Source organism: Pedobacter hiemivivus (genome assembly GCF_004331685.1).
In the GTDB taxonomy this organism is placed as follows: domain Bacteria; phylum Bacteroidota; class Bacteroidia; order Sphingobacteriales; family Sphingobacteriaceae; genus Pedobacter; species Pedobacter hiemivivus.
In genome coordinates, this window is record NZ_SJSM01000011.1 from 115,344 (window position 1) to 173,014 (window position 57,671).

At 38.2% G+C, this 57,671-nt stretch carries 55 protein-coding genes (1 of these 55 only partly in view); 32 read left to right on the forward strand and 23 right to left on the reverse strand.

Annotation, left to right across the window (positions count from 1 at the left end; translation table 11 throughout):
- The first annotated feature begins 90 nt into the window (after window positions 1–90).
- The 3 genes from EZ444_RS17115 to EZ444_RS17125 are packed head-to-tail and all read left to right on the forward strand — an operon-like array spanning window position 91 to window position 2,504.
- Window positions 91–441: a winged helix-turn-helix transcriptional regulator gene (locus EZ444_RS17115; RefSeq protein ID WP_131610369.1), complete on the forward strand. Its 351-nt coding sequence runs from the start codon at window positions 91–93 to the stop codon at window positions 439–441.
- A gap of 27 nt (window positions 442–468) precedes the next feature.
- A complete protein-coding gene (locus tag EZ444_RS17120) occupies window positions 469–1,434 on the forward strand; it encodes an SAM-dependent methyltransferase (RefSeq protein ID WP_131610370.1) in 966 nt (321 codons plus the stop codon).
- 26 nt (window positions 1,435–1,460) lie between these two features.
- A complete protein-coding gene (locus tag EZ444_RS17125; protein ID WP_131610371.1) occupies window positions 1,461–2,504 on the forward strand; it encodes an NAD(P)-dependent alcohol dehydrogenase in 1,044 nt (347 codons plus the stop codon).
- Between the two features lie 141 nt (window positions 2,505–2,645).
- On the opposite strand, the gene EZ444_RS17130 is transcribed toward EZ444_RS17125, so the two are convergent.
- Together EZ444_RS17130 and EZ444_RS17135 are read right to left on the reverse strand one after the other, a co-directional pair.
- The gene (locus EZ444_RS17130) at window positions 2,646–2,993 is read right to left on the reverse strand and encodes a DUF4180 domain-containing protein (protein WP_131610372.1); all 348 of its coding nucleotides are present in this window, start codon (window positions 2,991–2,993) and stop codon (window positions 2,646–2,648) included.
- A gap of 31 nt (window positions 2,994–3,024) precedes the next feature.
- On the reverse strand, window positions 3,025–3,666 hold the full coding sequence (locus EZ444_RS17135) for a DUF6266 family protein (RefSeq protein ID WP_131610373.1): 642 nt from the start codon (window positions 3,664–3,666) through the stop codon (window positions 3,025–3,027).
- Between the two features lie 439 nt (window positions 3,667–4,105).
- Here EZ444_RS17135 and EZ444_RS17140 point away from each other — a divergent pair, with 439 nt between their 5' ends.
- Both EZ444_RS17140 and EZ444_RS17145 read left to right on the forward strand, forming a co-directional pair.
- Window positions 4,106–4,852 (forward strand): hypothetical protein, encoded by a 747-nt coding sequence (locus EZ444_RS17140; RefSeq protein WP_131610374.1) that lies wholly within the window; start codon window positions 4,106–4,108, stop codon window positions 4,850–4,852.
- A gap of 16 nt (window positions 4,853–4,868) precedes the next feature.
- Window positions 4,869–5,744, forward strand: coding sequence for a DUF808 domain-containing protein (locus tag EZ444_RS17145; protein ID WP_131610375.1), 876 nt, complete (start codon window positions 4,869–4,871; stop codon window positions 5,742–5,744).
- A 48-nt stretch (window positions 5,745–5,792) separates the two neighbouring features.
- Here EZ444_RS17145 and EZ444_RS17150 read toward each other — a convergent pair whose 3' ends face one another.
- On the reverse strand, window positions 5,793–6,053 hold the full coding sequence (locus EZ444_RS17150) for a hypothetical protein (protein ID WP_131610376.1): 261 nt from the start codon (window positions 6,051–6,053) through the stop codon (window positions 5,793–5,795).
- Between the two features lie 280 nt (window positions 6,054–6,333).
- On the opposite strand from EZ444_RS17150, the gene EZ444_RS17155 reads away from it, so the two are divergent.
- Window positions 6,334–7,809: a tetratricopeptide repeat protein gene (locus EZ444_RS17155; RefSeq protein WP_131610377.1), complete on the forward strand. Its 1,476-nt coding sequence runs from the start codon at window positions 6,334–6,336 to the stop codon at window positions 7,807–7,809.
- Here EZ444_RS17155 and EZ444_RS17160 read toward each other — a convergent pair.
- Window positions 7,802–8,470: a 1-acyl-sn-glycerol-3-phosphate acyltransferase gene (locus tag EZ444_RS17160; RefSeq protein WP_131610378.1), complete on the reverse strand. Its 669-nt coding sequence runs from the start codon at window positions 8,468–8,470 to the stop codon at window positions 7,802–7,804. The two genes, EZ444_RS17155 and EZ444_RS17160, sit on opposite strands and share 8 nt — an antisense overlap.
- Window positions 8,467–9,288 (reverse strand): alpha/beta hydrolase, encoded by an 822-nt coding sequence (locus tag EZ444_RS17165; RefSeq protein ID WP_131610379.1) that lies wholly within the window; start codon window positions 9,286–9,288, stop codon window positions 8,467–8,469. Before EZ444_RS17165 ends, EZ444_RS17160 begins: the two co-directional genes overlap by 4 nt.
- A 307-nt stretch (window positions 9,289–9,595) precedes the next feature.
- Between EZ444_RS17165 and EZ444_RS17170 the strand changes: the two genes are divergently transcribed.
- A complete protein-coding gene (locus EZ444_RS17170; protein WP_131610380.1) occupies window positions 9,596–10,042 on the forward strand; it encodes a DinB family protein in 447 nt (148 codons plus the stop codon).
- A 37-nt stretch (window positions 10,043–10,079) separates the two neighbouring features.
- Here the strand turns inward: EZ444_RS17170 and EZ444_RS17175 are convergent, their stop codons facing one another.
- Complete coding sequence (locus EZ444_RS17175) at window positions 10,080–11,888, reverse strand: serine hydrolase (RefSeq protein ID WP_131610381.1); 1,809 nt, start codon at window positions 11,886–11,888, stop codon at window positions 10,080–10,082.
- A gap of 167 nt (window positions 11,889–12,055) precedes the next feature.
- On the opposite strand from EZ444_RS17175, the gene EZ444_RS17180 reads away from it, so the two are divergent.
- Together EZ444_RS17180 and EZ444_RS17185 are read left to right on the forward strand one after the other, a co-directional pair.
- Window positions 12,056–12,361 carry an ArsR/SmtB family transcription factor gene (locus EZ444_RS17180; RefSeq protein WP_131610382.1) on the forward strand — a complete coding sequence of 102 codons (306 nt, stop codon included), beginning with the start codon at window positions 12,056–12,058 and terminating at the stop codon, window positions 12,359–12,361.
- 14 nt (window positions 12,362–12,375) lie between these two features.
- On the forward strand, window positions 12,376–13,482 hold the full coding sequence (locus EZ444_RS17185; RefSeq protein WP_131610383.1) for an NADH:flavin oxidoreductase: 1,107 nt from the start codon (window positions 12,376–12,378) through the stop codon (window positions 13,480–13,482).
- Between the two features lie 67 nt (window positions 13,483–13,549).
- On the opposite strand, the gene EZ444_RS27775 is transcribed toward EZ444_RS17185, so the two are convergent.
- Window positions 13,550–13,678 (reverse strand): hypothetical protein, encoded by a 129-nt coding sequence (locus EZ444_RS27775; RefSeq protein WP_262711267.1) that lies wholly within the window; start codon window positions 13,676–13,678, stop codon window positions 13,550–13,552.
- Window positions 13,679–13,892: 214 nt separating this feature from the next.
- On the opposite strand from EZ444_RS27775, the gene EZ444_RS17190 reads away from it, so the two are divergent.
- The 6 genes from EZ444_RS17190 (at window position 13,893) to EZ444_RS17215 (ending at window position 22,592) form a co-directional block, all read left to right on the forward strand.
- On the forward strand, window positions 13,893–14,441 hold the full coding sequence (locus EZ444_RS17190) for an RNA polymerase sigma factor (protein ID WP_131610384.1): 549 nt from the start codon (window positions 13,893–13,895) through the stop codon (window positions 14,439–14,441).
- A 57-nt stretch (window positions 14,442–14,498) separates the two neighbouring features.
- Window positions 14,499–15,524, forward strand: coding sequence for a FecR family protein (locus tag EZ444_RS17195; RefSeq protein ID WP_131610385.1), 1,026 nt, complete (start codon window positions 14,499–14,501; stop codon window positions 15,522–15,524).
- Window positions 15,525–15,611: 87 nt separating this feature from the next.
- Window positions 15,612–18,905 carry a SusC/RagA family TonB-linked outer membrane protein gene (locus EZ444_RS17200; RefSeq protein WP_131610386.1) on the forward strand — a complete coding sequence of 1,098 codons (3,294 nt, stop codon included), beginning with the start codon at window positions 15,612–15,614 and terminating at the stop codon, window positions 18,903–18,905.
- Window positions 18,906–18,915: 10 nt separating this feature from the next.
- The gene (locus EZ444_RS17205) at window positions 18,916–20,286 is read left to right on the forward strand and encodes a RagB/SusD family nutrient uptake outer membrane protein (RefSeq protein ID WP_131610387.1); all 1,371 of its coding nucleotides are present in this window, start codon (window positions 18,916–18,918) and stop codon (window positions 20,284–20,286) included.
- A gap of 83 nt (window positions 20,287–20,369) precedes the next feature.
- Window positions 20,370–21,620 carry a YdcF family protein gene (locus tag EZ444_RS17210; protein WP_131610388.1) on the forward strand — a complete coding sequence of 417 codons (1,251 nt, stop codon included), beginning with the start codon at window positions 20,370–20,372 and terminating at the stop codon, window positions 21,618–21,620.
- A gap of 69 nt (window positions 21,621–21,689) precedes the next feature.
- Window positions 21,690–22,592, forward strand: coding sequence for a DUF5996 family protein (locus tag EZ444_RS17215; protein ID WP_131610389.1), 903 nt, complete (start codon window positions 21,690–21,692; stop codon window positions 22,590–22,592).
- A gap of 1 nt (window position 22,593) precedes the next feature.
- Here the strand turns inward: EZ444_RS17215 and EZ444_RS17220 are convergent, their stop codons facing one another.
- The 6 genes from EZ444_RS17220 to EZ444_RS17245 form a co-directional block, all read right to left on the reverse strand.
- Entirely contained in the window at window positions 22,594–22,866 is a 273-nt protein-coding gene (locus EZ444_RS17220) for a UBP-type zinc finger domain-containing protein (protein ID WP_131610390.1), read from the reverse strand.
- 163 nt (window positions 22,867–23,029) lie between these two features.
- On the reverse strand, window positions 23,030–23,440 hold the full coding sequence (locus EZ444_RS17225) for a response regulator (RefSeq protein WP_131610391.1): 411 nt from the start codon (window positions 23,438–23,440) through the stop codon (window positions 23,030–23,032).
- Window positions 23,430–24,509, reverse strand: a complete 1,080-nt coding sequence (locus tag EZ444_RS17230; protein ID WP_131610392.1) for a hybrid sensor histidine kinase/response regulator — start codon at window positions 24,507–24,509, stop codon at window positions 23,430–23,432. Before EZ444_RS17230 ends, EZ444_RS17225 begins: the two co-directional genes overlap by 11 nt.
- A gap of 13 nt (window positions 24,510–24,522) precedes the next feature.
- Window positions 24,523–26,679 carry a sensor histidine kinase gene (locus EZ444_RS17235; protein WP_131610393.1) on the reverse strand — a complete coding sequence of 719 codons (2,157 nt, stop codon included), beginning with the start codon at window positions 26,677–26,679 and terminating at the stop codon, window positions 24,523–24,525.
- On the reverse strand, window positions 26,676–27,392 hold the full coding sequence (locus EZ444_RS17240; RefSeq protein ID WP_131610394.1) for a hypothetical protein: 717 nt from the start codon (window positions 27,390–27,392) through the stop codon (window positions 26,676–26,678). The genes EZ444_RS17235 and EZ444_RS17240 overlap by 4 nt, the downstream gene beginning before the upstream one ends.
- Window positions 27,379–29,694, reverse strand: coding sequence for an Rv1355c family protein (locus tag EZ444_RS17245; protein WP_131610395.1), 2,316 nt, complete (start codon window positions 29,692–29,694; stop codon window positions 27,379–27,381). The genes EZ444_RS17240 and EZ444_RS17245 overlap by 14 nt, the downstream gene beginning before the upstream one ends.
- Before the next feature lie 118 nt (window positions 29,695–29,812).
- Here EZ444_RS17245 and EZ444_RS17250 point away from each other — a divergent pair, with 118 nt between their 5' ends.
- Genes EZ444_RS17250 through EZ444_RS17260 form a run of 3 tightly spaced genes read left to right on the forward strand, consistent with a single transcriptional unit; the run spans window position 29,813 to window position 34,831 of the window.
- The gene (locus EZ444_RS17250; protein ID WP_169472257.1) at window positions 29,813–30,268 is read left to right on the forward strand and encodes a response regulator; all 456 of its coding nucleotides are present in this window, start codon (window positions 29,813–29,815) and stop codon (window positions 30,266–30,268) included.
- Between the two features lie 59 nt (window positions 30,269–30,327).
- Entirely contained in the window at window positions 30,328–33,810 is a 3,483-nt protein-coding gene (locus EZ444_RS17255) for a PKD domain-containing protein (protein ID WP_165503646.1), read from the forward strand.
- 1 nt (window position 33,811) lies between these two features.
- On the forward strand, window positions 33,812–34,831 hold the full coding sequence (locus EZ444_RS17260) for a PorP/SprF family type IX secretion system membrane protein (protein ID WP_131610397.1): 1,020 nt from the start codon (window positions 33,812–33,814) through the stop codon (window positions 34,829–34,831).
- Between the two features lie 10 nt (window positions 34,832–34,841).
- Here EZ444_RS17260 and rpoN read toward each other — a convergent pair whose 3' ends face one another.
- On the reverse strand, window positions 34,842–36,314 hold the full coding sequence (gene rpoN / locus EZ444_RS17265; protein WP_131610398.1) for an RNA polymerase factor sigma-54: 1,473 nt from the start codon (window positions 36,312–36,314) through the stop codon (window positions 34,842–34,844).
- Window positions 36,315–36,664: 350 nt separating this feature from the next.
- On the opposite strand from rpoN, the gene mscL reads away from it, so the two are divergent.
- The 9 genes from mscL to tsaB all read left to right on the forward strand — a co-directional run bounded on the left by mscL (window position 36,665) and on the right by tsaB (window position 41,930).
- Entirely contained in the window at window positions 36,665–37,096 is a 432-nt protein-coding gene (gene mscL, locus EZ444_RS17270) for a large conductance mechanosensitive channel protein MscL (protein WP_131610399.1), read from the forward strand.
- 221 nt (window positions 37,097–37,317) lie between these two features.
- Complete coding sequence (locus tag EZ444_RS17275) at window positions 37,318–38,091, forward strand: LiaF transmembrane domain-containing protein (RefSeq protein WP_131610400.1); 774 nt, start codon at window positions 37,318–37,320, stop codon at window positions 38,089–38,091.
- Between the two features lie 11 nt (window positions 38,092–38,102).
- The gene (locus tag EZ444_RS17280) at window positions 38,103–38,468 is read left to right on the forward strand and encodes a DUF4288 domain-containing protein (protein ID WP_131610401.1); all 366 of its coding nucleotides are present in this window, start codon (window positions 38,103–38,105) and stop codon (window positions 38,466–38,468) included.
- On the forward strand, window positions 38,465–39,511 hold the full coding sequence (locus tag EZ444_RS17285) for a sensor histidine kinase (protein WP_225874756.1): 1,047 nt from the start codon (window positions 38,465–38,467) through the stop codon (window positions 39,509–39,511). Before EZ444_RS17280 ends, EZ444_RS17285 begins: the two co-directional genes overlap by 4 nt.
- Window positions 39,504–40,241 carry a LytR/AlgR family response regulator transcription factor gene (locus EZ444_RS17290; protein WP_131610402.1) on the forward strand — a complete coding sequence of 246 codons (738 nt, stop codon included), beginning with the start codon at window positions 39,504–39,506 and terminating at the stop codon, window positions 40,239–40,241. Before EZ444_RS17285 ends, EZ444_RS17290 begins: the two co-directional genes overlap by 8 nt.
- 112 nt (window positions 40,242–40,353) lie before the next feature.
- The gene (gene rpmH, locus EZ444_RS17295; protein WP_015807371.1) at window positions 40,354–40,512 is read left to right on the forward strand and encodes a 50S ribosomal protein L34; all 159 of its coding nucleotides are present in this window, start codon (window positions 40,354–40,356) and stop codon (window positions 40,510–40,512) included.
- A 63-nt stretch (window positions 40,513–40,575) separates the two neighbouring features.
- Window positions 40,576–40,989, forward strand: a complete 414-nt coding sequence (locus tag EZ444_RS17300; RefSeq protein WP_131610403.1) for a ribonuclease P protein component — start codon at window positions 40,576–40,578, stop codon at window positions 40,987–40,989.
- The gene (gene yidD, locus EZ444_RS17305) at window positions 40,976–41,206 is read left to right on the forward strand and encodes a membrane protein insertion efficiency factor YidD (RefSeq protein ID WP_131610404.1); all 231 of its coding nucleotides are present in this window, start codon (window positions 40,976–40,978) and stop codon (window positions 41,204–41,206) included. The genes EZ444_RS17300 and yidD overlap by 14 nt, the downstream gene beginning before the upstream one ends.
- A gap of 37 nt (window positions 41,207–41,243) precedes the next feature.
- Window positions 41,244–41,930 (forward strand): tRNA (adenosine(37)-N6)-threonylcarbamoyltransferase complex dimerization subunit type 1 TsaB, encoded by a 687-nt coding sequence (tsaB, locus tag EZ444_RS17310; RefSeq protein ID WP_131610405.1) that lies wholly within the window; start codon window positions 41,244–41,246, stop codon window positions 41,928–41,930.
- On the opposite strand, the gene EZ444_RS17315 is transcribed toward tsaB, so the two are convergent.
- Together EZ444_RS17315 and EZ444_RS17320 are read right to left on the reverse strand one after the other, a co-directional pair.
- On the reverse strand, window positions 41,931–43,373 hold the full coding sequence (locus tag EZ444_RS17315; RefSeq protein WP_131610406.1) for a DUF5723 family protein: 1,443 nt from the start codon (window positions 43,371–43,373) through the stop codon (window positions 41,931–41,933).
- A gap of 14 nt (window positions 43,374–43,387) precedes the next feature.
- Window positions 43,388–44,962 carry a hypothetical protein gene (locus tag EZ444_RS17320; protein ID WP_131610407.1) on the reverse strand — a complete coding sequence of 525 codons (1,575 nt, stop codon included), beginning with the start codon at window positions 44,960–44,962 and terminating at the stop codon, window positions 43,388–43,390.
- A gap of 109 nt (window positions 44,963–45,071) precedes the next feature.
- Here EZ444_RS17320 and EZ444_RS17325 point away from each other — a divergent pair, with 109 nt between their 5' ends.
- From EZ444_RS17325 to EZ444_RS17335, 3 genes are all read left to right on the forward strand, one after another.
- The gene (locus EZ444_RS17325; protein WP_131610408.1) at window positions 45,072–45,458 is read left to right on the forward strand and encodes a DUF423 domain-containing protein; all 387 of its coding nucleotides are present in this window, start codon (window positions 45,072–45,074) and stop codon (window positions 45,456–45,458) included.
- Window positions 45,459–45,460: 2 nt separating this feature from the next.
- Window positions 45,461–47,935 carry a replication restart helicase PriA gene (priA, locus tag EZ444_RS17330; RefSeq protein WP_131610409.1) on the forward strand — a complete coding sequence of 825 codons (2,475 nt, stop codon included), beginning with the start codon at window positions 45,461–45,463 and terminating at the stop codon, window positions 47,933–47,935.
- A gap of 100 nt (window positions 47,936–48,035) precedes the next feature.
- Window positions 48,036–48,692, forward strand: coding sequence for a protein-L-isoaspartate(D-aspartate) O-methyltransferase (locus tag EZ444_RS17335; RefSeq protein ID WP_131610410.1), 657 nt, complete (start codon window positions 48,036–48,038; stop codon window positions 48,690–48,692).
- 7 nt (window positions 48,693–48,699) lie between these two features.
- Here EZ444_RS17335 and smpB read toward each other — a convergent pair whose 3' ends face one another.
- Genes smpB through EZ444_RS17350 form a run of 3 tightly spaced genes read right to left on the reverse strand, consistent with a single transcriptional unit; the run spans window position 48,700 to window position 51,699 of the window.
- Window positions 48,700–49,149, reverse strand: coding sequence for an SsrA-binding protein SmpB (gene smpB / locus EZ444_RS17340; RefSeq protein ID WP_169472255.1), 450 nt, complete (start codon window positions 49,147–49,149; stop codon window positions 48,700–48,702).
- 23 nt (window positions 49,150–49,172) lie between these two features.
- Window positions 49,173–51,044 (reverse strand): Nramp family divalent metal transporter, encoded by a 1,872-nt coding sequence (locus EZ444_RS17345; RefSeq protein WP_131610412.1) that lies wholly within the window; start codon window positions 51,042–51,044, stop codon window positions 49,173–49,175.
- A 1-nt stretch (window position 51,045) separates the two neighbouring features.
- The gene (locus tag EZ444_RS17350) at window positions 51,046–51,699 is read right to left on the reverse strand and encodes a metal-dependent transcriptional regulator (RefSeq protein ID WP_131610413.1); all 654 of its coding nucleotides are present in this window, start codon (window positions 51,697–51,699) and stop codon (window positions 51,046–51,048) included.
- Between the two features lie 137 nt (window positions 51,700–51,836).
- On the opposite strand from EZ444_RS17350, the gene EZ444_RS17355 reads away from it, so the two are divergent.
- Window positions 51,837–52,307, forward strand: a complete 471-nt coding sequence (locus EZ444_RS17355; RefSeq protein ID WP_015807383.1) for an Lrp/AsnC family transcriptional regulator — start codon at window positions 51,837–51,839, stop codon at window positions 52,305–52,307.
- Between the two features lie 166 nt (window positions 52,308–52,473).
- Here EZ444_RS17355 and ung read toward each other — a convergent pair whose 3' ends face one another.
- Window positions 52,474–53,151 (reverse strand): uracil-DNA glycosylase, encoded by a 678-nt coding sequence (ung, locus tag EZ444_RS17360; RefSeq protein WP_131610414.1) that lies wholly within the window; start codon window positions 53,149–53,151, stop codon window positions 52,474–52,476.
- A 90-nt stretch (window positions 53,152–53,241) separates the two neighbouring features.
- Between ung and EZ444_RS17365 the strand changes: the two genes are divergently transcribed.
- Entirely contained in the window at window positions 53,242–53,781 is a 540-nt protein-coding gene (locus EZ444_RS17365) for a DUF2892 domain-containing protein (protein ID WP_131610415.1), read from the forward strand.
- 44 nt (window positions 53,782–53,825) lie between these two features.
- On the opposite strand, the gene EZ444_RS17370 is transcribed toward EZ444_RS17365, so the two are convergent.
- The 3 genes from EZ444_RS17370 to EZ444_RS17380 all read right to left on the reverse strand — a co-directional run.
- Window positions 53,826–54,041 carry a hypothetical protein gene (locus tag EZ444_RS17370; protein WP_131610416.1) on the reverse strand — a complete coding sequence of 72 codons (216 nt, stop codon included), beginning with the start codon at window positions 54,039–54,041 and terminating at the stop codon, window positions 53,826–53,828.
- An 86-nt stretch (window positions 54,042–54,127) separates the two neighbouring features.
- Window positions 54,128–55,849: a lysine--tRNA ligase gene (gene lysS, locus EZ444_RS17375; RefSeq protein ID WP_131610417.1), complete on the reverse strand. Its 1,722-nt coding sequence runs from the start codon at window positions 55,847–55,849 to the stop codon at window positions 54,128–54,130.
- A gap of 127 nt (window positions 55,850–55,976) precedes the next feature.
- Window positions 55,977–57,671 carry the 3' portion of an AMP-dependent synthetase/ligase gene (locus tag EZ444_RS17380; RefSeq protein WP_131610418.1) on the reverse strand. The gene runs 219 nt beyond the window's last position, so the window shows 1,695 of its 1,914 coding nt (coding positions 220–1,914); its start codon lies off the right edge, out of view; its stop codon occupies window positions 55,977–55,979.

Here is a 57,671-nt window from a genome sequence, read left to right on the forward strand (position 1 = left end):
TTATTTATGCTGCAAAGTTAGAATAGGTAAAGTTATTTAGGTTACTTTGTAACGAAAAGTAACAGTAACTTTCGGGTAACAAAGTAACTTATGACAGAAAATGAATGCCAAATAGGGCACAAAAAAGAGATTATGGCCATCCACGATGCGATGGACATTTTGAACGGGAAATGGAAAATCTCCATCATTTCGTCCATTTGCTATTATAACAAAAGAAGATTTTCTGACATTCTGACTGATGTGCAGGGAATATCAAACAAAATGTTGAGTAAAGAATTAAAGGACCTGGAGATCAATAAACTGATCAAGCGAACGGTATTAGATACTCAGCCTATATCTGTTCAATATCAATTAACAGAATATGGCATGACGTTAAAGACTATTATCAACAACCTGGCAGAATGGGGAATAGCGCATCGTAAAGTAATTATTGGTAAATAGAATTAAACCATATAACGATTGATCAAATTGAAAAAAACAGAATTAAAAGAGCGACTGTCCCAATATAGTATAGATATCCTCAATCTCGAAAACTTTCATGATAAACTCGCCCCTGCGATAATGGGGTATGCTGATCTTTTATTTGAGGAATTCGATGTTAATGGTTCGGCTGGAAGAGAACATATTCAAACTCTTAATGGCAATGCAATAGGCACTTTTTGGGCTGCGAATTGTATCAGGGAGATTTTTAGAACCCAACGCTTTTCAAGGGCTCTTTATTCATCTGTATTAGGAGCGATAGGCAAAAATAGAAGACCAATTCATGTTCTATATGCTGGAACCGGGCCATTCGCAGCACTCGCATTACCGATTATGATGATGCTCAAGCCTGAAGACGTACAATTTACATTTCTGGAGATTAACCCTGAAAGTATTGAGATACTAGAACAGGTTATCGACTTATTCGATTTGCATGCTTATGTTAAAAACATTCATCAATGTGATGCTTCGTTATGGGATGTGCCCTCATCTGGGATTGATATTGTAATAAGTGAAACGATGTCTCGGGCTCTGATTGCAGAACCTCAGGTGGCGATCATGCTTAATCTTGCAAGCCAATTGCCTAAAGAAGTTGTCTTTTTACCTGAAGAAATTAAAGTATCACTTTGCAAGCTAACCAGAGGTTCTAGAGAACCGGAAAGAATTGCTGAATTAATCAATTTTAATAAAGAATCGATTTATTCCATTATCGAGAATTCCTCAATGAGAAACTGGAACTTCAACGATCAGAATATTCAAGCCAACCTATCTGAGGGCGACCAGCTCTACTTTATGACGGAGATCAGGATTAATGATGGCAATATTTTAAATTTAAATGATAGCTCACTAAATTTGTTGGAGAAAATAAAGGTCAATAGAAAACAAGGAGTGATAAACTTGAATATTAAATACGCTCTGGATAAAAGGCCTGGTTTTAGGGTAATAGAAAAATAAAGAAGACAATTATTTATATTTATAATATGATAGAAACAAAAGGATATGCAGCGCAAAGCGTAGATACAGATTTAGCTCCATGGGCTTTTGAACGCCGCGAAGTCGGCCCGCATGATGTACAGTTTGATATCTTATTTTGTGGGGTTTGTCACTCAGATCTGCATCAGATTAAAAACGACTGGTTTCCAGGTATATTTCCAATGGTTCCCGGACATGAGATTGTTGGCCGTGTAGTTAAAGTTGGCGACCATGTGAAAAATTTCAAAGTAGGTGATCTTGCCGGTACTGGATGTATGGTAGACTCTTGCCAGGTTTGCGAAAACTGTAAGAAAGACTTGGAACAGTATTGTTTAGAAGGTAATACGGGTACTTATAACAGTTTAGAGAGAGACGGTAAAACACCAACCTATGGCGGTTATTCCAATACCATAGTGGTTAGGGAAGAATTTGTACTGCATGTATCGGACAAACTAAACCTGGCTGCTGTAGCGCCTCTATTGTGTGCCGGTATTACTACTTATTCTCCTTTAAGACATTGGAAAGTTGGTAAGGGGCATAAACTTGCCGTATTAGGTCTTGGTGGATTGGGCCATATGGCTGTTAAATTTGGCGTAGCCTTTGGTGCTGAAGTAACTGTGCTAAGCACCTCACCTAAAAAGGAAGAAGATGCAAAAAAATTGGGCGCCCAGGGTTTTGTAGTTACTACCGATGAAGCACAGGTTAAGGCTGCAATGGGCACATTTGACTTTATCCTGGATACTGTTTCAGCAGAGCATGATTTTAAAATGTATTTATCTTTACTGAAAACCGATGGTACGCTTATTTGTGTGGGTGTTCCATCTAAACCAGCAGAAATCCCTGCTTTTAGTTTATTAGGCGGCAGGAAAAGTGTTGCTGGTTCTGGTATAGGAGGCATTGCTGAAACTCAGGAAATGCTTGATTTTTGTGCAGCGCATAATATTGTTTCTGAGATAGAAATGATTGATATGAAAGATATTCATACTGCTTATGAACGCATGGAAAAAGGCGACGTACGCTACAGGTTTGTAATTGATATGGCAACGTTATAATTTGATTACCGCTTGTTAATCATGTAACCTTTTTTGGTTTGAGCCCAGTTGGGTCCACCAAAAAAGCCGTTTTTCATAAAGAAAAACGGCTTTTTTTCAAATACTTTGTCTGATGTTATAAGTTCTTTACTTTATAAATGGTCAATAATGGCTTTCTGAAAATGAAGCAAGAAAGTTTATTTGTTTGCCTTTGTTGCTTTCATATATGAAATCTTTAAGGCTTTGCCCTGAGTATTTGCTAAAATCGCCGACAATGATAAGCCGCATTTTATAGTTGATAAACTTTTGCAGGATTTCTCCCGCCAGGCGGGTCTTGAGATCAAAAAAATCTGGTGTTACATTCTTTTCAAAAAGTAAAATCCGATCGAAACCTTGATAGTATATGTCAACAATTAGCTGTAGGGTATCCTCAGCATTAACAATCAACAAATCATCACTGATGATCTCTGCGGTTTTAAGCTGCGCTGTCTGGTGGCTGATGATTCTCATGGTTGGCATAAACGAAATTAGAAACTATTTGTTATATAACAAGGTTCCCAAGATATATACTGTTGCTTATGCTTCTTCTATCATCTGCAACAAAAGACATATAGGCATGAAGTTGTAAGCCTTTTATTGCTGTCGGCATTTCTAAAAAATCTGTCTCTTCTGTGATTCTGGCACCAGTAAATTGGTAAAATGATTCTCCTGTTTCTTCGACATAAACCAATACCATTACTCGTGCTCCTCTGTTGTTCCAATTTAATGCGGTGTTGTAAGTCCAGTTAAAACGAACGCCGTTGCCTTCGGCTGTTGCTTCTGGGTTTAAGGGCATCTCAATGATTCCTTGAGTTAAGCGCACTGCTGGGTAATTAATGCTGATGTCTGGATATTCGCCATGGAGTGCATGTAACAGTTGATAGGATTTGGCAGCATTGTTGGGCGAGAAGGGCCGACCTTCAGCTGCTGCTTCAAAACCTATTCGAATGTAATCCGTCATACTGTTGACGAAATTATTCACTACTTCCATTCTCTTTCTTTGAATTTTTTCTCTTGGGGTTGGGGGAGTGGTACGTTTTCTTTTCTTTCCCCTAACATAGGCTACCCCGTATCTTACATAGCCCTCTACTGGACCTGCATTACCCTGAATACCACCCAAAATACCATTGTTAATTCTTGCCATAGTTTTTTGTTTTTTTTTCCTAATGTATGCACTAAGATGCTGATTGTCAATTTGCATGCTTTTAGCCGATTGTACTTTGAGGTAATTTAATTCACGATGTATTAAGGGATGTTACCCGGCTGTTAACCGGACACTACCCGGATCCAGCCAAGTAGTGTCCGGGTAATGTCCGAGTAACGTCCGGGTAATGTCCGGGTAAATAGGGGTTGCAGACTGCCCTTATAGAGTTAACTATAAAGAAACTTTTAGGGTGAAATCCTTTGAATGTAACATCCTGGTTACGGAGCAGAAAGTCTGTTTTTTTTAACAATTGTTAACTATTCTGATTGATGGGGGTGTCATAAAAGCATCGATGTTTGGACGGTCTTTAAATTAGTAAAGGTTATTGATGGGCTGAAACTAATGCGTTATCTTTATGATCTTAGAATTTTGTTATACTATGAAAAGATATCTTTTACTACTTCTATTATTCACGACATTATCGGGATATGCTCAAAACACGATCAACAACTACAAATATGTATTGGTGCCGGAGCAATACAGTTTTTTTAAAGAGGCACACCAGTATGGCCTAAACAACCTAACTAAGATCCTGTTGGAAGAAAAGGGTTTTACGGTTTATTTTGATAATAAGGATTTGCCGACTGAGCTAGCTAATAATAAGTGTAAGGCATTGAATGCCAATGTTACCGAGAAAAAAGGAATGTTTACCACCACACTTAGACTGATATTAAAAGACTGCCAGGGAAATGTGATTTTTAAAGGGAAAGAAGGTAAAAGCAGAGAAAAGGAATTTAATGCTTCTTATAATGAAGCTTTAAGAAACGCCTTTGTTTCTTTAAATGAGCTTCCTTATACTTTTACTGCCGAAGCGGGAAAGGTTGAAAGTGTAAAAGCTGTGGAAGTTGGTGTAGCACCTCCAAATCAACCACCGGTGGTAGCAGCAGCCGTTGAAAGTACCGAACCTTCGGGAACATTATATGCCCAGGCAACAGCAAATGGCTTTCAGCTGATAGATACCACGCCCAAAAAAGTGATGACTCTTTTTAAAACCTCAGTACAGGATTGTTTTATAGCTGACAATGGTCAATCTAAAGGAGTGGTACTGAAAAAAGATGGGAAATGGTTTTTTGAATATTACAATAATGATAAACTGATTTCTGAAGGCTTATTGATTAAGTTTTAGTATTGATCGTATAAATATGGCTTCAGGTTTTTTTGCAATTTTAGATGATATAGCTGCTTTAATGGATGATGTTGCGGTGACAGCTAAAGTGGCGACGAGAAAAACCGCAGGTATTTTGGGTGATGATTTAGCTGTGAATGCAGAAAAAGCTACGGGTTTTCTCTCTTCAAGGGAATTACCAGTGCTTTGGGCAATTACTAAAGGTTCTTTAATTAACAAGCTTATTATTGTTCCTATTGCATTATTATTAAATGTATTTTTTCCTATTGCCATTAAAGTTATCTTGGTTTTAGGGGGATTTTATTTGGCCTATGAGGGGGTCGAAAAGATAGTCGAGTACTTTTTTCATCGCCCAAAAGCAGGTCATCAGGTGATCGCGGAAGTTAAACAGGATGGTAATGATGCCGAAAAAGCAAAGATTAAATCTGCTGTAACAACTGATTTTATTCTGTCTGTAGAGATCGTAATTATTGCATTGGGAACTGTTTTGGAAAAAAGTTTAATGTTACAGATTTTAACTGTTTCCATTGTTGCACTATTGGCGACAATTGGTGTTTATGGCATTGTTGCACTTATTGTAAGAATGGATGATGTTGGCCATAAATTAATTAAACGTTCCAATGATAAGGGTTTATTCGCGGGTATAGGGCTTCTATTGGTTAAATCGCTGCCTGTTATTATTAGGATGCTAAGTGTTGTAGGAACAATTGCTTTGATCTTGGTTTCAGGTGGAATTTTTGTTCACAACATCGAATATTTACACCACCTACTTCCTAATGTAGCTTCGATAATTAAAGAGTTTGCGATTGGAATGGCCGCTGGGTTAATTGCGATAGCAGTTTTAACAGTTGGTAAAAAAATACTCTCCTTATTTAAGCGTGATGTTGCTTAAATAAGGATAAATTTTTATTAAAATATGCCGGAAATATACTGATTGAAACTAATAAGTAGGCTTCCAGATTTTAAATTTATTCTCGTTTGTTCCTCCGATTTCTCGAATAACAAGACATAGGTGATCTTCTCTTTGAGGGAAGTATTTGTCAATAATAAGCTGCGTTTGTTGTATTAACTGACCGAGATGCTGTTCAAAATCTATATTCTTAACGTTTAAGATAACCTGGTTCATTCTGGAAGAGATGGTGCATTCGAAGGTGAATTCTTTTTTGAGCGCTTTTACTACTTTTGATCTCAGTTTTTTCATTGAATTCGGATTATTATTATAGGGTTAATATATCGAACTATTATCAACTTTAACGCTACCTGCTTCGAATAATTGTGTAGGGAAATGTCATTCTTTAATGTTGGTATGCGTATTAGCAATGTTTCCAAAATAGGAAAAATTCACGAGAAGAAATGTAAGTGCTTGATTCATTTCGTGTAACAAATTTGGGGTGATCCCCTAATCGTGAATACCAGTTGTCTTGTGAATAACTTGTATATTCGTATAGTTTAAATCCTTAATCATTTTTACTAAGATTTTCATGTCCCGTAAATTCTTCTTTCTACTTTTCTTTGCCTTTTGCCACCTTTCTTTAAAAGCCAATTTCGTATTCAATGCCAACGCCGCAGAGGCCTATAAAGCAATATTTGATCTGAGATTAAACGATGCTAGAAGGTACATCGCAGAGGAGAAAAGAAGTAACCCACAAAATGGTATCTCGGTTCTTTTGGACAATTACGTTGATTATTTTCATTTGCTGACTTCAGAAAATAAAACAGATTATATCAAGTTTAAAGAGCGACGGGCACAAAGGATAGATGCTTTGGAGGATAATGACGAGCAATCGCCATATTATTTGTTTGCGCAGGCAGAAGTATACCTACAGTGGGGATTGATCAAAGCAAAGTTTGGAGATTATACTGCTTCGACGATGGATTTAAAGAAAGCGCAGAATCTGCTTAAAAAGAACAATGAAAAATTCGGCACCTTTCTCCCTAATCAGAAAAGTATGGGACTGATAGAAGTGGTATTTGGGGCCATTCCATCTAACGTAAAAGGAATAGCAGATTTTTTAGGTGTTAGAGGAAATATTTCGACAGGGATAAAGCGATTGGAGACGTTTAAATCAAATATTAAGGGAACTAAATATAGTTTCTATAATGATGAAGCGATTTTCTTATTATGCTTTATGGATATAGATATCTTACACAGGAGGGACAGCTATACGAAGCTTAATTCTTTTTTAGATGACATGGGTGACAAAAGTTTACTAAAGGCATACCTGCAAGGTTATGTTGCATTTAAAACAGGGAAAAATGATAAAGCGATTTCATATCTGGAGAACATTCCAAAATCGAACCTGTATACGCCAATGCCAACTATCCAGTATTTATTGGGAAATGCCAAATTAAGCAGAATGGATAAAGATGCTCCTGTTTTTCTGACCAATTATTTAAAAGAGTACAATGGCACGAATTACATTAAAGACACTTATTTAAAGCTGGCCTATTATTACCTTTTAAAAGGAGATATGTTAGGGTATACAAATTATCTTAAACTGGTTCGTACGAAGGGATATGCGACTGATGAGAAAGACAAGCAGGCATTGAAGGAAGCAAATGAGGCCAAGCCAGATGTTGATCTTCTAAAAGCCAGGCTTTATTTTGATGGCGGTTATTACAATAAGGCTTTAGAACAAATTAAAGATAAGTCGCAAGATGAGCTGAAGTCCCTACGTGACCAGATAGAACTTTATTATAGGATGGCAAGGATATATGATCGCTTGGATATTTTTGGTCAGGCTGTGTTGAACTACCAGAAAGCAATCAATTTAGGTAAGAAAGAAACATTTTACTTCGCAGCCAATTCTGCTTTATTTTTAGGGATCCTTTATGAGCAGAAAAATGACGATGCTAAAGCTAAGTATTATTACAACCTAACCTTGGGTATGAAAGGTCATGAATATCAGAATAGTATTGATACCCAGGCCAAGGAAGGACTCGCAAGAATTAAGTAGTCGTGTAGGATATAGGCTCTTTAGTAAACCTGATGTTCTTCTCTATAGACGCCCGGTGATGCTGATTTACTTGTTGCTTTAAAGATTCGAAATCAAACGCTTCACCGGTACCACAATCCAGCAGATTGTAATATAGGGATGGCTTGGTGCTTTCAAAATATTCAATCAGATTACTACTCCAGATGAGTTGGCATTTTCCTTTTACTTTTGGAACAATCTGTTTTAAGCCATCCTGAAATTGAATGTGTCTTACCTGACTGCTTTCCAGATTTCCCTGAGGATAGAATAGTAACACGTTACCCGGTTTAGACAGGATTTCAGCGGCATAGTCGAAGCTTTCCTTAATAGAGCGTTTTCCGGGGTCAACAGAGAAACTGCCAAAGTACCTGAGCCATTTGTTTTTCTCCATCTGTTTTTTCAAGGACATGATATAAAGCTGCTTCATTCCATTTTTTTTTCTAAGCGACTTATCACACAAGTGATAGGCAATAAGTCCATCAAGGAAGCTAAAATGATTACACATCAGGAGGTAGGAGTGGTCTGGTTTGATGTCAATATTCCTAAGAATAATCTTGTTGAAACGTCTTTTAAAGAGCCAGCCAATGATCTTAGTTCCACACTTAAAAAAAAATGGACTTAAGGGTTTTGCTTTAATAATCATAATAGGGAAGCTACTAATTGATTTACAAAATTCTGATTGATCATTTCATGACTTTCATCTAATATCAACACCTTCCCAAGTTTGTATTTGGCAAAGAATGCCTTTCCAATAGTAGGCAAATACATTTTATCATACTTGCCAAATATAAATATACTTTTGATCTTGTGTGTCGTCAATGATTTAATCAGTTGCGCTTCATTAGTCTCCAAAAGGCGTAGATAGGTGAAACAGGCATATAAAGCAAACCTTAGCTCATAGGTAACTACTTCCTGATGAAGAATATCGCGGCTTTTAGGATCAATAAGTCTAATTCGTGTACAAAAATTAATGATATTAATCATTGCCTTTTCACTGAGCATTAGCTTTTCCAGGATCATATTACCAGCTTTGGTTTTCCCAAAAAATCGGACTAGTAGACCGGGATTTATGGAAGATGGTGCGGCTACGATATATTCTTTGACCATTGCCGGCAGTTCCTCAACAATTGTTGTCGCATAGTGGGAGCCCATTGAATATCCGATCACCGAAAAGGATTCAATTCCTTCCTGCTTACAGAAGGCACTGATCATTGCAGCAAGTTCCTTTTTTTGCAACCCTTTTTTTATGGTAGCCAGGCTCTGGTCTTTCAGTTGAGTTTCTTTATGGAAAAAGAGATCAAAACTCCAGAAAGTATACTGATGCCCAAGTTGATTGGCTATCAGTTTAAACTGTCGTCCATGCATTCCAAGTCCATGAAAGCACAGCATATGTTGTGTTCCGGAACCAAACTTATAGAAGTGCAGTTTTACGAATGGATTTTCAAAGTAATTTTCAGTCATATCAGCTCAGCAATTGCCATGGCATAATCTCCATCAAGTGAAAACGGTGAACTAACTCAAAAAAGATTTTTTAGTTGTCGAGTAGCGTTTTTTGTGTAATGATTACACTATGAATCTTTACATACAGATACATAGGGCGCGATTATGGCCAAATATGCTTATTTTTTTTGAAGATTTATATTTCCTCATAAAATAAACTAAAAGCCTTATCTAAGTTAAAATGGTATTTGTTAAATTTATATTTAAATCCCAATAGAATCTATAAAACCAAAAAGAGCAAGAGAAGTTTAAAAAATAAAAAATAACTATGTTAAGCAAATTCTGTAAATACAACAATTGGGCAAATTCATTTTTATTAGATGCGCTAATTGCCAATTCTAGCTCACTTACCGAATCATGTATTTCGCTGTTCAGTCACATTGTAAATGCGCAAACAATATGGGTTTCTAGAATTAATGGTATCACACCAAGTGTAAGTGTTTGGCAAGTAAACGATTTAGAAACTTGTAAAGTGCTGCTTGAGGAAAGTGCAAATGCATTATCACAAATAGAATACCCGGAGGTAGCAGAGTTACCGATTATAAAGTACAAGACTACAACTGGTGATTATTATGAAACATCAGTTGCTGATATTTTGCTGCATGTCTTTAATCATGGCACTTATCACCGTGCGCAGATCGCTAAAGAAATGAAATTACACAATATTAAACCTGTTAATACAGATTATATCCAGTTTGTGAGGTTAAAATCATGAGCTCCTATTTTGAGGAGTAGTAAGAAAAATTTAACAGTTATTCATTTTTCCGAATTGCTTTGAAAGTTCCATTCGGTTGAATAAAATAAATGGCTTCAGCTTTTCCCTCAGCATTGAGTTCAAACCTCACACTAAAGCCTTTCATGGTCTTTAAATCAAAGTTGTGATTTCCTAAAGCAATCGTTTCATACTCTGGTTGTCCCGGTAAATAAACATAGAGTACCTTTTCTCTAACCGACACCTTGACTTGTGTAGTTACGAGCGTGTAATCTCCAACATATTGTTCAAGTGTTTTAGCATCCAAATAAACCACTTTAGGTTTCAAGGAAAAAATTGCAGGCTTCATGCCAGGCTCAATTGAAGCGGATAGGTTTTCTATTTTGCCATCTACATTTGTGCTGAAATTAAGTTTTAAGCTGTTTTCGGATGTATCTGTCTTTCCATACTTATCAATCAATTTCCAATCAAAAGTATCATAATGATAATGCTTTAACCAAACGTTACGCTTCCCCACTTTTGCTAGCAAGGAATCATTTTTTAAAGAAATATCTACCAGGCCATATGCCGGATTGGTAAATGCACCAGTGTATTCTGTTAATGGATGTGACGGTTTGGTATTTAGAACTTGCATTAAATCTGTCTCTTTTTTAGTTGTATTGATTTCCTTAGCCTTTAATTTCGCTTTAATCACCTTTCCGTTCCAATCAATAGGTTTTAATTTAAATAACTTATCAACGATGCTATTCAATACAATTGTTGGAACCTGAGATGTATTTTGATTCGTTAGCACAACAACGCCGAGCTTATCGGTTGGGAAAAAGGAGACACTAGCGCTAAAGCCATCTATGTTTCCACCGTGCTCTACCTTATAATGCCCTCTATATGAGCTGATGATCCAGCCTAAACCGTAATTGGCCATATAAATGTCCTTCTCTGTTGTAGGCAAGCCACTACCAATAACCATCTGGGAACTTGCTGCTTCAGTAATATATGCAGGTGACAGAATCTCTTTGCCTTTATAATTACCTTTAGCTATCCATAGCTTTATCCAATTGGCCATGTCGTCAGCACTACTGTTAATAGCCCCGGCCGGCCCCATACCACTTATATCATAGTAATCCATTTTTTTAATCTGATTATCTTCCAGCTTATAGGGCAGGGAAGCAATGGAATCATTCTGAAATTCAACTATTGAAGTATTTGAACGTTTCATTTCCAACGGTACAAAAAAACGATCTTTTATGTTCTGTTCCCAGGTTTTACCAGTTAACTTTTCTGCAATCATACCTTGCGCCAAATACATGAAATTATTGTATTGCCACTTTTCCCGCAGTCCAACATTAGGTTCCATATACTGCACTCTACGGATCATGCTATCGCGACTACTGGTATTAAAGAGATACCAGGATAAATCATAACGAGATAAACCTGTACGGTGTGTCATCATATCACGTATAGTAATCTGGTTATTCATATTTTCGTTAAAAAAACGCAACTGTGGAAGATAAGATGCTGCATTGCCATCAAGAGACAGCTTTCCTTCTTTTTGCAACATTCCCAGTAATGCAGCCGTAAATGCTTTGGAACTTGAACCTATTGCAAAAAGTGTATTTGACGTGACAGGTTTTTTGTTCTCTAAATCCCTATAACCAAATCCCTTACTATAAATAACCGAATCTCCGTCCACTACAGCCACAGAAAAGCCTGCAATTTGTTGATCTTTTAAAACTTTATTTAATAAAGAATCGATTCCCGCTAAACGAGTATCTGTTGATTTAATCTGTTCCTGTGCAATAGTCTCTAGACTAATGCATGATAATAGGAATAAGGTAAGGATGTATTTCATAGTCTGAACGTTAGAAATAAGAAAATTTATTTTTTCTCCCTAATATAAATATACGATATTTCCAGATAATATTAATTGGCACATCGGGAATATCCGATATTATCATGATGGCGTCATCTCTTCTTTCTAAATAGGGATATCGGAAAAAGTCGATATATATTTGTGCTATGAATTCGAAACAGTTAGAAATATTTAAGGCACTTTCCAATAAGACGAGGTTGGAGATCTTGCAGTGGTTAAAAGATCCTGAAGCAAGCTTTCCAGCGCAAGTTCATGCGGGCTTCGAAGTTGGGGTTTGTGTAGGGGAGATCCAAAGAAAAGCAGGACTTACCCAATCTACTGTTTCCGAATACTTATCTATTCTTCAACGTGCTGGCCTGGTAGAATCTACCAGGGTAGGGCAATGGACCTATTACAAACGTAACGAGGTAGCTTTTGAGGAGTTGAGTAAAATTATCCAATCTGATATTTAAACAAAATAATAAATATGAATACTGACAACTTATTCAGACCCTTTAGTCTGAAATCATTGAATATAAAAAACAGAATTGTAATGGCTCCTATGACGCGGTCATTCTCACCAAATGGAATACCTACTTCGGATGTGGCCGCTTATTATCAGAAAAGAGCGGAAGGTGAAGTTGGCTTGATTCTTTCTGAAGGAACAGTGATTGATCGTGTTGCTTCTTCTAACGATGCTAATGTTCCTCATTTTCATGGAACAGCGGCACTGTCGGGTTGGGAGAACGTAATTAAAAGCGTTCATGCAGCAGGAGGTAAGATGGGGCCTCAGATCTGGCATATGGGAATTATGGATAACCACCATTCTGGATGGCTACCATCTGAGCCATTTGAAGGTCCTTCAGGCATAAATAGACCGGGCTTTAACAATGGAAATACCATGACCGAAAGCGACATTTCTGAAGCAATTTCGGCCTATGGCCGTGCAGCAGCAGATGCGAAACGTTTGGGATTTGATACTGTTGAGATTCATGGTGCCCATGGTTACCTGATCGATCAGTTCTTCTGGGAAGGCACAAATTTACGTACAGACGGTTATGGTGGTAAAACCTTACCAGAACGTAGTCATTTTGCCATTGAAGTGATCAAGGAAGTACGGAGACAAGTAGGGGAAGATTTTGCCATCATCCTTCGTTTGTCACAATGGAAACCTGCCGATTATACCAACCAAATGGCAAAAACACCCGAAGAACTGGAAGCATGGTTAAACCCTATGGCTGATGCAGGTGTCGATATTTTCCATTGTTCGCAACGTCGTTTCTGGGAACCAGAGTTTGAGGGTTCTGATCTGAATTTTGCTGGATGGGCAAAAAAGGTAACTGGAAAGGCAACGATTACCGTAGGTTCTGTAGGCTTGAACGGTGAATTTTTAGCTGCTTTTGCGGGTGAAAGCTCTGAGCCAAGTTCTTTAGAAGAATTGATGCGTCGTATGGATAGAGGCGATTTTGACCTTGTTGCTGTTGGAAGACCATTGCTATCGGATCCAAATTGGGTAAGGAAAATCAGAGAAGGAAATACCGGAGCGTTAAAAGGCTTTACAAAAGCAGCACTTAGCGAGCTGGTTTTAGATTAATCTATACTTTTTTGAAATAGATAAGGGCCTGGTCATAAGAAATTATGATCAGGCCTTTTTATTTTATCTATTGATCGTCTAGTGTTTTTAGAAAAGAGATGATATCATAGATCTCTTTTTTGCTAAGGTTCAGTGGGCTCGGAGATAGTATTTCTCTATTGGCAATGATTAATTCATCAGAATCGTTCTTCTTCATATCCTTAACTAAAAGACAGTATTATTTGGAGGTAAGCAAAGGGTAATTAGTGTAGGAAGGAAGGTGTTTTCCCTTTGTAAGTTTCTAAAGCAAACATAATAATGGGGAATCTGAGTAAATGCAGGTATAAATCGTAAAGTGTTTTTTAATTTTTGATTAGAATTAACACTATATTTAGGTTTAGCTAACATATAGCAAATAGTTTTGTGCCGTGATGTTAAACTATATCCAAAATATAAAAGAGGGGGATCATATATCTTTTGAAATAGTTTTTAAACTATGTCACAAAAAGGTGTATGCTTATCTTTTGAAAAAGACGGCTTCTGAAGATCTTGCTCAGGAACTAACTCAGCTTGCTTTTATAAAGTTGTGGAATTTTAAACATACGCTATCGGAAGCGCATGAGTTTGATCATCAATTGTTCCGAATAGCAAAGACCACACTGCTTGACTATTTTAAAAAGCTGGCAAATGATGAGCGGAATCTTAAACTTTACTATAACAGGATTTCTGAAGAGGCTGCTGACCAGAATCAAAATTTTGAAACCAATCAGCAATTGGAAGTCGCTTTAAGTCTGCTACCGCCTACACGTAAAAAAGTTTTCATTTTAAATCGCTTACAAGGGTATTCCTATAAAGAAATCTCCGAACAGCTTTCTATTTCTCCCAGAACGGTAGAAAAGCACATTTCGCTGGCCACCAAGCAGCTTAATGGTTATGCTTATCTTCCAGTGTTTATCCTTCTTTTTAAATTTCTCCGTTAATTAAAAAATATTTTTTGCCCGTTACGGGTTTGTGTCTAATTCAATCGTATTAGTAGTATGAGTGTATCTGATCAGTTGTTGGATAAATATTTTAAAGGACAATGTAGCCCCGAAGAAAAGCTGCAGGTGCTAGACTATTTGGATAATGTTGATGAGCTGCCAGCGCATTTATTAAGTAAAGATGAATGGGACCAAATGGATGAGGCTACAATAGATGAGCTAAAAACTGAGGAGATGCTTAATGCGATAAAAAGGCAGACTATAACTAAAGTTTATCGCTTAAAATGGATAAAAGTTCTAGCAACCGCGGCAGTTGTTCTGGCGATACTGGCAGTTGGTCTTTTAAATTTAAACAGAACTGGCTCCAATATAGAACTGGCCAAAAACAAGATCTTAAGCATTGATAAAACAAACCCGATAAACTGGAAGTCAGTAACAAATTATACAGAACACAACCAGTTATTTACCCTGCCAGATAGTTCTGTTGTTAAAATATATCCGGGAGCAGAATTGACATATGCTATTCCATTTGGGAAAAATAAGCGAGAAGTGTATCTAAACGGCAAAAGCTTTTTTGAGGTTACAAAGGACAAGAAACATCCATTTGTGGTGTATGCTAAAGGAATTTCTACAACTGCCTTGGGAACATCTTTTACCATTACAGCTTTAGAGAAGAGCAAGTTTATAAAGGTACAGCTGCATACAGGTAAGGTTTGGGTGAAAAACCTGGATTCAATGCATCAAATTTTAGCATTTAGTAAGATTCTGTTACCTGGAAAAGAATTGGTATACAATAGCTTAATCAATAAAGTGAAAGTCTCCGACTTTAAGACGCTATCGATCAAGACGGAAAACGCCATGAAGGAACTAAATTTTACCCAAGCGCCTTTAGTTGATGTTTTTGCTAAGCTCGAAAAACAATATAAAGTTAAGATTATTTACGACCAGGCTGATTTAGCTGAGATGTCATTTACGGGAAGTTTAAAATTAACGCAATCGATAGATACCATACTAGAAGAAGTTGCCGAATTGAATAAACTAAATCAAATTAAAACGACTGAAGGTTACCTGATTAGAAAGTAAATCCAGAACCATATTAAAATAAAATAACCTGCGAATAAAGGCGGGAAGGGGTCCTTTTGCAAAAAAAACAATCAAATTAAATAGATTATGCTTAGAAAACTTACTACACATTTGTTCTTTTGTCTACTGATGTTATCAGTCTCGGCAAAGACCTGGGCTCAAACATCAGAGATCACAGGAATTGTAAAAGATGAAGCTGGCCAACCATTACTTGGGGCCTCCATACTTTTACTCAATACAAAAACCAACGAAAAGAAAGGGATAATGGTGAACGGAGAAGGCAAATTTTCAATAAAGGGCCTTTCTGCAAATGTACCCTACAGTATCAGTGCTTCATTCATTGGGTATGTTACAAAAACCATTGATAATTATGTGCTTAAAGCCGGTGAACAGGCAACTCTGCTAATTCAGCTCAACCCAGCTTCAACTACCTTAACAGATGTGGTTGTTGTAGGATATGGGAGTCAGAAAAAGAAGGATGTAACCACTTCCATCGCCAGCATCAAAGCTGCCGATCTGGAGAACCAACCCATTAGCAATGCGGCCGAGGCTATGGTTGGAAAAATGGCTGGTGTCCAGGTTTCACAGGGATCAGGAGCTCCTGGCGGTGCATTGTCCATCAAAGTTCGCGGGGTAGGTACCATAACTGCAGGTTCAAATCCATTGTATGTTATTGATGGTGTGCCCATTTCAAATGACAACATCAATACGCTAAATACAAACGATATTGCATCTATTGAGGTTTTAAAGGATGCATCATCTGCGGCAATTTATGGTTCAAGAGGTTCTAATGGAGTGGTACTGATTACCACAAAGCAAGGCCAGAATGGCGTATCAACTATCAGTGTCAACAGCTATACCGGTTGGCAGTCACTAGCGCATAAAATCGATATGATGGATGCTTACCAGTATGCGCAAATGGTTCTGGATTCAAGGAACAATTCTTATACCGATGCGATGGAGTCTATAAATAGGAAGAATGTCGCTCTCGGACAACCTGTAGTTGGTTTTAGTGTAAACGATAATAACGGTGTCCGACTGTTCAATACAGCCAACAATACCAATACGGTGATGCCACTAGAGGTTTTGCCATATCTGCAAGGGCAGCAGGGCTTAACCAATACCGACTGGCAGGATCAGATCTTTAGAACAGCCCCAATACAAAACCATTCCATTTCTGCAGCAGGTGGAAGTGAGTTGTTAAAATACTACGCCTCTATGGAATATTTTAATCAGGATGGGATTATTTTAAACAGTGGTTTTAAACGTTATAGTGGCAGGTTAAACCTGGAAGGAAAGAAAGGAGTTTTCAAATATGGTGTTAATTTCAGTCCTTCGGTCATTAATGAAAAAAGAGTAAACGCCAATGGTGCTTATAATTCCAATGGCGGAGGTATTGTTGCATCAGCATTACATTATTCGCCAATTTTCCCTGTGTACAATGCTGATGGTAGCTATAATTTTGCCCAAAATTCCTGGAGTCCTGGTACCATTACCACATTGCCAAACAACACAACTGCAAGTGGAAACGGAGAAACGCAGGCCTGGAATCCGGTAGCATTGGCGATGTTGCAAAAAGATGATGTGGCTGCTACGAGAATGACCGGTAGTGCTTTTGTAGAAGCGGAAGTACTAAAAAATTTAAAGTACAAAATTCAGTTGGGGATTGACCTGTTTAACAGTTCAGAGGATATTTTCAGACCATCTATTCTCCCCCAATCCAATACCGCAGGAAATCCATTGTCGGAGGCAACAGGCTCTTCCCGGACTATAAAAGAAACCAATTGGTTGTTAGAGCAAACCTTAAATTATGCTAAAACGATTGGCGACCATAATATCAATGCTTTAATTGGCTGGTCTACCCAAAAAGATGATTTAAGTGGTAACTATGCTTTTGCTTCTAAAGGATTTATCAGTGACCAGATAGAATTTATAAAGGCAGGTATTGTAACCAATGGAACGGGTACAAAAACACAATGGGCTTTGGCTTCAGGTATTGCCAGGTTGCAGTATGGCTATAAAGGAAAGTATTTATTTACCGGTTCGATAAGAGCGGATGGTTCTTCAAAATTTGGAAAAAATAACAAATGGGGATATTTCCCATCTGCCTCTCTTGGTTGGAGATTGTCGGAAGAAGAATTTTTAAAGCAGTCAGAATCAATTTCTGATCTGAAGTTGAGGGCTAGTTATGGTTTAACCGGTAATTTTAATATCCCTAATTATGCAGCACTGGGTACGATGAACAATTATGGATACGTGTTTGGCGGCACAACTCCAGGTGTTATTAATGGTGTAGCGCCAATAGCTCGACCAAATGATAATCTACAATGGGAAAAAACGGCACAGTTAAATCTTGGATTTGATGCCGCTTTTTTCAAAAATCAACTTACTTTATCTGTTGATGTTTACAATAGTAACACCAACAACCTGCTACTGGATGTACCGGTGCCGATCTCTACCGGTTTTGCTACCGAATTGAAAAACATTGGGAAGGTTAACAATAAAGGGATCGATATTAATTTAGGTACACAACAGCAATTTGGTGGAGTTAAATGGACGGCAAGTGGTAACTTTTCTAAAAACAAAAACAAGGTTGTAGAGTTAGGCCCAGGCAATGCAGATATCATTAAAACAGGCTCTGTAGCCAATGCGTACTTTATCACAAGAGTGGGCGAGCCTATTGGTTCTTACTATTTGCCAGTAGTTTTAGGTGTGTTTAAAAATCAGGCTGAAGTAAATGCTTATCCTCATTACACTGATACTCAGGGAAACTATGACTTGAATACTTCTAAACCAGGTGACTTTAAATTTAAGGATGTTGATGGTGATGGGATTATTGATTTAACAAAAGACCGTGAGCTAGTAGGTAATTACCTTCCTAAGTTTACCTATGGCTTTGCCACTTCAGCAGAGTATAAAGGCATAGATCTAGGTGTATCCATGCAGGGTGTTTATGGAAATCAGATCCTTAATCTTTCCCGCAGATATTTTGCTAATAAGGAAGGAAACATGAATAATATGGTGAGCTCATTGGACCGCTGGATTTCGGAAAGTAATCCGGGCAGTGGTCAGGATGTAAGGGCCAATCGTGCGGCTAAAGGGAGCAATGGCACCACATCTACCTGGCATATTGAAGACGGATCTTATTTACGCATTCGTAACATTTCTTTGGGCTATACGCTACCGGTGGGACTGATTAAGAAAATATCCTTAACTAAAGTCAGAGTATATGTGTCTATGCAAAATCCTTTTACCTTCACCAACTACACAGGATACAATCCGGAGGTTACCAATCGTTCAGATGCCACTACAAATGGAGAAGATTATGGGGTATATCCAACAGCTAAAACAACATCAATAGGCATTAACATCACTTTATAAAATTAGAAAGATGAAAACATATATCATATCAATCCTTATTTGTGGCTTAATGATAACCGCCACATCCTGCAAAAAGTTTCTGGACTTAAAGCCGCTTGATTCCTATACTGAAGACACGTTTTATAATGACGAAAAAGGATTACAAGGAGGTTTGATCAGTTGCTATGATGCTTTACAAACAGACAGTCTTTATGGCAATCACTTGTTAACTTTAGGCGAACTTAGAGGGGATAACCTGATCGATAATGATCCCGGCTCAGGAGCAGGTGTCCGCAATCAGATTGAAGTATTTTCCGAAACTTCTGCCAATAATATCCTTACAGGAGCCTGGATTGGAAATTACAGAGCTGTATACCGATGCAATATCATTTTAGATCGGGCACCTAAAATAAGCATGAGTGAGACCATTAAAAATCAGATCATAGGACAAGCGAAATTTATAAGGGCATTAAGTTATTTTAATTTAACCCGTCTTTGGGGCAATGTTCCCTTGGTATTAAAAGTTCAAAGCACGGAGGAAGCGAGACAAAATTCTCGTGCTACAGCTGCACAGGTTTACCAGCAGGTAATTGATGATTTAACTGATGCTGCGGTAAAACTCCCAACATCCTGGCCAGATGCCCAGCGGGGAAGGGCAACTAGTTATGCCGCGACCGGCTTATTGGGCAAGGTTTACATTTATCAGAAAAAGTTTGATCTGGCTGTTCCTGCTTTAAAAACTGTTGTGACAGCTATTTACGCCAAAACCATACTGGATACAGTTCCACAGGCTAAAACTTTCCCTAATAACCTTAAAACAAGCAAGGATGTTATTTTTGCAGTTCAATATCTACTAGGTGGGGTAAAAGAGTTTGTTAATCAGGATAACCGCTATAGAAATAACAACAATACCAACATCATTAATATTCCGCAATCCCTATTTGAAGCCAGTGACAACCGTAAGGCCTTGGTTGCTATAACAGGAACAGGTGGTAGGCCAGGGAAATTTAACGCTCCGCAAGTAAACAATGAAACCAGTGGTGATTTTCCGGTTCTCCGTTGTGCTGAGGTTTTATTGATGTACGCTGAAGCACTCAATGAAACTGCTTATGGAAATGCGGAGGCTTTTAAGGCACTTAATGCGGTTCGTGAAGTTGCAAAAGCGTCTTTAAAAACTCCGGCTATGCTTACCTCGCAGGCCGAGTTCCGGACCGCTGTATATTTGGAAAGACGATTGGAGCTGGCTTTGGAAGCTGATCGCTGGTTTGACATTGTGAGAACAAATCAAATGACTGCGATTTTCCCTGGTATCCCGACTTTCAGGAGTATTTATCCGGTTCCGCAGGTAGAAATTGACAATATTAATAATAAAAATGGCTGGCAAAATACGGGTTATAATTAACCCTGTTTACCAATTTTGGCCGGTACCTTGAGGTACCGGCCTTTTATTTTTAATATTTTTGAATGGATTATAAAACACTTTATATGAGATCTTTTTTCTTTTTGATTTGCTGCTGGTTCTGCACCATAAATGTATGGGCACAAAGTGAGGGGCCAAATAGGCAGTATGTGCTCCAAAGCACCCATAACGCTGTGCAGTATAAAAACTACTATCTGCTTACACTATTACAACAAGATCAGGCTGTAAAAAAGCTTGTTCAAAATGATCCTGTGATGAGTGATTTATTTAAAGCGCGGGAAGCAAAAATAACAGATGCACTTAAAAGTTGTCAGAATAATACTGCCTGTTTTACCGCTGCTTTTAAGTTTTCTAAAGATGAAATTTCCGCTGTTTGTGGCCGTTTAAGCTTTCTTTTTAAAGAGAATAATGCATTAGGAGCGATGGTAAAGAGTCAGGTCATTCCTTCAGGCTGCTATAACATGTATAGCAATTTGAAACCAGTAGATATGCTGCTTAAAGCATGGGAACAGGATGCTAAGGCAATTAACTTTGCCATTGGGGTATATGTGGAGGGATCAAAACCCAACTACCCGAAAATAGATTCGATAGGGTTTAATGTGAAAGATAAAAGCTACCCTGAGCTGGTTACTACGAATGCCTTATTGAGTTTGAATACCAAAAATAAACTGTTTTTTGAGCCTTCAATGCAGTTTGCTTTGGTTGCTCTGGAAATTAACGAGCGGAATGATGCAGCAGATTATGAGCCCATGATGAGCACTGTAAACAAATCAAGCCTTTTGGCCATCAAAAAGACAAACTTTGGCACCTATAAATATAGCTTGATATTGGTGCCCGGTGAAGGGCCTGAAGAACATGATACTGAATTAAGTGCCGGTGGGATGTTGCGCTGTCGCCTAGCTGTAGAACAGTACCAGAATGGAGTAGCACCTTTTATTATGGTTTCTGGTGGTAGGGTGCATCCTTATAAAACCAAATACAGTGAGGCTCATGAAATGAAAAAGTTTTTAATACAAAGGCTACAGATTCCCGAAAGTGCAATTATTATGGAACCTCATGCTAGGCATACAACCACAAATATGCGTAATGCGGCCAGAATCATGTTCCGGTATGGTATACCTATGGATAAGAAAGCGCTTACCGTAACGGTTAAGTCACAAAGTATGTATATCAGCGATGTTATGCCTAAACGTTGTATTAAAGAGCTTGGCTATGAACCCTATCGGATGGGAAATCGTTTATCAGATACCATGCTTGAATTTTATCCAAATGTAATGTCCTTACAAATTGATTATGATGAACCTATGGATCCATAGTTCAAATAATCAAACAATTGTAGCAATGGAGTTGTAGTTATATATTTAGAGAACTAAAGCCCTCTTACTATGGAACAGAATTGGCCAATACTTTCTTATGAAAAGGGAAAGTCTACCTATGAAACTGTGCAACTGTGGTCGCAGATTGTTGGAAAAATAAAACTTGAAGTTCTTCCCTGGGTAAATCATTCCTGGCATATTGCACTGCAGATTACTGCTACTGGCTTAACCACAGGGTCGATGCGGTATAATGATCAAAACTTTCAGATAGATTTTGATTTTACTGTACATCAGTTAAAAATTATAACCAGCAACGGGGAAACCCGACAATTTGATTTACATGGAATTTCTGTTGCTGGTTTTTATAAGAAAATTTTCGAAGTGCTAACAGATTTGAAAATCGATGTAACGATCAAACCTATTCCCGTAGAACTGGCTGATCCTATACCTTTCGAACAGGATAAGATTCATGCTAGCTATGAGGACGAGCAGATTATCGCTTTTCATAAGGCTTTGTTAAATATGCAGGATGTTTTTATGAAATTCAGGGCTGAATTTAGAGGGAAATGTAGCCCTATTCACTTTTTTTGGGGGAGTTTTGACTTAGCACTATCTTTTTTTTCTGGTCGCACAGCGCCGAAGCATCCAGGGGGAGTACCCGGTATGCCTAATTGGGTTGCAGAAGATGCATATTGTAGAGAGGTAAGTAGTTCAGGCTTTTGGACGGGTGGAGGGGGGGTGAATGAAGCCGCTTTTTATTGTTATTTATACCCCGAGCCTGAGGGTTACAAGAACGCAAAAGTTAAACCCGACGAAGCCTATTATCACCAAACATTAGGTGAGTTTATTTTGCCTTATTCAGCTGTACAATCCGCAGAAAAGCCAAGTGATAAATTAATTGAATTCTTACACAGTACTTATAATATTGGCGCCAATTTGGCGAAATGGGATAGAGCATCGCTGGAATATTAATTTAATAATCTGCAAAAACTTCATCTTTATAACACCATAACCACCTTTCGCCAGGCATAGCGGAGCTCACAACTGGATGTTGTGTGGCATGGTAATGCTTTGTCATGTGCGTATTGGGGGAGTCGTCACAGCATAATGTCATACCACAAGTTTGACAAGTTCGTAAATGAACCCAAGTGCTATTTGTTTTAATGCATTCTTCGCAAATGAGTTCTTTGGGCAACTTTAACGCTTTAATATCCTTGATATGTTCGCAAATTTGATCGTTTTCCATGATAAGACTACAACTTTCATAACACTATGTTTTGAGGTTGTGTTAGTTGTAAACTTATTTTACAGTTTGAATCCACGATGAAAACAATCATATTATTCCAACTTACAAGTGTTATTGCATGGACTTTGAGCCAGTAGGTTTGGGGAAATAGCTGTAAAGCGCTCTATGAAGGTAAATGTTTCTTCAAAACTTCCGCAAGTTCTTTAGGTAATAGGGGTTTCTTTAGCAATTTAACAACATGTTGACTTGCTTCAGCTCTTTTGATATCTCCAAAATCAAGTGTCGAAGAAAGCATCGCAATTGTGCAATTTCCCGTTAGCCGCTTGGGAAGATTCTTGTAAACTTCTAAAAATTCGAAGCCATCCATATCCGGCATTTGTATATCCAGCAATATAAAATCCGGTAATTTACCATCATTGTTTAAGGTTTGCTGAAGGTAATTCAGCGCCTCATCTGCCGATAGACAAGTAACGATTTCCTCAAAGAAGTTCGATATTTTTATGATTTTAGAATTGATCTTTAAATCAACATCGTTGTCATCTATTAATAAAACTGTTTTGTGACTATTTAGCATTGGGAATGGTTATTTTAAAGGTGGTGCCTTCAGCTGGATCAGAACTTACAGTGATTTTTCCATTAATCTTATTCAACGCCTCTTTGACAATAAATAAGCCTAATCCGCTGCCCTGATTCACTTTACTCTTGAAGAATTGAGTGAAAATCTTTTCCAGGTGCTCATTCAAAATACCCATCCCATTATCAATGATGGAGATTTCAACTTGCTCTCTTCTAACATTAACATTCACACTTACCCTTTTGTTTACTTCGGTTTCTTTCTGATATTTTATTGCATTGGAGATCAGGTTACCCAAGATCACCTCAATTCTAAAAACATCGCCATAAAACTCTTCGTTCTGATGAATATCTACACTAAAGGTGGTTTCGTGATCAGCATAAGTATATAATTCAACCAATTCAGGTACCAACTTATGAAAGTCAATGGCCGTGTTTTCTGAAATGGTTTTATTGTTTTTATAGTATTGAAGCGTTTTCTGAATGTAGTAATCCAACTTATTAGAGCAGGTTTCTATTAAGCTCCAATATTCACCACTGGAGTTGTAAAGCCCTTCCATTTTAACTAGATTAACAATACCCATGGACGAAACAAGGGGAGCCCTTAATTCATGGGAAATACTATATATAAATCTGTTCAGTTCATCATTGGTCTTTTCCAGCTCAGCAACTTTGTTTCTAAGGTCAATTTTGGCCTTATAAGCATCGTAAGCATTTTTGATGGAATTGTGCAGTTCCAGATCATTCCAAGGCTTGGTGATATACCTGTAGATATCGCCATGGTTAATCGCATCAGCAAGCGCTTCAATATCAGTATAACCAGTGAGCAATATCCTTATTGGATCAGGGTAGGTGTCTGTAATGCTTTTAAAAAACTCTACACCCGTAGTCCCCGGCATTTTTTGATCGGCCAGAATAACTTGTATCGAAATGTTTTGTAATACTTTTAAACCTTCAGCGGCTGATATGGCCGTATAGATTTCATACTGTCGCCTAAAACTCGCTTTAAAAGCCTGAAGATTATTTTCCTCATCATCAATATATAGAACTCTTACATTGGGTGCACTCATAGTACGCTTTTGCTTATTGTGTATTAACAGGTAATGTAATGATGAATTCTGTTCCTTTATCTACTTCGGATATCACATCGATATGACCTTTATGTTTCTCAATTATACTAAAAACAATTGATAAACCTAAACCCGTTCCTTCTCCAACTTCTTTGGTGGTAAAAAAAGGTTCAAATATCTTGTGTTTAACCTCATCGGTCATACCCGTACCGGTATCTTTGATGCTAATTTTAACCCCGGCATCCTCGTACCAGGTTTTTATGGTGAGTTGCTCTTCTTTCCGGTCTTTTCCGTTAGATTTAATCGCTTGTATAGCGTTGGATATCAGGTTCATGAATACCTGGTTTATTTTACCTGGCAGACATTCAATTTTAGGTAAATTCCCAAATTCTCTGTATACCTTAAGGTTATCCGGCATTGTATTTTTTACCAAAACCAAGGTAGATTGTAAGCCTTCATTTAGGTCAATCGGTTTTAAATCATCTTCGTCCAAACGGCTAAAGTTTCTTAAACTTCTGATGATTTCTGCTGTTCTTTTCGCCCCATCAGAAATACCGGTCAACAGCGATTCGATCTCATTGTTTATAAAGGCGAGGTCAATTTGGTTTTTAAAAGCATCAATTTCTTTAATTTGCTCAACCACATCCAACGAATAATCGATCTGCTCATAACGATTGATGATTTCTTTTAAATCGTCTATATCAAGCTGTAATGGCTTAATGTTTGACGTTACAAAGTTAATCGGGTTGTTGATCTCGTGTGCAATACCGGCCGTTAACTGTCCCAATGCAGCCATCTTCTCAGCATCTACCAACTGCGACTGTGCAGCCTTCAGGTTACTCAAAGCATGATTAAGATTGGCATTGGTTTCTTGTAAGGCTTCAGTTCTTTCATTTACTTTTTTCTCCAATTCAATGTTTTGTTGGAGTATCAGTTGCTCATTTTCTTTAGAGATCAGGAGTGCACGTTTCTGAGCAATCTCGTTCTCTTTCTTAAAGAAGTTAATCTTATCTGCCAGGGCAAAAGAAAGAAGCATAACCTCTATTACAGAAGTAAATTGAACAGAATAATTGGTGTATGTATTGTAGGGTAATACCTCGTAATCCTTAAGGATGAAAATCATCATTCCAAAAAATAAGAACGACCAGGATGCCAGATAGTATCCTGCCGGTTTAAATTTTTTATGAAAAAAAGACTGGTAGGCTGTGTAAGTTCCAATGATAGACCCTGCCAAAATAAGCACCTGCATACCTGTAAAAGAGGTGTGTTTAAATCCGAACAACAGAATAACCGTGTTGATTACGGACAGTGTGAGCAGGATGTTGATGATGCGATGACTTTTTGGTGCATTTACCCTCGTGTTGAGAAACGACTGCGTAAAAAGTATAGACGCAATAAGCCCCAGATTGGCAAAAAGGATAACCGCGATATTGTCAAACCAGGCATAATCTATTAAAAAATACTTGGTGAAATAGCCTTGTAAGGTCACCTGAGTTGCCCAGGTAAAGATGATGCAAAAAATATAGTTGAGGTAACTACTGTCCTTAATACTAAAGTACAGAAATAGGTTATAAGCAAACATGATGATCATGATGCCCGTATATATTCCAAAGAATATATCTCTTTTTGCAAAAATGTTATCAAATTCAATTTTTGCGGCTACGTAAACTGGAGCAATAATAACTTCATCAGAATACAATTTGATGTATATTTCAGGATCCAGATCAACCACTGATCGTGGTATAACATAACTTCTGGTATTTCCTGGGAAATCAAAACTGGCAACGGTACTATGCTTCTGACCTGCAATTTGATGAATGACATGGTTGTCCTTCACAAAGTAGATGTCGGCAATTTCCAATCTCGCCTGATCGATCAAAATACTCGGATCAGCAACAGATTTCTTGATGTTTGGGAAGTCAGCTTTTAGCCAGACAGTTTTATCTATTTTACCAAAATTGATAAAGGGAGCATCTAATCTCTTAAACTCTCCCTGCGCCTTCATCACCCAATTTATAGTGGCCTTGTCTGGGAAATTAATTAAAATACTAGCGTGTTCCGTTAAATTAAATAAAGAATCTCTGCTGTCTCTAAACGAGGCCTTGGTAAAAAAAGTACAGCATAAAAAGAAAATAAGGAAAACTAATTTCTTGCAAGTACTTTTTATCATAAAACTATATCAATATGCATGTCAATAAAGCCATCATTTGTTTTGTTTGGGATAGGGATGGTTTGTTTTGGATTCTTTCTCAAAGCCATTACAAAATCATGAGAATCCTGAGTTGCAGTCGGTAAGGTATCTAATTCGTCATTCAAAACAACGGTAGCGGTAAGATCCTCTTTAGGATAATAAAACTTCCCATTGATACCAATCTCCTTAACTACCCTAAAACCACCTCTAACAGCATTTCTGTAGGTCGCAGGAGCGGTGAGGCCAAATAATGATTGTAAACCGATCAGGCTTGATAAGGCAACAGTAATTTGGCTCAACACCCAACTACCAACACCCAATCCTGCAATTTCCCATGAGTTCCATACGCCGCAAAGCTCTCCGGTTCCTTTGGCAACCCTGTCGGCCACCATACCATATATCCGGTCATCCATATCGCCAACAGCGCCCTCAATAGGAAGTGGGGTAATTCCATCAGCAACATGAACCCTACTGCCAGCTAATGCTTTTCCATCCTCCTCAGCACTTACAATAACTACATAAACACCCGGGTTAAGTACCCAGTCTATTTTTGCAGAGGTAATTTTCGTAATTCCAAATATTTCTAATACATGCGTGTGCCCTTCAATAAATTTCATACAAGCCGCACGATTATCTACGGCTCTAAACGCTTTAAAATAAAGCTTGGTGATCTGCGGTCTATGCTGTTCCAATGGATAAAGTTTTATTTAAGGGTTTTCTAATTGTACGTTGAGGTGATGATTCTGCTTTAAATATTCTAAACATGAATATTTCTGCAATATTATCAGTTATTTTAAATAAATGCTTTAATTTTTGATGTAAATTGAAAATTTGCTTTCTACTTTCTTCAGGAAGGTCATTTAATTCCTGAATATTATTCTTGTAAAAGAAAATTAAAGGAACATTTACGGGGTGAATTTGATAGCCTAATGCTGTGGCGGCGAGCCACAGTTTTTCAACCGCCATGCCTCCTTTTAAGTAATCGAGGGGACTGTGTTGCGGTAAAGTAATTAAGCCAATAGCGGGGGATGATTGGAATTGCTTTAAGGCAAGGTATTTAAAGGCGTTACCGCCTTTTATCTTTTTTAGAAATTCAACAGCTCTTTCGTCTTTCATCAGCCTTAAACCAATCTGATCCTGATTGCTTAAGTCGAGGGTATTTATTCCAATACCATCCGCTGTTTCCAGAATTTGCTCTTGATTCCAGCGCATTTCTTTTTTTATAAAATCTTCGTGTGCCGCGGGAGTAAACATACGTAGTAGATCGGCTTGGCCTGATATATCACCCAATACAGTTTTATCTTCAGCAGCAGTAAGCCAATGTAAACCAATTTCTTTGGTCTCAATAATCGCTTTTAGCTGGTCCAGATCAGCAATGTTCGCTTCCTGTGCCATACCAAGCTTTCTGTTGGTATGTCTTTCTGATATTTGTGCAGCAAGGTTTTTCTCGCCCTCGCTCAGCACATGCTTTCCTTTAAAATTGAAAAAGGCAATATGATCAGGGAAAAGCTCAGGTGTAAAACTCCATTCCACACCCAGTTCATTTACAGCAGCCTCCAATAGTAAGTTTTCTATAGAAGCACCTAAAGAAGCATAAGAAGAAATGTAATCAGGGTCTAAATAGGCGCCAGATACTCCTTTATTTAAAAACAGGTGTAAAGTTCCGTTTTTATAATGCCAGTGCCATGGCTGATTATTTCCTCCTGAAGGTGCTTTACCTGCTGAAGCGATCAATTTATGAATGAGCACATCTGAGATGGGATCACCTTTCGTATCCTCACCAATTTGATGAGTTGATAAATAAGTATTCAGCTCCGAAGGATCTAACTGCTTATTGCGAGGCTCTTCGATTGGTTCTGGGCTAGGTACCTCATCTGCAATTAATTCATCTATATCAATGAAAAATCTGCCTGATATTTTTAAGCTACCTAATAAAATTTTTCTGGAAAGGTCGGCCGTAATTCCACCACCGTAAGTAACGGCACTGGCCAGCTGAGGCCAGGTAGATATGGTGCTCATAATTTCAACCGCTGAAGCTTTCATTCTTGGAGATAAAGTTTCAATTCCAGTTACCGGAGCAATATAGGGTACTTTCTCATCCAGTGTTTTAAGCGTTTTAAAAACGCTCATATCTATATGTTCTACGAATCCATGTAAAACAGGTCTTTCAGGCTCAAGGTCAAATCTTTCAATATCAATCGTACATCTGTCGCTACCCTCCATTAAAACGGGAATACCTAATGCTTTAGCTTTTTCTCTCGCACTGATCTTTACATCAAAACTATCACACTCATCAATTAAAAGATCAAGTGTCCCATTTTCAGTTAGGAAAGCATCAATGTTTTCATCAGTAATGCCCTCATGGAAACAAATTACTTTTAAAAAAGGGTCAAGCTCGGCAATTTCTCTGGCCACGATAACCGTCTTTTGCAACTGTATATTATGGATGCCAGTTCTGATGCGGTTTAAATTGGAAAGATCAAGCTCATCAAAGTCGGCAATACGCAATTCTCCGAAACCCCGCTCTATGGCTAAGGTTAAAGAAACCGACTGTCCAACCGACAATCCCATAACACCTATTTTCTTTTGCGAAAGTAGCGTTTGTTCTTCTGCCGTAATCTTATGCTTATTTCTATTGGTACGTACAACCACAAATTCCTCTTCATCAAGAAGGTGAACTAATTTTTCGGCCCATGGATAATAGACCCATATTCCGTAATCAAATAATGGGGTTGAGCCGCGGTGATTTTCAGCTACTTTTTTCAGTTCAGTAGGGGGGATTCCGGGCTTTAAACATTTAATGAGTTCTTCGATTTGAGACTCAATACAATCAAAAATCTGAATATGTGGTTTATTAGCTAAAAGATCAGCTAAATTTTGTTTTTCGGTACTGTTTTTGGTGTTAAATAATACAGGCTTGTAGAGAGTGTTTAATTGTTTCGTATTGTTAATTTGGGCTTCAAAATTTAAAATAGGATGAGCTTGAGACTGCATTTTTTTAATATATGTATGCTATAAAAATAAAAAAAAATAGGTAAATTATTGAAAGAACTAAAAATAGGCTTTTAAGAGTAATAATAAAAAAGTATTTTTAACTTTTATTTCCAGACAAATGAATGTGAATATCCTGTATGTTGATGACGAACCTCATAATTTAAGTGCGTTTAAGGCCACTTATAGAAGGTTGTATAATATTTTTACCGCGGAATCTGCAGATGAAGGCAGAGTTATTTTAGATAAGGAAGAAATTCATGTGATCATTACCGACCAGAGGATGCCTAAAACTACTGGGGTTGAGTTTTTGGCTTCCATTTTAGAGAAGCATCCCGACCCAATTCGGATGATCCTTACTGGATATACAGACATTGATGCCGTAATTGATGCCATTAATAAAGGACAGGTATATCGCTATATTCAGAAACCCTGGATGGAAGCGGATTTAAAGATCAATATCGAAAAAGCGTATGAAATATATATGCTTAGAAAAGAGAATAGAGATCTTACTGCAAAATTATTATTGGCAAATCAACAACTTGAATTTTTATTAAGGCAAAATCTGTTATCTTAGTTATCCTAAAGGGGTAACTAAGTAATATGTATAGATGGGTTTTAATAATATGGGCGCTCTTGTGCTTTCCATTTGTTAATGCGGAAGCTCAGAATATATCAAATGAAGGAACAGATTTCTGGGCCGTATTTCCAACGCATGACCCTTCGAGAAACAATAACGGGACTGTTAATTTAGCCAATGTTCGGATTTATATTACCACAAAGACGAGTTCAGAAGTAACGGTTACTTGTGGTAGTTTTAATTCTGGGCCGGTAAACATACCCGGTAATACGGCAGTGTGGGTTGATGTACCCCGAGCAGATTCCTATATAATTGTAGGTGATGCGAACAGTATAATTGCGAACAAAGGTATTCATGTACAAGTTACACCCGGGCGTGATAAGGTCGCTGTATTTGAACATATTTATGCAGGGGCACGGTCTGCCGCTTCACTTATTCTCCCCCGAGAGGCGCTGGGGAGAGAATATTACTCCATGAATTATATTCAGGATGTTAGCAATGGAGAAGTAAATAGAAATTTTTTAGTCCTTGTTGCTGCTGATGCAAATACTACACTTATAGTTCATAAAAAGGACGGAAGTTCATTTAAGGTAGATTTTGCGAATGCAGGAGATGTATATGAGTATGCACCTCCGAATCAGGAGGATCTTACCGGGATGTATGTAGAGGTGGACAAAACATCTCCCGATAATTGCAATAAACGTTTTGCTGCTTATTCAGGTAGTACTTCACTTAAAATTGCTTGTAATGGATCACGTGATCCACTTTTTCAGCAGCTTTATCCGACAGGGAGCTGGGGAAAGAGTTACGGGGTTGTACCTTTCATTAACAGACGCCATATTATAAGAATACTGGCGCAGGAAGACAATACCACTGTACAATTTGAAGGCAATGTTATTCCGCTTAATAAAGGTGACTTTTATACGAGTGGCGAGCTGACCAATAGTGCCCTGGTTACAGCAGATAAAAGAATAAGTGTTGCACAATATTCTTTAACTCAAGCTTGCTCATCTGCCGGAGGAACCGAAATCTTTGGTGATCCCGAAATGGTGCTCCTTAATCCGATCGAATTCAACGTGAAATCTACGACGCTCTTTTCGTCCGACAAGGAACGCATCACTGAGCGATACATTAATGTCTTGATAAAAACATCCGCTACCTCTACTTTTAAAATTGATGGAACACCCGTGAATACAATGTGGACTCCAGTTCCGTCAAATCCTGAATATAGTTTTACCCAAATTCAAATTAATGCTGCAAGTTCTTATCTGACAGCGAATGAAGGTTTTAATGCCATAGCTTACGGTTTTGGGGATCATGAATCTTATGCTTATTCGGCAGGTACCAATCTTGCAGCTACTACTTATTTCCTCGTCACCAATAAAATTACGCAACGCGATGCGCAGAATGCGTGCGTAGGGCAGGAATCTGATTTTAAGATTATCCTTCCTTATCTGGTGGCTAAAATTACATGGAAACTCGATGATGGTCCCGAGGAACCTGGCTCCTTAGACCATGTAATTATTCCTGCGGCGGATGGAACATTAACTTACGAATACAAATTCGGTAGATCGGAAACGTTTACTGAACTCCGGTCGCATCGGATCACTATAAAGATAGAGTTGCCAAATGATGGTACGGGTTGCCTTAGTGGAGAGGCAGAGTTCAGTTATACATTTGATGTGTATCCCTTGCCTACAGTCGATTTTCAGTTTCCAAATGAAAACTGTGCAGACACGGAAATTCAGTTTACTGATGCGGGGTTATCTAATATACCAGGTAAACCTTTAAACAAGTGGCTCTGGGATTTTGGTGATGGAACATTTTCTACTGAACAAAACCCTAAGCATATTTTTAGTGCATCGGGACCTTTTGTAGTGAAGCTATCAGTTGGTCTTGATGAAGGTTGTATGTCTGATGTACTGCCTAAAACGATAACTATAGGACCTAAAATAACAACAGGTTTTGCAGCAGGTTTGGTAGGTTGTATCAATAAACCACACACCTTCGAGGACAAGTCTATTGTTGAGGCTGGTGCGACTATTGTAAAATGGCATTGGGATTTTGGCGATAATACACCAATACCAACGGATCAAACTCTTTCGGTTGTTCAGCACACTTATACATCATTAGGTAAGTTTAAAGTTACCCTGGTTACAGAAAGTGCAACTGGTTGCGTGAGCTTACTTTATTCAAAAGAAATTACCATTACCGCTTTACCTATACCAAAGTTTATCTTACCTAAAATATGCTCTTCGGATAATATTGCCGAGTTTAAAAATCTTTCCGTTGATGGCGATGGAACTACGGCATCTTTAGCAAGTTATTTATGGGATTTTGGTGATGTAGGTAGTGTTGGGAATGCATCTAATGCTGTTGATGGTACACATAAATATAATCAACCTGGGTTGTATACCGTTAAACTTACAGTTACTAATGCGAATGGGTGTTCAGATTTTATCACAAGCGATTTTACAGTGAATGGTCCAGATGTTGAGGCTAAGTTTGACGTTGTGAATAAGGATAATCTTTGCAGTAACAAAAAAGTGGAAATCATAAATACTTCTACAGTACATTCTGTTGGTACTGTTATCAAGTTGCGTATATATTTTGATGCTGTAAATAAGCCAGGTGAATTTATTGAAGATGACGATCCTGTGCTCAATGAATCATACGAACATACTTATCCTGCGATGATAACTGCTGATCCAAAACCTTTTACCATAAAAATGGTCGCCTATTCTGGAGAAAGCTGTTCTAATACTTACCCTCAGGTTATTTTGTTGAATCCCTCGCCAATAATCTCTTTTAATAATATTCCTGCAGTGTGTATCAATGTAGGTAAAATTCAGCTTACACAAGCTTCGGAAACGCTTGGCATAGCAGGTGATTCTAAATATACAGGGCTAGGTATTACCGAAGATGGCTGGTTCGATCCGAGCGTAGCTGGGGTAGGGCGGCATGATATTACTTATACTTTTACTGCTCATAACGGGGGATGCGAGGAATCTCTGACCAAACCTATTGTTGTTGATCCGATTCCAATAGTCACGCTGCCTTCAGATCTTTATATTCTTGAAGGAGGAGAAAAGCAAATAGATGTGAGTGTCAGCAGTTCTGGAAATACTTACGAATGGAGTCCTTCGGAGGGAATAAGCAGAAATAATGTATTGAGCCCTACTTTTTTTGCGACCAGCGATAGGGTATATACACTTACAGTCACAACTGCAACAGGCTGTTCTACTTCAGAACGTGTTTTTGTTCATGTTATAAAAAGCATAGAACCTACTAATGCATTTAGTCCCAATGGAGACGGTGTAAATGATGTATGGGTCATCAAATATATTGAAACGTACGTAGCCGCTACTGTAGATATTTTTAACCGATATGGAGAAAAAGTTTTTTTTAGTCAGGGATATTCAATACCTTTTGATGGCAATTATCAAGGGATACAATTGCCTGTAGGTACCTATTATTATATCATCAATCCAAAGAATGGAAAGAAAACAATTACTGGCTCATTAACTTTGATCAGATAAAATGAGACGCTCAATATATTTAGTTATTATCCAATTGCTATTGGGCCGTTGCTGTTTTGCACAGCAACGGCCACAGTATACGCAATATGTGCTGAATAATTATCTCTTAAATCCAGCAATTAGTGGTATAGAGAATTATACAGATATAAAAGTTGGCTACAGAAAACAATGGGCCGGAATTGATAATGCACCTCAAACTTCTTTTGTAACCGCAAATTGGAGTCTTGGATCGGGGTATCTATGGAAAAATGCCTTGTCCTTACCTGATAAAGGCGATGACCCAATGGATCGGAATTATATGCAGAACTATACCTCATCGCCAGCACACCATGGTATGGGGGTTATTGCAGTTTACGATAAATTAGGGCCACTCTCCAGACTCGACGCGAGTTTAACCTATGCGTATCACCTTCAACTAAGCAATACCTATAATTTGTCTGTTGGTGTTGCTGCGGGGGTAAGTAGGGTAGCGCTGGATATTAATGCTTTAACTTTTGAAGACCAAACTCGTGTTGACCCCTCCATTTCGAATGGTATCCCAAGTCAACTAAAACCCGACCTGAGTTTAGGGGTATGGCTATACAGTGGAAGGCTCTTTGCAGGCGCATCCGTACAGCAAATTTTGCAACAAAAGCTGTCGTTTACCAGCGATCCCAATTACAACATGGGGAAAGAGGTGCCACATTTTTTTATTACAGCTGGTTATAAGGTATACATTGATGATGAAGTTTCTGCAACCCCTTCAATTATGGTTAAACAGGTAAGTCCGGTGCCCGTATCGGTTGATGTGAACCTAAAGGTATCATTTAGAGACAGGCTTTGGCTGGGTGGTAGTTACCGTAAAGACGATTCGTTTTCGGCCATGGCTGGAATCAACATCAGCAAGTTGCTTAATTTAACTTATGCTTACGATTTTACGACATCAGGATTGAACCAGGTAAGCAATGGCAGTCACGAAATTGTATTGGGCTTGCAACTTAACAATGTTTACGAAGTCTTTAGCGGTGGAAGAATGTGGTAAAATGAGCTGATTAAAGCTCTTTTCTTAATCTGGCAACCGGAATATTCATTTGCTCTCTGTATTTAGCAACCGTTCTCCTTGCAATGTTGTAGCCTCTTTCTTTCAGAATTTCTGTAAGCTTCTCATCAGCTAAAGGTTTGCGCTTGTCTTCATTACCGATACAATCTTCCAGAATTTTCTTCACCTCTTTATTAGAAACTTCCTCACCACTTTCTGTTTGTATCGCCTCCGAGAAGAAGGATTTTAACAAGAAAGTGCCAAATTCAGTCTGTACATATTTAGAGTTGGCCACACGTGAAACGGTGGAAATATCCATATCTATTTTATCAGCAATATCCTTTAGGATCATCGGACGCATTTTGCGCTCATCACCTGTTAATAAATACTCATATTGATATTGCATAATGGCATTCATGGTTTTAAGCAAGGTTTGTTGTCTTTGCTTAATGGCATCAATAAACCATTTTGCAGAGTCCAATTTTTGCTTTACAAATTGTACCGCTTCTTTTAGTTTTTTATCCTTTTGAGCTGCTTTATCATAATGGTCAAACATATCAATGTACGACCTGCTTACCCTCAGTTCTGGTGCATTTTTTGAGTTTAACGTCAGGATGAGCACCCCATCATTATTAGAGACATGGAAATCTGGGATGATCTGTAACTGTTTTGTGGTTACCTGATTAGAATCGCCTGGTTTAGGGTTTAACCTTAATATTTCTGCGATAATTTCTTTTAAATCCTCACTGTTTAGGTTAAGGGCCTTTTCGAGTTTGTCGTAATGTTTTCTTGTAAATTCGTCGAGATAATTCTCAACGATAAGGATGGCTTTTACAATGATAGGATTGCTAAGGTCTTTACGTTTTAACTGTAAAGTAAGGCACTCTTGTAAGTCTCTTGCTGCGATGCCTGGGGGATCAAAATTTTGTATAACCCTGAGCATGTCAAGAACGTCCTCTTCTTCAACCATAACATTTTGAGAAAATGCAAGGTCATCAATCATGGAGGTAATAGGTCTTCTTAGGTAGCCATCATCATCTAAACTGCCTATAATTTGTTTTCCAATAATAAAATCCTGATCGGAGAGGGGAACAAGGTCTAGTTGCTCTTGTAAGCTTTCAAAAAAGGTGCTTTCAATAGCTATTGGTGTTTCCTTTTTTTCCTCATCATCATCATTGTTATTGTAGGAGGTACTGTAATCATTTACATCGTCATCTTGTAAATAATCATCAACATTAAATTCATCCGTATTTTCTTCCTTTGCGCCAGCATCATATTCTTCCGGCGTATCGTTCAGGTCGTCATATTCACTTTTAGGCTCCTCAGCTATCATTAAACTTGGATCTTCCAGTGCTGGATTTTCTTCCAATTCTTCTTTTATGCGAGTATCTAAAGCAACTGTCGGTACTTGCAACAGCTTTATAAACTGAATCTGCTGCGGAGATAGCTTTTGAAGTAATTTTTGTTGTAGATGTTGTTTTAGCATAAAATGATAACTAGGTATTTATGTACCCGCTCCAAAAATACACATTTCGTATTGATAAAAGTACTTACTGAAATATAAATCAGGAACGGTACTGATAAACAGGTGTGAATATTTTAATTTTCAAGCCGATTTAAAATCAATCAGGAGTTATCAATATGGGTATCGCATCTGTGCTATCTCATAAATAGAAGAATGGCTATGTGTAAGGTCGCACATTAATCGTAGAATATAACCAGCTGGCATTAAAGGGAACAGCAAAATAATTTAAAATAAAAGTAAATTTCAGCCTTATAAATCCCTTGATTTTCGAGGAAAGTTGTTAATTTTATTATATAAATAAATTTATACCTATGGGATTTGTAAAAGAATTTAAAGAATTTGCTGTTAAAGGTAGTGTGATGGACCTTGCTGTCGGTGTAATCATCGGTGGTGCATTCGGTAAAATTATCGATAGCGCTGTGAAAGATTTAATTATGCCATTAATATCTGCGGTTATTGGTTCGGTCGACTTTAGTAACCTGTACGTGGTGCTGAAGGGTACAGTTGCGGCTAATTTACCTTTAGAGGAAGCTAGAAAAGTGCCAGAAGCAGTAGTTTTTGCTTATGGTAACTTTATCAGTGTAGGCATTAACTTCCTTTTATTGGCAATGGCTGTTTTCTTGTTGGTAAAAGGTATCAATTCATTAAAACGTAAAGAAGAAGCTGCTCCTGCTGTACCTGTTGCTCCTACACCTGGTGAAGCATTGCTTACTGAGATCAGAGATTTACTAAAAAATAAATAGTTTTTAGCTCAGCTATTGGCACATATATAAGGTGCTTATTCGGAAAAATTATTTTTCGGCTAAGCACCTTTTGCATTTAAAGTATTTTGTTTACCGACAAAATGCTGCAGTTTACCGGTGATTTGATGGCATATAAGGCCTGGTTATTTGTAGCCTTTCAATTGTGCCTAAATTTGAAACAAATAAAGATTTAGTATTCTAAATTTTAATAAAAGAACAAGATGGATAAGTGGAACAAAAGTAGTAGTTCGAGCAGGATATGTAGTGGTTTGGTTATTTTGGTGATAGGACTAGTATTCCTTTTAAGGAACTTTGGATTGTATATTCCTGGTTGGATCTTTACCTGGCCGATGTTACTCATTGCAATTGGTTTGCTTATAGGTTTTAAGCGTAATTTTAATGGGGTAGGTTGGTTGGTCATGGTATTGATTGGCGGATCTTTCCTTGTAGGTGACATTTGGGGACAAGAGGTTTCGAAGTATTACTTTGGAGGAGCACTTATAGTTGCTGGATTGTATATGATCTTGGGTCCAAAAAGTGTTGATTGCAAGGGTAAAGGCTTTAGTAAACGCTGGGAACGTAAGTTCGAAAAAAAGGCTGATTGGAAAGCTGCGGAAAAGGAGTCTTATGCTGCTTCATATGCAAACGCAGATAAAAATGATATTCTGGAGTCGGTAAGTGTATTTGGTGGTAGTCATCAACACATTCATTCAAAAAACTTTAAGGGAGGTGAAGCTATAGCTGTTTTCGGAGGCTGTGATGTGAATTTGACACAAGCGGATTTTGAAGGTACCATTGAATTAGATGTGGTGGCTTTATTTGGTGGAGTGAAAATTATTGTTCCCCCAAGTTGGGAAGTGAAGTCGGAAGTGGTGGCAATTTTTGGCGGACTGGATGATAAAAGGTCGCTAGGTCCCGTGAGTACAGAGCCACGAAAAATACTTAAAATTCAAGGGGTGACCATATTTGGAGGGGTAGAGATTAGAAACTTTTAAAATTCAAGATCATGAAATGGTTTGTAGTAAGGTATATTTATCAGATAATTACCGGAGAAGGTGAGCATTCGCCTCAATTTGATGAGCAGTTAAGGCTAACTGTGGCTGCAGATTGTGATGAGGCGCTAGCTAAGGCCGAGCGACAGGCCGAAGATTTTCATCGTCCTTTTAGGAATTGCAATGGAGAGATGGTAAGCTGGAATTTTATCTGTGTAGCCGATCTATATGAAATTGAATCTCCTACGGATGGAGCTGAAGTGGCTTCAGTACTGCATGAGCCTGAAGATGTAAGTTCATTTTTAGATCATGTGAATAAACATAGAACATTTTTGCAACAGTTGTTGCCATTTTCAACTCCTTCAATTAAGTTGTTTTGATAAACAGACCATTATCCATCACCAGGGTTAAAAAGGTTGGCTCAGTTATATTTTTGGGCTGGGTGTTGGTGTTTGTTTTGCTTTTTTATTTTACACTTAATTTTAGTTGGAGCATAGCTATTGTCGATAGTGTAATTACAAATGGCCTACTCGCGCTAGCCTGTATGCTGATGAGTAATTTACTAGGTTATTATCAGCCTAAAAATGAAACTATCATTTTTGTGTTGGCGCTTACCTTTATCATGGCACTGTTTATCACTTTTATGAGCAAGTTTTTATTAGTTTTGTTGTTCTCTGAGCAACAGACTTATATCAACTTTCTTAACATTTCGCTTACGGTACGCTTTCTGATTATGTTTGTGTTTATTGCCTGGTGTGCGCTTGCGAATGTTTTATGGTACAGGCTTGAAGAGCAATCGGCTACACAGGAGCGCTTGCTTGCTGCACAAAATCTTTCAAAAGAAGCCGAATTAAATAAATTACGCCATCAGCTGCAACCTCACTTTTTGTTTAACAGTCTAAATTCTGTTTATGCCCTAACGATTGTAAATCCTAAAGAAGCTGGTACCATGATCACTAAGCTGGCTGCTTTTTTAAGGGGGACATTAAAAAGGGATGATGAAGTTTGGGTAAGTGTGGCCGAGGAGATGGAATACATTGGGCTGTATCTGGATATAGAAAAGGTACGTTTTAGTCACAGGTTAAATATTGAGCTTCAAATAGCTGAAGAAACCTTAAATTTACGTTTGCCTGGGACACTTTTACAACCTATTGTAGAGAATGCCATTAAATTTGGGTTATACAATACTGCAGCTGCGATTACCATATCAGTATTCGCAAAGCTGGAGCAGAACCATTTGGTGATTGTGGTGCAGAACCCTTATGATCCAGAGATGAAGGCAACAGAAGGGACAGGATTTGGTTTGACGGCTATCAGACGAAGGTTATATCTATTGTTTGCGGATGAAAGGTTATTGCAAACAGATGTAAGTACAGAAAATAGGTTTGAAACTACGCTTAAAATACCTCAACAAAATGATTAGAACGATATTAATTGATGATGAGCCTTTGGCCAGGGATGTGGTGAAGCATTACCTGAGCAATTTTCCTGACGTTGAGGTAGTAGCCGAATGTAATGATGGTTTTGAAGGAATAAAAGCCATTGCAGGGTATCAGCCGGATCTGATTTTTCTAGATATACAAATGCCTAAAATCAGTGGTTTTGAAATGCTGGAGCTGATAGATAAGCATCCGGCAGTTATATTTACTACTGCTTTTGATGAGTATGCGATTAAGGCCTTTGAGGTAAATGCTATTGATTACTTACTGAAACCGATAGAGCAGAGTCGATTTGAGCTGGCGATGCAAAAACTACCAGCTAGATTGAATAATATAGATGCTGTTGCGAAGGAGTTGCTGGATGTAGCAGGGCTAAGTCCGGCTCAAAGTAATAGGGTAGTAGTTAAAAAGAATGGCGTAATTAAAATTATTGCAGTCGTTGATATTCATTACCTGGAGGCTGACGATGATTATGTGAAACTGAGTACCTCGGAAGGGATTTTTCAGAAGAATAAAACGATGAGTTTTTTCGAAAGAACACTAGAAAGTAGTCAATTTATTCGGATTCATCGATCATATATCATAAATTTGGCCCAGGTTACACGTATAGAGCTGAAAGAAAAAGATAGCTATGTAGTGCTTTTAAAATCGGATATATGGCTGCCAGTGAGCAAAACAGGCTACATAAAACTGAAAGCTGCCCTAGGATTGTAACAGAATTACAGAGAAAATGAAAACTATAGGTGAAATGTATTTGCAATTAAATAAAAATCGCCCTATATTTGCACCTCTTATTTAAAAATAATAGTCAAGATATAATACAGTTATGAAAAGAACATTCCAACCTTCGCAAAGAAAGAGAAGAAACAAACACGGCTTCCGCGAAAGAATGGCTACAGCAAACGGTAGAAGAGTATTAGCTTCACGTCGCGCAAAAGGAAGAAAAAGATTAACGGTTTCAAGCGAAGGCCGCCACAAAGCATAATTTTTGATTGCAGCACAATTAGTGTTAGCAGATCAGGATGTCTGCAAATTTGCGATCAAAAAGATGAACACATTTAATAAAGAAGAACGGTTATGTAGCAGGAAATTTTTAGACCTGCTATTTAAGAACGGTTCTTCTTTTTTGTTATATCCGTTTCGGGTATCATATATGTATGTTCCGGTTGAACATGAGTTTCCGGCGCAGATAGTAATTAATGTCGCTAAGAAAAGGTACAAAAGGGCGGTAGACAGGAATCTGATCAAACGCCGCAGTCGCGAGGCTTACCGATTACAAAAGGAGCTGGAGCTTTATGCACTATTGCCGGAATCTGATGAGTTATTACTGCTTTCCCTACAGTTTGTTGGTAAAAAGATTTACGATTTTTCTTTTTTTGAGAAAAAAATGGCTGCTGCTTTGAAGCGGTTGATTGCAAATCTGGAAGCTAAAAATACCACAGGAAAAGATGGGAGTAATTAAGCAGGTTGTCGGTTGGTTCTTTTTAGCGCTTATTAAGCTTTATCAATGGTTTATATCTCCCTTGTTGGGTGCAAATTGTAGGTTTACACCTACCTGTTCGCAATATGGAATAGAAGCCATCAAAAAACATGGTCCTTTTAAAGGGGGCTGGCTAACTTTGAAACGCATTGGCCGTTGTCACCCTTGGGGCAGTCATGGTCATGATCCTGTTCCTTAATTAATTTTATCTTCCATTATCCTTAAATTCCAATACTATGGCCACCATCCTTCAAATTGAAACAGCTACCCAAGTTTGTTCTGCTGCAATTTCTGTAAATGGCAAAACCATTGCCTTAAAAGAAGAGATGGCCAGTAACATTCATGCAGGCAGTTTGACTTTGTTTATTAAGGAGGTGATGGATATGGCAGGCTTACAGTTTGCTGATCTGGATGCTGTAGCGGTGAGTAAAGGTCCTGGTTCTTATACAGGGTTACGTATTGGGGTTTCGACTGCCAAAGGTCTGTGTTTTGCACTGGATAAACCACTTATTGCGGTAGATACTTTGCAGATGATGACCGCTGGCTTTTTAATGCAGCAGAAGGACTGTGAAGGGTTGATCTGTGCAATGATAGATGCACGTAGGATGGAAGTCTTTACAGCAATGTTTGATAGGGATTTAAACTACGTGTTGCCTACTGAAGCGAAAATTATCGATGAAAATAGTTTTGCAACTGAACTGGCAGTAGGTAAGGTTACCTTTATTGGTGATGGTGCTATGAAATGTGCGGAGGTATTGCAAAATGAACATGCTGCTTTTTCTGACCTTAATTTTAATTCTGCAGCTCATATGAGCCAATTGGCTTATAAAGCCTTTACAGCTGCTAAATTTGAGGATGTAGCGTATTTTGAGCCATTCTACTTGAAGGACTTTGTGTTGACTACACCCAAGAAAAAGGTTTAATTATCTTTTTTTAGAAAAAACGCTAAACAGGCGTTTGAAAAAACTACTTTCTTTATCGTCTATACCTGGCATCGTACTGCTATTTTGCGGGTGATTTACAATGTCTCCGAACTTTATTCCCAGTCCCATATAAAATGATGCACCGTTGTAGCCAGTTCCAATGGTACGGTCTTGCTTGATTACACCATTAATTTGTGTAACTGTTTTTAAGAGGTTATCCGAGCCTAGAAAGACTTCAAAGTTGGGTGTTTGGTACATGCCTTGCATTCCTACTAGAAACAGGTTGTTTAAATTATAAGCAGGGATAACGCTTAAGGATAGCTCTCCGTATTTGATTTTATTGACAAATGCTACGTCTCCACCTTTGTAAAACAAGTTTTTAGACGCGATAAGGCTGGGGGTATAAGTAAGCGGGTAGCTTATGGCAAAGGCCTTAGAAACCATAAAATCTACTTTAGCATTGGTTGGGGTAAGGAAACTTTTATTGGTTTCGTTATCTGTCGCAATACTTGAAATCTTTTTATCGATACTAGATGCATTCATTTCGGGATCGTCAATGATTAAAGGATCATTGAGGTTATTAAATTTGTTGTAGTACGAACTACTAGCCCATCTGATGAAGCCAAGGTCTTTTAAATTGGCCATTATAAATACACCGCTTTTTGCAGTATAGCTAGTTCCGACTGAAACGGAAAGCCCTGGGTTTTTAAAGGTAGGGATTACATCTTTACTGGAGAAGTCGTCTGCATCAAGGAAACTGGCTTTATAGGTTCCACTTAGTGAGGCGACAAGTGGTTGTGTTGATGAGCCAGGATTGAAATTAGACTCAACAATGCTTAGTTTATTGTAAGCAATACCGCTTAATAGGCTCAGTTTAGCACCGAAGGCCAGTCTTTTGTTGTAGTTTTCGCGGTAGCTAAAACTAAATTGATGGTAAGACTGCTCGTATCCGTTGTTGTTAAAAGCGTTTGTAAAGTCTTGGTTTTGATAACCCAAAAACCTTTTGTAATTATCTAAGATAGCCAGAGTTTCGTTAGTGTAATCCAGATGGGCATCACTACGTATTTGCCATGCAAAGCCTATTTCTTTTTGATACTTATATGATTTAAATATTCTTAAAGTGAGTAAGTAGATGTTTGTATTTTGATGTACGGTATTGATATCTCCGGTTCCTAGCTTAAGATCTGTGGCATTGTATTTCCCCTCGTTGATGATTTTACGGATGAAATCTGAATTTCCTTTATTGGCGGCATTGATTCCAAAATAGGGTAAGAAGAAATTAGATGAAAATTTCCGGGACGAATCTAAGACAAAGGTTTTCTGAGCAGGATTCTCAAACCCATCGAACATCGTTTTTGTATTAAATAATCCGTATTGCTGCGCCTTTATAAATGTGGCATTACAGCTTAAAACAAAGCATAGAATGATGTACTTTTTCAACATAGGGGTGATTGGTGCTATAAAGCTAAAGAATCTTTTTGTAAAACATCAGGCTGTTTGTTGATTAAGATGTTAGTTTGGAATTTACCATTATCACCACTCAATTGATAAGTGAAAGAATCATATTTTTTTAATCCCTTGTCGGACCGTAAATGTCTGTCATAAGGCAGGTAGATATTTTTGCCGAAAATATCGGTAGAGTTGGCGTGATCTATATAGAAAATAATGCTCGAATTGCCCGGAAGTTGATTGTTTGCACTGATGTAATTAGGGCTGTTAATTAAAAGGCGGTTACTGTTATAATTATTTAAGAATGAGGTAAGCGTACTTGCATTATTTGCGAATATCATGTAATTATCAAGGATGATGTAGAAAGGTCTTTTAAAATCTTCAAGTGGCAGCCCGAAATAAGCATATAGTATATCAGCTTCCTTTAATAGTTTAATTTCGTCGGTATAATCTACGCTCAAATCTATCAAAAGTTGCATGAGTTTATCGCCATTCGTTAAATTTATAGCCCCAATTTTTTCTGTTGTACTCAGCTGAAACGTGATCAACTGGTCTTTAAAGAATTTGGGGAAAATATCGTCCAGATTAAGGTGGTGTTTTGTGTTGATATCTGTGATCAATTTGGTTACTTTTTTATCCTCTTTTTTGCTTAAAAACCATTGATTTAATTTTTTTCTCCAGGGAAGGTAGCTGTCTATCGCAAAAATCGTGTAAGCAGCAGTATTGATGGGTAGGATGTTCTGGATACTGATCTTTTGCGGATGAAGATCAGAAAATAGGTTGTAATAATTGTTTGGATCGTTAGCTACAGTAGTACCTGTCAGTAGGATTTTGTCGTTGCTGTAATTATAAGTTAAAGCTGCAAATGAGTTTTGGTTGTTTAGGCTGGATAATTCTCCATTTAACTTACCGGCAACTATGTTTTTTAACAGTGCAGGAAGTATATTGAAATTAATATATAGTTGAGCAAGGTTGTTTTTATTGAAGCGGTTACTGGCCTGGATGTATTCAGCAAATTTATCTGTTTTGTCTTTTAAAGTTTTAGCTAAAACAGCGGTTACCTGCTGCTGGGAATTAGAAAGGGCAACAAGATTTCCTTTTATGCCTAGATAAAATATGGTGCTGTCTGCCAGTGTTAGCTTTTTGAGGTTGTTAAGGTCTTCTAATTGGGTTCCACTGACTTTTATAGAATGGATGAGCTGTGGAATATGGTTTGGGTTATTAAGTTGAGTAAGACATAAGAAGTCTATTTTCTGATTGCTTCCAGGAACAAGACAGAAGTATATGTTTTGGTTGTCTATGGCCTGACTTACTTTTGATAGGCTGAGCAGGTACTTTTTTAAGGAGCTCAGTTGCTGATATTTTTTATCGCCCAGAATTTCATTGAATAGATGTTGTTCTTTTAAGATATCGGTAATACCTTTTTCATTTTCAAAAGAAAATATAAAACCTGAGCTGGAGGTGGCGGCATACAAGCCAATGTCTGAAGTGTTGTGGTCGGCGTTTAGCTTGGAAAAATATAAATAAGCCATCGCAACAATGGCAATAAGCAATAGGATGATACTAATTAGAATCTTTTTCATGTGTTACTACAAATTTAACTGAATAGTTTGACTATTTAATTTAATCGTAGTGATTACTGGGGAAATGCTGTCAAGTTTGTTAATTTTGTGGTATAAAAGCCGATCTATCATGAGCAGACGTATTATCTTGACCGCATCTTTATTTGGTGCAATAGCCGTAATGTTTGGTGCCTTTGGTGCACATACTTTAAAGAATGTTTTAAGCGCGGGTAGTTTAGACATTTGGGCCAAAGGGGTTGAGTACCAGTTTTATCATACGTTGGCCTTGCTTTTTCTTTCGCAGCTTGCTATGAGGAATGAGAAACTGGTAAAATGGTCATATATCTTCTTTACACTTGGCATATTGCTTTTTTCAGGCTCGCTGTATTTGCTTGCGACAAGAGATATTTTAAACATAGGTTTTGTAAATTATATAGGTCCGATTACCCCAATAGGCGGTTTATGCTTTATCCTTGGATGGGCATTGTTATTTGTTAGTGCATTAAAAAAGAATTAACAATGGATGATGGGCTACTGGAATTTAAAGAGCGGGAAACACTTTTCGTAGAGGTTGTTTTACCTTTATCTTTATCTAAAAACTACATGTATCGTGTTCCGTTTGAATTGAACGAACACATCGCTGTTGGAAAACGCGTGGTCGTGCAGTTTGGGAAGAATAAAATTTATACGGCACTTGTTAAAAGTATTAGTCAAACGGCTCCTGAACATTATCAGGCGAAGTATATCATTGATGTAGTAGACGAACATCCGATAATTACTCAAAATCAATTGCAGTTGTGGGATTGGATGACTGGTTATTACCTGTGTAATGAGGGAGATGTGATGTCGGCCGCATTGCCTACAGGTTTAAAGTTAGCAAGTGAGACGATTATTGTAAGGAAGGATGATGCGCCGGTTGAGGAGGTGTTGACGGATAAGGAAACCATTCTAATCAATGCATTAAATAACCATCAGCGTTTAACCATTGACGATGTCTCTGCTTTGCTTGGACAAAAAACGGTGTACCCGATTATCAATTCGTTGCTCGAAAAGGACTTAATTTATATTGCCGAAGAGGTTGTAGAAAAATATAGGCCTTTATTAAAATCGTTTGTTTCTCTTAATTCCTTTTATCAGGAAGAGGAAAACCTCAAACAACTGTTTGAGATTTTAGAAAGAGCACCGAAGCAGTTGAATGCATTGCTGTCCTATATTAAGCTTTATAGGCAGATGAATTTAATTCCTAAGCATCAACTACTGGAAGATAGTGGTTGTGGACAGGCGGCCTTTAAAACGCTGGTGGATAAAGGGATATTTAAAGTTGATAAGCTGCCGGTAAGTAGGCTAAAAGAAAATGATGATGATTTTGTGTTAAATTTTGAATTGAGCGAAGCTCAGCACAAAGCTTTAACACAGGTTGAAACTGAGTTTGAGCAGAAGGATGTGGTGCTGTTGCACGGGATTACAGCTTCTGGTAAAACTCAGATTTATATTAAGTTAATTGAAAAGGCAATTGAAAAAGGTGGACAGGTTTTATTCTTGTTGCCGGAAATTGCTTTAACTACTCAGATTGTACAAAGGATTCAGCGCTATTTTGGCGATGCTATTGGCGTATACCACTCTAAATTTAACAACAATGAAAGGGTTGAGATTTGGAATAAGGTGCTGAATGGTAAGTATAGGGTTGTTTTAGGTGCCAGATCTGCCGTGTTTCTGCCTTTTAAAGAGCTGAAACTGATTGTGGTGGATGAGGAACATGAATCTTCTTTTAAACAGCAGGAACCATCGCCGAGGTATCAGGCAAGGGATGTGGCTGTTTATCTGGCGCATTTACATCAGGCAAAGGCCGTACTGGGTTCTGCTACGCCTTCGTTGGAAAGTTATTATAATGCGGTTAACCATAAGTATGGATTGGTAACTGTAAATGAGCGTTTTGGTGGAGTAGAATTACCACTGCATGAGGTGGTGAGTATCTCTGAAGAAACGAAGAAGAAAAAGATGGTTTCTTATTTTTCTGCTAAGTTGATTGATGGAATCGCGGATACGATAGCGCAAAAGGAACAGGTGATCTTGTTTCAGAATCGCCGTGGTTATGCCACTATTCTGATTTGTGCCACCTGTGGCTTTGCACCTAAATGTGTAAACTGTGATGTAAGTTTAACGTACCATAAAACCAGTGGTAAGCTACATTGCCATTATTGTGGGTATCATCAAAGTAGTATTAATGTATGTCCGGCTTGTGGTTCGGTACACATCGAGCAAAAAGGTTTTGGAACGGAAAGAGTGGAAGAGGAGTTAAGTCTGGTTTTTCCGGATGCCAAAATTGCACGATTGGATGTGGATAGTACCAGAACCAAGAATGGCTTACAGCAGATTATCTCTGATTTTCAGGAAAAGAAGACGGATATTTTGATTGGTACGCAGATGGTTGCCAAAGGTTTGGATTTTGATAACGTGACGCTGATTGGGGTAATTAATGCTGATACGCTATTCAATTATCCTGATTTCAGGGCATTTGAGCGGAGTTATCAGCTGCTTGCTCAGGTTGCTGGCCGTGCCGGAAGAAGGAATAAGCAGGGTAAGGTAATTATACAGGCTTACGATGATTCGCATCGGATCATTAAGCAGGTGATAGAAAACAAGTATCTTGAAATGTATAATGAGGAGCTTGCTGAGCGTAAAATGTTCCATTATCCTCCTTTTACCAGGTTGATATTTATCAATATTAAGCATAAGGACCAGGATCTTTTAAATGTTGCAGCTCAACGTTTTGCTTCGACCTTAAGGGCGCAGTTGGGGAAACGGGTATTGGGACCAGAGCAGCCTATTGTAGCGCGGGTAAGGAATTATTACATCAAACAGGTGATCATCAAAAGTGATAAAGATACTTCCATCCAGAAAGTTAAATCCATTCTGAAAGATACCATCTTACAATTTCAAAGCGAAAAGGATTACAGGAGCGTAAACATACAGGTTGATGTTGATCCTTACTAGATTTTATTGGGATTGATCCTGTGTCAATTAGACTTCGTTAGCTTATTTAGGCCCGAAAAGATTGAGTTATTAGTTTTCAAATCGTTAAATTTGGGGTGAAATGGCATACAAGTTTGTTGATAATTACAGAGAGCAGGGGGCGAGGAAACGTTTGGTAGTTCACCTCGAGTCGAGAGGGATAGCAGATAAGAGAGTACTTAAGGCTATAGGGAAAATACCACGACATTTCTTTTTTGATGAAACCTTTTGGAATCAGGCTTATAAGGACATCGCGTTCCCTATAGGTGATGGACAAACTATTTCTCAGCCATATACTGTCGCTTATCAAAGCGAGCTGCTTCATATTAAAAAAGGCGATAAGGTTTTGGAAATTGGAACAGGTTCCGGTTATCAAACTTGCGTGTTGATGGAGTTAGGTGCAAATGTTTATACGATAGAGCGTCAGGAAAGCATATACCGACACACCATACGGGTTTTACCAGGAATGGGTTATAATGCGCATTTCTTTTTTGGTGATGGATCTAAAGGAATTGCTGAGCATGCTCCTTATGATAAGATCATTGTAACTGCGGGTGCTCCGTTTGTACCTGAGACATTACTGAAACAGCTTAAAATTGGCGGAATATTGGTGATCCCGGTAGGTGATGAGAATTCGCAAAAAATGGTAACGGTAATCCGAATCAATGAAACAGATTATGACAGGATTGAACTGGATACTTTTAGGTTTGTACCGCTAGTGGGTGACCAGGCTTGGTAAAGGCTGATTAAGCCTTCATTGCCCGGTCCATTTCTCTTTTAGATTCCCTGTCTTTGATACTGTCTCTTTTGTCGAACTCTTTTTTACCTTGTGCCAGTGCTATTTCTAGCTTAGCAAAACCTCTTTCATTGGTGAATATTCGCAAAGGAACTATGGTATAGCCCTTTTCCTCACTTTTTGCCTTCAGCTTTTTAAGTTCTTTTTTATGGAGTAGCAGGATACGGTCGCGCTTAATTTCATGGTGATGAAAAGAGCTGTGACTATATTCTGATACATGTAGGTTTCTTATATAAAGGACGTTACCAATAAACATGCAGAAAGCATCTGTCATATTGGCCTTACCTTGTCTTATCGCTTTTATTTCGGTACCTAAAAGGGCTATTCCGGCATTATATTTTTCAATAATGTGGAAGTCGAAAAAGGCTCTTTTATTTTTTATCTGGACGTCGTTCTTCATAACAATCCGCTAATATCTCAATTTTATCTTACAATAAGGACAGGAATGGATACTTTATGGCGAACGGAATTAACTGTAGTGCCCAGGATTAAATCTTTTAAGCCTTTATGACCGTGTGCCCCCATCACTAACAGTTGCAGCTCGTTTTCGTTTGTAATGGCCACAATTGCTTTTACAGTGCCACCGTAACCGATGTGAGGGCTGGATTTATAACCCAATTCGGCCAGGTTATCACAGTATTTTTGAAGATTTTCGGTATCACTCACTGTTTCGTGATCTAATGCTGACTCTCCGTAATACTGTGCAGCGGCTGTTTCTACTACGTGTATCAGGTAATAATGCGCTCGTTTTCCTCCCTGTATAAGGGCGTGACGTATGGTATTGCGATCGTTTTTGGAGAAATCTACCGTGATACCTATGCGGGTGTAATCGATCTTTTCAACGTTTTCAATGTCCAGCGCCTCCCCATGTGGCACGTTGTTGTCGCTTTTTCTTAAGCGGACTACCAATGGATATACAAAGACATATAGTAAGAGTAAGCCTATTAATATTGCTACAGGAACTACCAGGGCATAAACGTACCAGTCTCCAGTAGATCCCCATGTTTTTATTTCTTCAATCACAAGTTTAACATTTAGGGATACAATGACGATAGCGCTTACCCAGGCCAAAACTTTTACCCATGGCTTTATGGCAAAGCCTTTCATTAACTTTTTATCTGATGTGAAGTGAATTAACGGGATGACCGCAAAGCCAAGCTGTAAACTTAAAACGACCTGGCTTAAAATGAGTAGTCCGCCCAATGCGTCGTCTCCGTACCATAGTATAGTTAGAAATGCAGGGATAATCGCGAGCAAACGGGTTATTAATCGGCGTAGCCATGGTTGTATGCGTAAATTAAGATGGCCCTCCATTACAATTTGTCCAGCTAAAGTCCCGGTAATGGTAGAGCTTTGACCTGCGGCAATTAAGGCGATGGCGAAAAGGGCGGGGGCTACATTACCAAATATATGTTGAAGGAGTTTATAGGCATCTTGTATCTCGGCGACTTCGTGTAAGCCATTCTTGTAAAATGCAGCTGCAGCAAGGATGAGTATAGCGGCATTGACAAAAAATGCAAGGTTTAAAGCGACTGCAGTATCAATGAAATTGAATTTTATAGCTTCTTTGATGCCCTTTTCGTCGCGTTCAAATTTACGGGTTTGTACCAGCGATGAGTGTAGGTATAGGTTATGTGGCATCACGGTAGCTCCAATGATACCTATTGCAATGTATAGTGCTTCCCCAGATAGCATAGAAGGTTCAAACCCACGTGCTATTTCTTTAAGTGAGGGCTCTACGATAAACATTTCGACTAGAAAGGATATGCCGACGATAAATACCATGGAAACAATAAACGCTTCCATTTTACGCATGCCTTTGTTGAGCAGAAAAAGGAGTAAAACGGTGTCGAATATGGTAATGCTGATACCCCAGATTAAGGGTAAGCCGAAGAGTAGATTTAATCCAATGGCCATCCCTATGATTTCGGCTAGGTCGCAAGCTACAATTGCCGTTTGGGCTAATCCAAACAAAGGTATGTTGATCCATTTTGGATAAGCATTTCTGGAAGCCTGAGCAAGATCGAGCCCTCTCACAATTCCTAAACGGGCACTGAGCGATTGCAATAGTAGCGCGATAAGGTTTGACATGAGTAGTACCCAGATTAACTGGTAACCAAATTTACTACCTCCGGCAATATCTGTTGCCCAGTTGCCGGGGTCCATATAACCAACACTTACTAAGTAGGCTGGTCCAATAAAAGAAAGAATGCGTTTCCAGCCGGTACGTTTGCTTGTATCTACACTCTGATGTACTTCGCTTAAGGATTGGGGGGCTTTATGTTCGGCTTTCATGTTATAGTTTAATGAGGATATGTTTGGCAACTTCTCGACTTACACTGATTCTTTTTTCTTCTAACATCAATTCCACAGAGCCATCAAAATCAGTGATTTCTTCTATTATAAGTTTTTTTCCTAGGGTTAGCCCTAGCTTTTCAAGATGCTTTAAAAATATAGATGAATGTTCACTAACACCCATAATTAAGCCTTGTTCACCTGGTTTGAGTTTGTTCAGTTTTGTAAATGGGATAGAATCAAATTGTCCGTTTTTATCGGGAATAGGATCGCCATGCGGGTCGCTTTTGGGGAATGCCAGAAATTCATCCAGTCGTTCGATCAGCTCAACAGATTGAATGTGTTCCAGGTCTTCGGCAATATCGTGGACTTCGTCCCACTTAAAGTTTAGTTTTTCTACCAGGAAAACTTCCCATAAACGATGTTTCCTTACAATATTAATAGCGGCTGATTTGCCAGTTGGTGTTAGTTTAACACCTTGATATTTTTTATAGTCGATCAATTGCTTATCTGCCAGTTTTTTTATCATATCGGTAACAGAGGCAGCTTTGGTCTGCATTTTTTCTGCAATTGCATTTGTTTGCACGGCTTCGTCGGTGTTTTGCGACAAATGGTATATGATTTTCAGGTAGTTCTCTTCTGTGAATGACTGCATTTTTGTTCGACTAACTATATGTTTAGACAAATCTAAAAAAATAGAAGAGAAATAAACTATAAATAATGGGTTTTTTTTTAGAATAAAATTTGGTGTGTAATACATTCTTATTCTATCTTTGGATATACTTTAAAATAATGGCGACAGAACTAGATAAAACGGATTTTAAGATTCTTAAATTGTTACAGGAAAATGGTAGGATGACCAACCTGCTTTTATCTCAGGAGATTGGACTTTCACCGGCCCCAACATTGGAAAGAGTAAGGAAACTGGAGGTTTCGGGTTTTATTAAAAGTTATCATGCCTTAGTTGATGAAGAGAAACTAGGCTTAGGAATAAAAACCTTTATCCAGGTTCAACTGGATTTTCATAAGAACAATACCATTCAGATTTTTCTGGATGAGGTAAATCAGATTAAAGAGATTACGGAATGTCACCATGTGACAGGGCAGGCTGACTTTTTATTGAAGGTGTATGTGAATGATATTAAAGCTTACGAGCGTTTGATTATGGATAAAATCAGTAAAATATCTGTAGTGAAAACTTTTCAGACGATGATGATCATGTCTACAACCAAGAAAGAACCTATCGTTCCTTTGGAATACTAGATTTAAGAATTAGACAAAAGCGCCTGTATCAAATATGATGCTGGCGCTTTTGTTTTATATGCACTTCGTCATCCTGAATTTATTTCAGGACCTCTCACCTGCAAAGTAACCCATCTCTTGCGAGGTCCTGAAATAAATTCAGGATGACGACCGGCTAAGCATGACGTTAATCAATTTGCCAGTTGATTGGACTTTGTCCTTGTTCAAATAATTTAGCATTGGTTTTTGAAAAGGGGCCAGTCCCCAAAAAGCCATTGTAGGCTGAAAAGGGGGAGGGGTGTGCTGCAGCAATGATCGTGTGTTTACTTTGATCAATTAATGCCGACTTATTTTGTGCATATCTTCCCCATAATAGAAAGATCAACCCTGTTCTTTTTTCAGACAGTTCACTAATAATTTTATCTGTAAAATTTTCCCAGCCTTGCTTTTGATGAGAGCCAGCTTCATGAGCTCTCACTGTTAATGTTGCATTTAATAATAAAACGCCCTCATCTGCCCATTGTGTTAGGTTGCCATGATTGGGAACCGTAAATCCCGGAATATCTGTTGCTAATTCTTTATAAATGTTTTTTAAAGATGGCGGTACCGTAATACCTTTTTGAACGGAGAAGGATAAACCATGTGCCTGTCCGGTACCATGATATGGGTCTTGCCCCAAAATAACTACTTTAACTTTGTCAAAAGGAGTATGGTTTAGTGCATTAAATATATCTTCACCTTTAGGGTAAATGGCATACCCTTTTTGTTTTTCTTCAAGCAAAAAGGTTTTTAGTGTTTTCATATAAGGTTTTTCAAACTCATCGCTCAATACCTTTAACCAGCTTTCTTCTATGGAAACGGACATCTGTTATTTCTTTTTTTTGCTGAAATTATCAATTAAATCTGATTTTTGGTATTTAAACACGATATTTGCAGAAAAAAAATACAATAGAATATGCCAAATGTAGTTCGTCTTATTTTAGGTTTCGCAGTGTTGGGTGGCGCAATAGCGCTTATGATCTTCGGTTTTTGGGGATGGGGCATTTTGGCCATCTTGATAAGCATCTTAATTATAGTTACTTATTTCTTTAATGAGAATATGTTATTGGCTCAGTGGTTTCTGAGAAAAGATAATATGGGTAAAGCTGAGGCTTACTTAAATAGAATAACCAATTACGAAAAGCAATTGATTAGAGTACAACACGGTTATTACAATTTATTGATTGGTTTGATTGAATCAAGAAAAGCACCAATGCAGTCAGAGAAATACTTTAAGAAAGCACTTTCTTTAGGAATGCATATGGATCATAACGTTGCACTGGCAAAGTTAAGCCTTGCAGGAATTGCAATGGCTAAAAGAAATAAACGCGAAGCGACAATGTATTTATCTGAAGCGAAGAAAGCAGATAAGAGTAAGTTGCTAGCTGACCAGATTAAACAAATGAAAGATCAGCTGGGAATGATGGATAGACAACAGCAAGTAAGATACAGGTAATTAGATTATGAAATATAGTAAAGGCCACATGCAAATGTGGCCTTTTATTTTTCACTCAATCTATCAAAGTTTTCGTTCTCTTCATAGTAAGATCCTCTGCTGATGATATCGTCTTCCATCTCATTTTTGGCTCTGCTAAAGAACAATTGCTCCGATTGTATCCTTGTGATCAACTGACGGATTAAAGTCAGGTCAAAGGCTTCTTTGTTTAGTTTTATACAGTATTCGTTCTCTGTGATTTCTAGGATTGAACTGTTCATATATTTATAATTTTAATATATGTAAAAATAAAAAAAAGCCTACTACAGTTGTTGTAGCAGGCTTTTAAGTTATTGTTATCTTTATGTTAAGCGAACCAGGCGGTCACATCTTCTTTCGAAGGCATGGTTAATTCCAGTTTCAGCTTTTTACGCATTCCACCCAAATCATTAAATACCTTGTTCGGGTTTGCTGCTTTCAGTTCCTCTATCGTATTGATGTTCATTTTTCTGATCACCTGAACCCATTCGGCAGGAATACCAGCATTTACAAAATCTTCATCTGTTGTTACTTTAGCTTTCTTCTCTGGTCTCATTTGAGGGAAGAACAATACTTCTTGTATGGTCGACTGGTTGGTCATTAGCATCACCAAACGGTCAATACCTATACCTAAGCCTGAAGTAGGAGGCATGCCATATTCCAACGAGCGAATAAAATCTTCGTCCATAGCCATTGCTTCATCATCGCCTCTTTCTGCAAGTTTTAACTGTTCTACTAAACGCTCACGTTGATCAATAGGATCGTTTAACTCCGAGTAAGCATTACCAATTTCTTTACCCATTACGAATAACTCAAAACGCTCGACTAAGCCTTCTTTGCTTCTGTGTTTTTTAGCAAGTGGGGTCATTTCAATCGGATAATCTGTAATGTATGTTGGCTGGATCAGATTGGCTTCAACTTTTTCACTGAAAAGTTCATCAACAAGCTTTCCTTTACCCATGGTCGCATCGGTTTCAATGTTCAGGCTTTTGCAGGTTGCTTGAAGTTCTTCCTCTGTCATGTTGGATACATCAATACCAGTATATTTCTGGATCGATTCGTACATGGTTAGTTTTTCGTAAGGACCTTCAAAATTGATTTCATGGTCACCAACTTTTACTACAGACGTTCCGTGGATGGCTAAAGCAACTTTTTCCAGACATTCTTCTACCATTCCCATCATCCAGATGTAGTCTTTATAAGCTACATAGATTTCCATAGAAGTAAACTCAGGGTTATGGGTTCTGTCCATCCCTTCATTTCTGAACATCTTTCCGAACTCATAAACACCATCAAAGCCTGCAACGATTAGCCTTTTTAAGTACAATTCGTTAGCTATGCGCAGGTAAAGTGGCATATCCAGGGTATTGTGATGCGTAGCGAAAGGACGTGCAGCAGCACCACCATGGATAGGCTGAAGAATTGGAGTTTCCACTTCCATCCATCCCTGGTTATCAAAATAGTTACGCATGGTGTTGATCACCTTAGAGCGGTTGATGAAGATCCGCTTAAAGCCTGGATTTACAGTAAGATCCACATAACGCTGCCTGTAGCGCATTTCCGGATCAGTAAAGCCATCATATATATTACCATCTTCATCGCGTTTAACAACTGGAAGGGGTTTTAATGCTTTAGACAATAAGGTCAGTTCTGTAACGTGAATAGAGATCTCGCCAGTTTGTGTAGTAAATACATAACCTTTAACACCAATAAAATCACCCAGATCCATTAGTTTTTTAAATACGGTATTGTACAGGGTTTTATCTTCATCAGGACAAAGGTCATCTCTCTTTAAATAAACCTGTATTCTGCCTGTTGAATCTTGTAGTTCTACAAAGGAAGCACTACCCATAATACGACGGCTCATGATACGACCAGCGATACTGATGTTCTTATAGGCTGTTTTATCCCGTTCGTAGTTCGCTAATATGTCTGCAGCATTGGCATTGATTTCAAATGCTTCGGCAGGGTAGGGATTGATCCCAAGCTCACGTAATTGGTTTAACGAATTACGGCGCAATACTTCTAGTTCTGATAGTCCTGTACTCATATATTTTTTGTATCTGGCATCAAGCCTGATAGCTGATTTTTTAAAAATTAAAATTAGGCAAAAATAGGGATTTACCTCAGTTCTTTATGTCGATTGGACTAAGAAACGTAAAATATTTTAAAGCCGCTTAATCTGCATCAATGGCCTCTGCATACATTTCATTGATCGGTCCGGCATACCTTGCTTCAATAATTTTGCGTTTTGGCTTCAAGGTTGGTGTAATTTCACCCTCTTCAAGGCTAAAAGGATTTCGTTTGATCTTAAAGTTTTTAATGCGTTCAAACTTGGCCAGTTCGTTGGAAAGTTTCCTGATGTCTTGCCCAATCCAGTCGAGGATTTCTTTTTCATCGATAAATATTTCAGGTTTTTGGAAGAAAGATTCAGGTAATTTGAATACCTCCTGCAGGTTTTCCTTATTCGGGATGATGATTGCAGTCAGGTATTCGCGTTTATCACCTATTAGAAAAACCTGATCTACCTTTAGGCTTTTCATATAAATACTTTCTACCGGTGTAGGATAAACATTCTTACCATAAGCATTTACAATCATGTTTTTTAAACGATCTGTAATTTGCAGGTTTCCTTTGTAAAAACGGCCGATATCGCCAGTGTGGAACCAATTGTCTTTGTCAATGGCCTCAGCAGTCTCGGCAGGTTTGTTAAAGTAGCCCTTCATTACACAGTGACCTCTGACAATAATTTCGCCTTCTTCACATTCAAAATTTTCCTCAAAGGTTTCATGAGTTTGAATATTGATTATTTTCTTTGATTCCACATTCTGAATACCAATTTCAATACCAGGGATTACTCTTCCAACGGTACCATAAACTTGTCTGTGGAATTCTGTAACAGCCATTACAGGCGATGTTTCTGTTAAGCCGAAACCTTCAAGTATTTTAATGCCCAGATTTCCGAAGAATTCACCCACGTTTTTAGGCAGTGCAGCTCCTCCAGAGATCATGAATTTTAATCTGCCTCCTGTTTTTTCTTTGATTTTGCTAAAAACCAATTGCTCAGCCAATGTTTTCTTTGCACTGAGTATCATTCCTGGATTTTTGCCCGCTTCTTTGATTCTTCGATATTCCTGACCTATTTCTAGCGCCCAAAGGAATATTTTGGCTTTTAGTCCGCCACCTGCTGTACCACTTTTAATGGCTTTATCGTGAATCTTTTCTAGTAGTCTGGGTACACAACTCATTACCGTTGGTTTGATCTCAGCCATGTTTTTAGCCAAGAGTTCCAGGCTTTGCGCATAAGCTATTTTACAACCCTGTGCACAGCAAACATGGTAAGTTGCGGTACGTTCAAATACGTGTGATAAGGGGAGGAAAGAAAGAAAAGTTTCTGTTTCGTCTATTACGGGGATTTGCTGTAGGCACACTTTTACATTTTCAACGAAGTTACTGTGTGTTAGCATTACGCCCTTGGGAGTGCCAGTAGTGCCAGAAGTATAGATTAGGGAAGAAACATCGGCAGGACGTACACTATTGCGGATTTTGTCGATTTCTTCAAGCTGATCTGGGCTTAGTTTTGTTGCAGTAGCAAGTAGCGCATCAAAGCTGACCACCTGAGCCTTTAAATCTTCTGGTACAGCAACTTTTGTATATTCTGGGAAAGCGGGTATAATGTATTCCAGATGCCTGCAATTATCTGCTATTTTGAGTATCTTTTTATACAGAAATGTATTGCCTATAAGGATAGCCCGCATACCCGAATCGTTTACGATATAAGCAACTTCTTGTTCGGATAGGGTAGGATAAATAGAGACATTGATAGCGCCTATCTGCTGAATTCCCTGATCGTAATAGACATATTCGGGAGA

Coding starts and splice junctions, on each gene's coding strand:
- EZ444_RS17365 (WP_131610415.1), top strand. CDS start 53,242: ATGCCAAATGTAGTTCGTCTTATTTTAGGTTTCGCAGTGTTGGGTGGC.
- EZ444_RS17260 (WP_131610397.1), top strand. CDS start 33,812: ATGAGACGCTCAATATATTTAGTTATTATCCAATTGCTATTGGGCCGT.
- EZ444_RS17180 (WP_131610382.1), top strand. CDS start 12,056: ATGAATTCGAAACAGTTAGAAATATTTAAGGCACTTTCCAATAAGACG.
- EZ444_RS17355 (WP_015807383.1), top strand. CDS start 51,837: ATGGCGACAGAACTAGATAAAACGGATTTTAAGATTCTTAAATTGTTA.
- lysS (WP_131610417.1), bottom strand. CDS start 55,849: ATGAGTACAGGACTATCAGAACTAGAAGTATTGCGCCGTAATTCGTTA.
- EZ444_RS17345 (WP_131610412.1), bottom strand. CDS start 51,044: ATGAAAGCCGAACATAAAGCCCCCCAATCCTTAAGCGAAGTACATCAG.
- EZ444_RS17350 (WP_131610413.1), bottom strand. CDS start 51,699: ATGCAGTCATTCACAGAAGAGAACTACCTGAAAATCATATACCATTTG.
- EZ444_RS17195 (WP_131610385.1), top strand. CDS start 14,499: ATGAGTGTATCTGATCAGTTGTTGGATAAATATTTTAAAGGACAATGT.
- EZ444_RS17200 (WP_131610386.1), top strand. CDS start 15,612: ATGCTTAGAAAACTTACTACACATTTGTTCTTTTGTCTACTGATGTTA.
- EZ444_RS17130 (WP_131610372.1), bottom strand. CDS start 2,993: ATGAGAATCATCAGCCACCAGACAGCGCAGCTTAAAACCGCAGAGATC.
- EZ444_RS17165 (WP_131610379.1), bottom strand. CDS start 9,288: ATGACTGAAAATTACTTTGAAAATCCATTCGTAAAACTGCACTTCTAT.
- EZ444_RS17170 (WP_131610380.1), top strand. CDS start 9,596: ATGTTAAGCAAATTCTGTAAATACAACAATTGGGCAAATTCATTTTTA.
- EZ444_RS17315 (WP_131610406.1), bottom strand. CDS start 43,373: ATGTTGAAAAAGTACATCATTCTATGCTTTGTTTTAAGCTGTAATGCC.
- EZ444_RS17185 (WP_131610383.1), top strand. CDS start 12,376: ATGAATACTGACAACTTATTCAGACCCTTTAGTCTGAAATCATTGAAT.
- EZ444_RS17370 (WP_131610416.1), bottom strand. CDS start 54,041: ATGAACAGTTCAATCCTAGAAATCACAGAGAACGAATACTGTATAAAA.
- EZ444_RS17320 (WP_131610407.1), bottom strand. CDS start 44,962: ATGAAAAAGATTCTAATTAGTATCATCCTATTGCTTATTGCCATTGTT.
- smpB (WP_169472255.1), bottom strand. CDS start 49,149: ATGAAGAACGACGTCCAGATAAAAAATAAAAGAGCCTTTTTCGACTTC.
- tsaB (WP_131610405.1), top strand. CDS start 41,244: ATGGCCACCATCCTTCAAATTGAAACAGCTACCCAAGTTTGTTCTGCT.
- EZ444_RS17275 (WP_131610400.1), top strand. CDS start 37,318: ATGGATAAGTGGAACAAAAGTAGTAGTTCGAGCAGGATATGTAGTGGT.
- EZ444_RS17215 (WP_131610389.1), top strand. CDS start 21,690: ATGGAACAGAATTGGCCAATACTTTCTTATGAAAAGGGAAAGTCTACC.
- rpmH (WP_015807371.1), top strand. CDS start 40,354: ATGAAAAGAACATTCCAACCTTCGCAAAGAAAGAGAAGAAACAAACAC.
- EZ444_RS17210 (WP_131610388.1), top strand. CDS start 20,370: ATGAGATCTTTTTTCTTTTTGATTTGCTGCTGGTTCTGCACCATAAAT.
- EZ444_RS27775 (WP_262711267.1), bottom strand. CDS start 13,678: ATGAAGAAGAACGATTCTGATGAATTAATCATTGCCAATAGAGAAATA.
- EZ444_RS17325 (WP_131610408.1), top strand. CDS start 45,072: ATGAGCAGACGTATTATCTTGACCGCATCTTTATTTGGTGCAATAGCC.
- EZ444_RS17290 (WP_131610402.1), top strand. CDS start 39,504: ATGATTAGAACGATATTAATTGATGATGAGCCTTTGGCCAGGGATGTG.
- EZ444_RS17175 (WP_131610381.1), bottom strand. CDS start 11,888: ATGAAATACATCCTTACCTTATTCCTATTATCATGCATTAGTCTAGAG.
- mscL (WP_131610399.1), top strand. CDS start 36,665: ATGGGATTTGTAAAAGAATTTAAAGAATTTGCTGTTAAAGGTAGTGTG.
- EZ444_RS17160 (WP_131610378.1), bottom strand. CDS start 8,470: ATGATTATTAAAGCAAAACCCTTAAGTCCATTTTTTTTTAAGTGTGGA.
- EZ444_RS17280 (WP_131610401.1), top strand. CDS start 38,103: ATGAAATGGTTTGTAGTAAGGTATATTTATCAGATAATTACCGGAGAA.
- EZ444_RS17300 (WP_131610403.1), top strand. CDS start 40,576: ATGAACACATTTAATAAAGAAGAACGGTTATGTAGCAGGAAATTTTTA.
- yidD (WP_131610404.1), top strand. CDS start 40,976: ATGGGAGTAATTAAGCAGGTTGTCGGTTGGTTCTTTTTAGCGCTTATT.
- EZ444_RS17140 (WP_131610374.1), top strand. CDS start 4,106: ATGAAAAGATATCTTTTACTACTTCTATTATTCACGACATTATCGGGA.
- EZ444_RS17250 (WP_169472257.1), top strand. CDS start 29,813: ATGAATGTGAATATCCTGTATGTTGATGACGAACCTCATAATTTAAGT.
- EZ444_RS17125 (WP_131610371.1), top strand. CDS start 1,461: ATGATAGAAACAAAAGGATATGCAGCGCAAAGCGTAGATACAGATTTA.
- EZ444_RS17115 (WP_131610369.1), top strand. CDS start 91: ATGACAGAAAATGAATGCCAAATAGGGCACAAAAAAGAGATTATGGCC.
- EZ444_RS17150 (WP_131610376.1), bottom strand. CDS start 6,053: ATGAAAAAACTGAGATCAAAAGTAGTAAAAGCGCTCAAAAAAGAATTC.
- EZ444_RS17225 (WP_131610391.1), bottom strand. CDS start 23,440: ATGCTAAATAGTCACAAAACAGTTTTATTAATAGATGACAACGATGTT.
- EZ444_RS17235 (WP_131610393.1), bottom strand. CDS start 26,679: ATGATAAAAAGTACTTGCAAGAAATTAGTTTTCCTTATTTTCTTTTTA.
- ung (WP_131610414.1), bottom strand. CDS start 53,151: ATGTCCGTTTCCATAGAAGAAAGCTGGTTAAAGGTATTGAGCGATGAG.
- EZ444_RS17205 (WP_131610387.1), top strand. CDS start 18,916: ATGAAAACATATATCATATCAATCCTTATTTGTGGCTTAATGATAACC.
- EZ444_RS17220 (WP_131610390.1), bottom strand. CDS start 22,866: ATGGAAAACGATCAAATTTGCGAACATATCAAGGATATTAAAGCGTTA.
- rpoN (WP_131610398.1), bottom strand. CDS start 36,314: ATGCTAAAACAACATCTACAACAAAAATTACTTCAAAAGCTATCTCCG.
- EZ444_RS17190 (WP_131610384.1), top strand. CDS start 13,893: ATGTTAAACTATATCCAAAATATAAAAGAGGGGGATCATATATCTTTT.
- EZ444_RS17230 (WP_131610392.1), bottom strand. CDS start 24,509: ATGAGTGCACCCAATGTAAGAGTTCTATATATTGATGATGAGGAAAAT.
- EZ444_RS17155 (WP_131610377.1), top strand. CDS start 6,334: ATGTCCCGTAAATTCTTCTTTCTACTTTTCTTTGCCTTTTGCCACCTT.
- priA (WP_131610409.1), top strand. CDS start 45,461: ATGGATGATGGGCTACTGGAATTTAAAGAGCGGGAAACACTTTTCGTA.
- EZ444_RS17145 (WP_131610375.1), top strand. CDS start 4,869: ATGGCTTCAGGTTTTTTTGCAATTTTAGATGATATAGCTGCTTTAATG.
- EZ444_RS17245 (WP_131610395.1), bottom strand. CDS start 29,694: ATGCAGTCTCAAGCTCATCCTATTTTAAATTTTGAAGCCCAAATTAAC.
- EZ444_RS17335 (WP_131610410.1), top strand. CDS start 48,036: ATGGCATACAAGTTTGTTGATAATTACAGAGAGCAGGGGGCGAGGAAA.
- EZ444_RS17135 (WP_131610373.1), bottom strand. CDS start 3,666: ATGGCAAGAATTAACAATGGTATTTTGGGTGGTATTCAGGGTAATGCA.